Below are 56006 nucleotides of genomic sequence, written 5' to 3'. Positions count from 1 at the left end.
GTCCTCGTGCTCACCGGCAACGACCCGGTCGCGCTGGGCATCGCCACCATGCTGCAGTTCGCGCCGACGCTGTTCTTCTCGCTGTGGGCCGGTGTGCTCGCCGACCGGATGAACAAGCGGAAGCTGCTGATCGGTGTCCTGGCCGGCATGGCGAGCACCGCGCTCGTGCTCGGGCTGCTCGACGTGACCGGCGTGGTCGTGCTCTGGCACGTGTACGCGCTGTGCCTCGCGCTCGGCGTCTTCTCCGCGTTCGAGGTGCCCGTGCGCCAGTCGTTCGTCGCCGAGATGGTCGGCCGCGACATGGTGCCGAACGCGATCGCGATCAACTCGACCACGTTCAACCTGGCGCGCGTCGTCGGGCCGGCCGTCGCCGGCGTGATGATCACCTGGGTGGGCACCGGCTGGGTGTTCCTGGTGAACGCGATCAGCACCTGCGCGGTGATCGCGATGCTGGCGCGGATGGACCCGCACAAGCTGCACCGCACGCCCGCCGTGCCGCGCCAGCGTGGGCAACTGCGTGAAGGGCTGCGGTACGTCCGGCACCGCACGGACATTCTCGTCGTGATCGTGCTGGTGTTCTTCGTGAGCACCTTCGGCATCACGTTCTTCGCCTCGCTGCCGATCGCGGCGGCCACGGTGTTCCATCGCGACGCGGCGGGCTACGGGTTGCTGTCCACGATGCTCGCCGTCGGCACGCTGGCCGGGGCGCTACTGGCCGTCCGGCGCAGTGCGCGCGGCCGGCCGCGGCTCCGGGTGCTGCTCGGCAGCGCGATCGCGTTCGGTGTGCTGGAGATCATAGCCGGGCTGATGGGCAGCTATCTGGCTTTCGCGATCGCGCTGGTGCCGATGGGTTTTGCCGTGATGACGTTCATGACCACGGCGAACAGCACGGTGCAGCTCGCCGCGAGCCCGGAGATGCGCGGCCGGGTGATGGGGCTCTACATGCTCGTGTTCCTCGGCGGCAACCCGATCGGCGGCCCGACGATCGGCTGGTTGGCTGCCGCCTTCGGCGGGCGGGCGCCGTTCATCGTGGGTGGCGCGCTCGCCGCCACGGCGGCCGCGCTGTGTGGATTGTTCCTGCTACGTAAGGAAAAGCGCGGTGAAAACGTTCCGCGATCCTGACACGGTGCACGCACCGGTCGCCGGTTGCACCCATCAGATCGAGGTCAGCGGATCGCCGCGCTGGCTCGTGCTGTCCGGTCAGCTCGGGCAGGCGCGGGACGGCTCGGTGCCCGAGGACCCCGGCGATCAGTTGGCGCTGGCCGTCGAGAACGTGCGGCACAACCTCGCGGCGGCCGGGATGACGGTCGACGACCTGGTCAAGGTGACGATCTACCTCACCGAGCAGGTCGACCCGGCACGCCGTCGCGAGGTGCTCGGCGAGTGGCTCGGCGGCCACAAACCCTGCATGACGCTGGTGGTCGTGGTGGCGCTGGCGGCACCTCAGTACAAGGTCGAGGTGGACGCCTGTGCTTGCCACTTGCCGACCAATTGAAGTTAGGCTAACCTAAGACATGTCCGCTTCGTGGTGGGAGCGGTAGTCAGTTCGGGAACAGCGAGCCCCGTTCCGCAGGCCGGAGCGGGGTTTCGCCCTTGCTGGGTAGCCTTCGGGCGTGACCTGGGTGGACGCGCCGCGCGACGAACTGGGCTGGCTGGCCGTCCGCGACCCGGCTGGCGCCGGCTGCGGTGGGCCGAGTTGGCCACGCGCGTCGGCGATCCTGTTGTGCCGCACGGGGTTCGGCCGTGTCATCGGTGCTTCCCGAGCGTTCCGTCCGGTGGCTGGCCGGTGCGCACCATGCTGCCCGCCGAGGGCTCGCTCGACCGTGAGCAGTGGCTGCGCCTGGTGGGGTTGCTCATCGCCGCGTCGTCGGCCGGGCCGCGCACCGAGTGCTTCGCGTATCTCGGCCCTGCCGTGAACGATCACGCCGGCGACGGTCACCTGCTCGCCGGCCGGCTCGGCGACGCGGCCGCGCTGTACGACCACCCGCTCGGCCAGGGCTCGCCGCCGAACTTCTGGCCCGCCGACCGCAGCTGGATCACATAGAGCGACTGGGATCTCTGGGGCACCAAGATCACCGGACCACCGGAGCTGATCGACGCCATCCTGGCCGACCACGAACTCGAATCGCTCAGAATCCCCTGGTGCTGAGCCAAATCCGCCGCACCGTCACCCACCAAGAACCCGCGAAGATCGTCTTCACCTTCGTGCTGGCTGCCCCCACCCTCTCCGGGGGCACCCCGCAAGCCAGTCTAGTGGGGCGGCGCGGGCGGGAGGGGGAACAAGATCGACATGTGGATAACCCGGGGCTTGTGGATAGCGGGGGTGGCTGGCGGGGTGAACACGACAACGGGGCCGCCGTCCGTGATGGACAGCGGCCCCGCCGTGTCGGCAGCCGAGCTTGTCGGAGCATCCGCTGCCAGGTTCGGTTACCTCACGCGGGCAGCGTCAGCCCGTGCAGCGTGCCCGCGCGCGCGTCCTCGAAGCGCTTGGTCACGTCCGCCCAGTTGACGATGTTCCACAGCCGGTCGAGGTAGTCGGTCTTCACGTTGCGGTACTGCAGGTAGTACGCGTGCTCCCAGGTGTCGAACACCAGCAGCGGCGTGGTCGCGATCGACAGGTTCGAGTGGTGGTCCTTGAGTTGCTGGATGATCAGCCGTGACCCCACCGGGTCCCAGGCGAGCACGCCCCAGCCGGAGCCCTGGATGGTGCCGGACACGGCGGTCATGTGCTTGCGCATGTTGTCGAACGAGCCGAAATGCTCGTCGATCGCCGCGGCCAGCTCACCGGTCGGTTTGTCGCCGCCGTCCGGGCTCAGGTTCTTCCACCACAGCGCGTGCAGCGTGTGCCCGGCCAGGTGGAACGCCAGCGTCGTCTCCAGGCCGACGATGTTGCCGAAGTCGCCGGCCTCGCGCGCCGTGCCGATCTTCTCCAGCGTGTCGTTGGAGCCCTTGACGTAGGCCGCGTGGTGCTTGCTGTGGTGCAGCTCGTTGATCTCCCCGCTGATCGTCGGGTGCAGATCTCCGTAGTCGTAGTCCAGGTCGGGAAGGACATACGCGGGCATGGATCGCCCTCCTCGTGGTGGGTGTAGTGCAACTATCTCCTAACTGCAAGATAGTGGCAACAAGTGACCGCGACGACTTCGCGTCCGCAAGATCACGTTCTGGTCAGTCCACCGGCCAGGTGTGCACCGGCGCGCCCGCGTGCATCAGCTCCACGTACCGCCGCAGCATCCCGACCAGCGCGGCGTCCCGGTCCACGCCGCGGTCCTCGAGCAGCGCCACCGTGTCGCGCTGCCACGACGACCCGGTCCGCCGGGCCAGGCACCGCTGCTCGATCACGTCCAGGTACCGCGTGCGCACCTCGTCGGCCACCCCGCAGTCGCGCAAACCCTCGTGCGCCAACGGAAGCAGCACCCGCAGTACCAGCTCGTCCGGCGGCACCCAGCCGATCCCGGGCCAGTAGAGCTGCGCGTCGAACGAGTGCCGCGCGCCCGCGTAGAGGTTCTCCTCCGCGGCCTGGAACGACATTTGTGTCCACAGTGGACGATCGGCGTTGGTGAGCGCCCGCTGCGCGCCGTAGAAGAACGCGGCGTTGGCCAGCAGGTCCACCACGGTCGGGCCGGCCGGCAACACCCGGTTCTCCACCCGCAGGTGCGGTACGCCGTCCGCGACGTCGTACACCGGACGGTTCCACCGCCAGATCGTCCCGTTGTGCAGGCGCAGCTCCGACAGCGCCGGTGCGCGGCCCGCGTCCAGCGCGTCGAACGGGTCCTCGTCGTCGACCGCCGGCAGCAGCCCGGGGAAGTAGCGCACGTTCTCCTCGAACAGGTCGAAGATCGAGGTGATCCACCGCTCGCCGAACCACACCCTCGGCCGCACGCCCTGGTTCTTCAGCTCCTGCGGACGGGTGTCCGTCGCCTGCTCGAACAGCGGAATGCGGGTCTCGTGCCACAACGCCTTGCCGAGCAGGAACGGCGAGTTCGCGCCGATCGCCACCTGCACGCCGGCCAGGCACTGCGCGGCGTTCCAGTGCGCGGCGAAATCCTCCGGCTGGACCTGCAGATGCAGTTGCGCCGAGGTGCACGCCGACTCCGGCAGGATCGACTCGATGCCGCACCGCAGCCGCTCAGGGCGTTGCCCCGGCAGCGCCGCGCCCTCCATGTTGAGCAGCATCTCCTCGCCACGCGCGGCGAAGATCTCCTCGTTGAGCTGGGCGTAGCGCGCGCCGTTGGACAACCAGCGCGGGTCGAAGTCCGACGCGCGCAGCGTCGGCAGCATCCCGATCATGACCAGTGCCGCGCTGGCGTCGTGCGCCTTGGTGTCCGCGTCGGCGATGGCGGCGGTCAGCTCGGTTTCGAGTTCCAACGCCTCGGTTCCGGCCAACGGGCGTGGGCGCACGTTCAGCTCGATGTTGTGCTGCCCGAGTTCGGTGGTGAACGACGGGTCGTTCAGCTTCTCCAGCACCTCGGTGTTGGCCATCGCGGGCCGGTACGCGTCGTCGACCAGATTCAGCTCGATCTCCAGGCCCATCCGCCCGCAGTTCGAGGAGAATCCCCCCTCGGTGAGCATGCGCGCCAGAGCGTCGAGGCACTGCTGAACCTTCGCTCGATATCTCTGGCGATCCTCACGGCTCGACCCGACAGTCGAAACGTCCCGTCCCATGCCGTCTCCCCTCCGATCGGCCGCGTTCAGCCGCTCCGCGCGGGGTTTCCACGTTGGCATCTGTTCCACCCGTTTTCTAGCGGCCAAACGGTGCCATCTGTCATATCGAGGTGACACAGAGCGAGCAGCCGCAGCGTGTGGTGTAGTCGAACCGGCTACCGCGCGTCGCCGGGCTTCTCAGGCATTGGGAGACTGGCACGCGTGCAGGTGTTCGACGTCGACGATCCAGCCGATCCCCGGGTGGACGATTTCCGCGATCTGTCCACATCGGACCGTCGCCCGGACCGGCCGGGCGGGCGCGGCCTGGTGATCGCCGAGGGTGTGGTCGTGGTGCGCCGGCTGCTCGCGTCGGCCTACCCGGTCCGCGCGGTGCTCGGCGTGCGCAGGCGGATCGAGGAACTGGCCGACGATCTCGCCACGCTCGACGCGCCGGTGTACGCGGCGCCCGCCGACGTGATGGCCACGGTGGTCGGCTTCCACCTGAACCGGGGCGTGCTGGCCGTCGCCGATCGCGCGGTCCCGACCGACCTGGACGAGCTGGTGTCCTCGGCGCGGCGGCTCGCCGTCCTGGAGGGCGTCGGCGATCACGAGAACCTCGGCGCGCTGTTCCGCAACGCGGCCGCACTCGGGGTGGACGGGGTGCTCATCGGGCCCGGCTGCGGTGATCCGCTCTACCGGCGCAGCGTGCGGGTGTCCATGGGGCACGTGCTGGCGGTGCCGTTCGCGCCGGTCGAACCCTGGCCACAGGCGTTGAAGTGGTTGCGGGACAAGGGGTTCCGCGTGCTCGCACTTACCCCGGCGGCGGACGCGGTACCGTTGGCCGACGTCGGGCGGGACGGGCGGCTGGCACTGCTGCTCGGCTCGGAAGGGCCGGGCCTGACCGCCGAGGCGATCGCCGCGGCCGATACAGCGGTGCGCATTCCGATGGCGATTTCTGTGGATTCGCTCAATGTGGCGACGGCCGCGGCCGTGGCTTTCTACGCACTCGCGCCGGTGGACCGGTAGTTTCGACCGGGTGCCTGTGCAGATGGAGGTCAACGCCGTGGAGCTGCGCGCCGATGGGGATCGCGCCGTGCTCGTCGGGCTGGACGGGGAGATCGCCCCGGACCAGCTGATCTTCGACGAAGAGTTGGTCTCCGCCCTGCGGGAGTGGGCGCGCGTGGTCGATGTCGTGCGGCGCACCGCCGCCGAGGACCGGGACGCGACCGGCGCGGTGGTGTCGCACCGCGGGCGGCAACTGGCCGCGCGGCTGGCCGGCGAACTCGGCACGCCGGTGCGCTACGCCGACCCGCTGACCGGCGAGACGTCCACTGTGGACCCGCCGTACCCCGAGGCGGAGACCGTCGCGCCGCCCCGAGAGCCCGTTGAGCCGACGCCGTGGGGGACGGGGCTCACGGTGACGGCGATCATCACCGTGGTGGTCGCGTTCACCACCCTGGTGCTCGCCTACGCGCTCGGCGAGACCAGCAAGTGGATCTCGGTCGGCACGGTGGTCGTGGTGACCGTGGGCCTCTTGCCGTCGGTGTGGATCGCCCGGCGCACCCCGATCTGGCGGTGGGTCGCCTTCGGTATCGGCGCCGGGGTGGTCGCCTCCTGGATCGGCCTGCCGTTCATTTTGGCTGCTTGATCCGTTGCGCCGATCCCGAGGCTTGCGGCCCGCCCGGGTATCGGCATCATGGTTCGCATGACCCGACCGGAACCGGTGCGGTTCCTGCGCACCGAGGCGACGATGGCGTTCCCGGAAGGCCGGTTGCTCGCGCTGCGCGAGAGCCGCATGCACGTGCTCGCCGCCGACGGCTGGACGGCGATCGGCGCGGGGCGCCCGCACGGCGCGCTGTGGCTGTCCCGCGAGGAGGCCGAGGACTGGTGCGAGCGCGAAGGCTGGGACCTGCACTTACTGGATCACGTGCCGACGCCGTGATATTCGCGTTGCGCGGGTGGGATCACCGCTGACCCGCTAGCATTCCGCCCGTGAAACCAGGGGTGGCACTGCTGATCGGGTCGTTGGCCACGTTGTTGGTGTCCTCGGTGGCACTCGTGGCCTGCACGGACACCACCGACCCCGGGCAGGGCACGCCCCGGGGTGGCGCGATCGAGGTGAACAACGAGACGGCGTCGCGCCCGTCCACCTTCTCGACACGCAGCTCGTCGTCGAGCAGTACGACCTCGTCGTCGAGCGTGCCGGTCGTCCCGTCCCCGTAGCTCAGCCGCGGTTGGAGCGGGTGCCGAGCAGGACCTCGTCCCAGGACGGCACGGTGGGGCGGTTCTTCTTCGACTTGGTGCGGCGCTTCGGCGCGGCCGGCTCGGGCTGGGTCTGGAGTGCCGGCTCGGGTTCGGGCTTAGTCTCCGGCTCGCGGGCCGCCGGCTCCTCCCGCACGACCGGCTCCGGCTCGGGAGTGGGCTCGGCGGGCGGCGGCGGGGTCACCGGCTCGTAGCTCGCCAGCTCGGTGTCGTTCTCCTCGATCGTGTCCACCCGCGCCCGTGTGGGCTCACGCGGGGCCGGCTCCTCGTGCACCACCGGCGCCGGCTCGGGCTGGGGCTCCGGCTCGCGGCGGTGCGTCTCCGGCGGCGACTCGACGCGGGCTTCCACCCGCGGCTCGTGGTGCGGGGGCTCGTGGTGTGCGGGCTGGCCGCCGACCACGGCCTGCCGTGGTCGGGCCTCGGCCACCGGCTGCTCGACGGGCTGCTTGGCCAGCTCGGTGACCGGGCGCACCGCGACCGTCCGAAGTGGACGGTTCGGGTTCGGGTCGAGCAGGTCCACGGCGTGCTCGTCGAGCGGGGTGACCGTGCCGCCGTGCGCGCCGGGGTGGAAGGCCCAGTGCGCACGGATGTCCGACCGGCCGGCGCGCCAGCGCAGCTGCACAACCCACTTGCCGTCGTCGCCGCGCCACGAGTTCCAGGTCGCCTCGGTGTAGTCCTGCCCGCGCACGTTGAACGCGTGCGAGGCGACCTCACCGAGGGTCTGCACGTCGGGGCCGTCCTCGCGGATCGGGTGCGCCCGCTGGGCGAGCTCGGCCGTCCGTGATCGCTCGAGGAGGACCGGGTAGGCGAACCGCTCGACGCGGTTCGCCGGGATCCCGGCCGCTGCCGCGACCTGGTCGACTGACTCGCCCGCACGGATGCGGGTCTGGATCTCACGAGGGCGCATCTGGCTCTCCAGCTCGATTTTCGCTTGGCCGAGTCTGGTGATGTCTCCTCGTGCCGCTGCCCGCAGCCGATCGTCCGCGGGCACCAGGAACCGATCGCCGCGCTCGGCGTCCTCGCAGACGACGGACTTACCGTCCTCCGCGAGTCCGACGACCCGCAGCGCGCGCATCCCGGCCTCCCCACGACTCAACAGACTTCACCTTGCCAGTTGCCCACGGTAGATCGGCGAGTCGCCTTGACGTGCGAGGCGCGCCGAGCTCCGTTGCAACCTACACGCGATCTTTCCCCCCGGAAACACGTGCGCGCACGGCCAGGTGAACCACTTCGCCCTCGCGGGCGTCACCCGTTGGTGGCCGGGGTGAGCCGCTTCGCCTTCGTCGCCGAGGCGATCAGGTTCGTGTAGGCGACGTGGCCCGCACGGTTCGGGTGGTAGGACTCGATGATCGGGTCGGACAGCCCGTTGAGCCACTCGACGTCGTCGCACACAGCGTGACCGGTGAACGCGGAGCGCGGGTCGACGAAGGTGAATCCGTGCGCACCGGCCCGGCCCTTGGTCGTGGTGGCGATCAGGTCGGCGGTGGCGTTCAGGTCACTCTGCTCCTGCGGGCTGATCCTGGCCAGGAAGTTGCACTCCTCGCCGTTGAACAGCTTCGGGTAGCCGACCACGATCACCTTGGCGTTCGGGGCCTTGTCCTTGATCTTCGAGTAGACCGAGTCGAGCCGGCCGGGCAGCGTCTCGCGGACGAACTTCTGCGCGTTGGCGATCTCGGTCGTGCAGGTCCACGGCCACGGCTTGGCGCACTGGGTGATCACCGGGGCGAACCCGGCGTCGTTGCCGCCGATCGAGATCGTCACGTAGTCGGTGCTCGAGCTGAGCGCGCCGAGCTGGTTGTTGATCACGTCCGCGGTCACCGCGCCGCTGCACGCCTGGAAGTTCAGCGCCAGGCCGATCTTGTTGGCGTACAGCTTCGGGTAGGCGTGGTTGGACCGGTAGCAGTCCGAGCCGTCGTCGATGTACTCGCGGGTGCCGGTACCGGAGGAATAGGAGTCGCCGAGTGCGACGTAGTTGGCCGCCTCGGCCGACGCGCTGCCGGCGCCGCCGAGCAGCACGCCCGCTGTCGCGAGCCCCACCATCAACGCCGAACGCCACCGTGAAACTCGCATGTCCGTAGTCCTCTCTTCACGCAGGGTAAGAAAAGTTCACCATGTGCGCCCCGACCAAGGGAACCCCTAACAATTGCCACCAGGGCAAACGATCAGTGAACTATCGAACCGGGAAGCGGGCCACGAAGCGCGCGCCGACCTCGCTGGGGACGGCGATCAGCGTGCCGTGGTGCGCGGTGGCGATCTGCCGCGCGATGGCCAGCCCGAGGCCGGCGCCGCCCGCGTCCCGGTTGCGCGCCTCGTCCAGCCTGGTGAACCGCTCGAACACCCGCTCCCGGTCGGCCGGCGGGATGCCGACGCCGTCGTCGGCCACCTCCAGCACGGCGACCCGCCCCTCCCGGTGCACCCGCACCCGCACCGTCGTGGTCGCGTGCCGCACGGCGTTGTCCAGCAGGTTGCGCAGCATCCGGGCGAGCAGCTTGCCCCCGCCGTGCACCATGATCGGCTCGGAGTTCAGCTCGTCCAGGATCTTGATCTCGCGCCGGGGCCGGTACACGGCCAGCTCCTCGGCGGTCGTGCCGACCAGGTCGATCAGCCCGCGCGTGTCCGGCGGATCGGCGTCCAGCCGGGCCAGCAGCAGCAGGTCGGTGGCCAGCTCCTGGATCCGCTCGGTGTCCTCCAACGCCCGGCCGACCACCTCCTGCCAGTCGGCCTGGTCGGGGTGGGTCACCGCGATCTCCAGCTCGGCGCGCAGCCCGCCGATCGGTCCGCGCAGCTCGTGCGCCGCGTCCGCGACGAACCGGCGCTGCTTGGCCACGGCGTGGTCGAGCCGGTCGAGTGTGGCGTTGAGCGTCTTGGCCAGCCGCGCGAACTCGTCGCTGCGCGGCGGGACCGGCACCCGCACCTCAAGGTTGGTCGCCGCCACCGCCGCGACGTGCCGGCGGAACGTCTCGACCGGCCGCAGCAGCCGCCCCGCGACCAGCCAGGCCAGCCCGCCGGTCAGCGCGAGCACCAGCAGCAGCCCGCCGTACACCGCGGTGGTGAACGAGTTCAGCTCCCGCTGCTCCGGCACCAGGCTGGACACCCGCAGCTCGTGCTGCTGCACCGGCGGGTTGGTGGTGCTGCCGTAAATGCTCCACGGGACGCGGAAGGTGAGCGTGATCCTCGCGTCGCCCGGATCGGCGAAAGGGGAAATCGACAGGTTCGCCACTCCGTCGACATCGACGACGTAATCCTGGTAATGCGCGCCGGGTGCTTCCGGCCGCTCGTTGTTCGGCGTGTACCAGAGTTCCTGTGTGGTGATCAACCCGTTCGGAGTGCCCCGGTACCGGAATTCGCACTGGAACACCCTCGGCCATTTCGCGTAGTCGTCCTCGCGCGCGCTCGGCGTGGTGATGCTGCGGCACACCGATTTGCGCGCCTCGCGCAGCGTCTCGTCGACCAGGGTGGACTTCTGCCACAGCACGGAGACCACGCACGCGAGGGTGAGCGGGACGGCCATGATCAGGACCGCCCCGAACGCGAGCTTTCCGTGCAGCGACCGGGGTTTCAGCCTCGGCCGGCGCACACGGGGAATGCGCACGGCATCACCGTCCGTCGTTCACCACGAGATAGCCATGGCCGCGCACCGTGGTGATCGTGTTCTTTCCGAAGGGTCGATCGACCTTTCTGCGAATGTTCGCGATGTACACCTCGACCAGATTGTGCTCCACATCCCGCGCGATGTCCCACACGTGGTCGACGATCTCCCGTTTCGTGACCACTTTTCCGGCATTGCGCATGAGGTATTCGAGCACGGACTGCTCTTTCGCGGTGAGCGAGATCCTGGTGTCGGCCCGGCGGCAGGTGCCGTTGGCCGGATCGAGCGTGAGGTCGTCGATGCGCAACACCGGCCCGCGCTCGGTGCCGCCCCGGCGCACCAGCGCGCGCAGCCGGGCCACCAGCACGACGTAGGAGAACGGCTTGGTCAGGTAGTCGTCCGCGCCGGTGTCCAGGCCCTCGGCCTCGTCGTACTCGCCGTCCTTCGCGGTCAGCATCAGCACCGGCGTGCTCACCTCCCGTTCGCGCAGCCGGCGGCACACCTCGTAGCCGTGCATCCCGGGCAGCATGATGTCGAGCACCACGACGTCGTAGGGGTGCTCGGTGGCATGCCACAACCCGTTGGGCCCGTCGTAGGCGATGTCGACGGCGAACCCCTCCGCGGACAGGCCGCGATGCAGCACCTCGGCCATCCTGCGATCGTCCTCAACCACGAGCACACGCACGGTGACAGCATGGCTGATCCGTGAAGGCCGTGCTCACCCGCCTCCCCGGAATTTCCCAGTCTTGGGTGCCTTCCAGCACATGGTGCGGTTACCACGTCACCGTGGCTGAGTTGGGTCACGTTCCCCTTAGGTGCGGTTGCGGGGCACGAGATCCATCGAGTTCAGCTCAGGTGGTCGACGATCCAGTCGACGCACCGGGTGAGGGCGGTGACGTCGTCCGGCTCGATCGCCGGGAACATCGCCACCCGAAGCTGGTTGCGGCCGAGCTTGCGGTACGGCTCCACGTCCACGATTCCGTTGGCGCGCAACACCTTCGCCACGGTGGCGGCGTCGATCGAGTCGTCGAAGTCGATGGTGCCGACCACCCGCGAGCGCAGTTCCGCCCTGGTCACGAACGGGTGAGTCCATTCGGTCGACTCGGCCCAGCCGTAGAGCCGGTCGGAGGAGTCCTTGGTGCGCGCGGTGGCCCAGTCGAGGCCGCCGTTGCCGTTGATCCAGTCGATCTGCTCGGCGAGCAGGAACAGCGTGGCCACGGACGGGGTGTTGTAGGTCTGGTCCTTGCGCGAGTTGTCCAGCGCGGTGGTCAGCGACAGGAACTCGGGCACCCAGCGGTCGCTCGCGCCGATCTCGCCGACCCGCTCCACCGCGGCCGGGCTCATCAGGGCGATCCACAGCCCGCCGTCGGAGGCGAAGGACTTCTGCGGCGCGAAGTAGTACACGTCCGTGTCGGTGATCGTCACCGGCAGGCCGCCGGCGCCGGAGGTGGCGTCGATCGCGATCAGCGCGCCGTCGCTGCCGGCCGGGCGGGACACCGGCACGGCGACCCCGGTGGAGGTCTCGTTGTGCGCCCAGCCGATCAGGTCGACACCTTGTGCGGCAACGATTTCCGGCGCGTCACCCGGGTCGGCGGAGACGACCACCGGCTCGCCGAGGAACGGCGCGCCGCCGGTGACCTTGGCGAACTTCGAGGAGAACTCGCCGTAGGTGAAGTGCTGGGCGCGCTCGCGGACGAGCCCGAACGCGGCGGCGTCCCAGAAGGCCGTGGTGCCGCCGTTGCCGAGCACCACCTCGTAGCCGTCGGGCAGCCCGAACAGTTCGCGCAGGCCCTCGCGCACCCGGCCGACGAGCGACTTCACCGGCTTCTGCCGGTGCGAGGTGCCGAGTAGTTCGGCTCCCCGGGTGGCCAGCGCGCTCACCTGTTCGGAGCGGACCTTGGACGGGCCGCAGCCGAAGCGGCCGTCGGTCGGCTTCAGGTCGGCGGGCAGTTGCAGGGTGGTCGGATCGACGGTCTGCGTCATTCTCGGCGCCTTCTTCGCGGGTCACGTGTGTCAGTGCTTAATCGATGCTGACCGGCGCCGTTGCCGGACACCGGCCAGTCTCGCACCCACCGCCCGCGCCGGCACGCCAGGGTCGCCAGCGTCACGCGTGAATGCGCGAGTCCCGCGCTGGGACACGGTGAGTCCCGCGCTGTGCATCGTGCAGGGCGCGGGACTCACCGGTGCGGGGCGCGGGACTCGCGAATCAGCGCCAGCCGGAGGGGTCGACGCCACCCGGGATCGGTGCCGCCGGGTCGTACGGCGTGCGGCTGAAGATGAAGGTGGCCAGATCGAGGTGGGTGGCGGTGCCGGTGGTGTCCCGGTGCAGGGTCAGCGTCTCGCCCGCGAAGTAGCCGTCCAGCCCGACCCAGGTGTCCACACCGGTCGGGCGGAACCGGGACGCGCGCCCCTTCCCGTCGGCCGGCGCGAGGTCCAGCCAGCCGTCGCCGAGCGCCCGCAGCAGGAACGCCGTCGGACCCCAGAACCACTGGCCGGTAAGGGAAAGCAGCGCCGGGTCCACATCGGACCTCGGCCGCCACTCGGTCGGCAGCACCGGCTCGTAGTCGTCCACCAGCGACAGCAGTTCGACGCTCAGCCCGGCGATCCGCACGCCGGAGGTGCTGTTCGCCATGGTCAGCACGCCGGTGCCGGAGCGCGGGTCGACCGCCACGGTGGCCAGGAACCCTGGCATCGATCCGCCATGGCCGATCAGCCGCCGGCCGTTCTCCCGGAACAGTTGCAGCCCCAGACCCCAGCCGATCCGCCACACGTCACCCTCGTCGACCGTGATGGGCGTGGCCATCTCGGTGAGCGTGTCCGGGTGCAGCACGTCGCCGGTGTCGCCGGCCAGGAACCGCGCCCAGCGCCCCAGGTCGGTCACCGTCGACCAGAGCGTGCCCGCCGGCGCCATCGCCCCGTTGTCCGGCGTCGGCTCGGGCAGCAGCACGTCCGCGTACGGGTGCACGGCCCAGCCCAGCGCGTGCGGAGCCACCGGTCCGCGCGTGGTGCGCGACATGCCGAGCGGCGCCAGGATCTCCTCGTCGAGCACCTCGTCCCAGGCGCGCCCACGCAGCCGTGCGACCACCTCGCCGAGCACGGCGAAGCCGGGGTTGGAGTAGTGCAACTGCTTGCCGGCGCGCAGTACCCGGCTCCGATCGTCCAAAGTGGACTCGAGCGTGGCCCAGTCGCCGCCGGCCGCGCGCTCCCACCAGTCGCCGGGCGACTCGGAGGTGAGCCCGCCGGTGTGCGACAGCAGCTGCGCGATGGTGAGGTCGCCGAGCGCGGTACCGGGTACGTGCTTGTCCAGCGGATCGGTCACGTCGAGCTTGCCCTCGTCGCGCAGCCGCATCACCAGCACGGCGACGAACGTCTTGGTGATCGAGCCGATCCGGTACTGGGTGTCGACCGTCGGCGGCGCGCCGTCCACCTCGCCGCGCCCGCCCCACCAGGCGATACCGTCGCCTCTGGTGATGGCGGCGACCAGCGACGGCGCCCGAGCGGCGGCCTGTTCCTCGGCGATCTTGCGGAGAAGTGCGAACTCGGTCGTGGCAAGCATGCGCCACACTCTAAACAGACCCGACACCCACTAAGTGGCGTTGCTCGCGCTCATCCCGCCGGACAGGCTGATCGCCTCGCCGGTCATGTGCCGGCCGGACTCGGTGACCAGGAACAGGATCGCCTCGGAGACCTCGCTCGGGTCCATCAGCCCGGGAGTCGGCCCGCTGTCGAACATCGGCAGCACGTCCTCCCTTGTCGGGTCCTCCAGGTCGGGCCGGAGCACCTTGTACACGGCCTTGTTGTGGATGAAATCGGTGTCCACACCGCCGGGCAGCACCGCGTTGACCGTGATGCCGTGCTCCATCACCTCCAGCGCGAGCGACTTCACCAGCCCGATCACGCCCCACTTGGACGCCGTGTAGTGGCCGCTGTTGGTGCCGCCCATCCTGGCGATGATCGACGAGGTGGCCACGATCCGGCCGAAGCTGTTGGCGATCATGTGCGGCACGACCGCGCGGAACGTGGTGAACACGCCGGTGAGGTTCACCTCGATCACCTCGCGCCACTGCGGTTCGCTCATGTCCGCGATCGCCGAGCTGGACGAGACGCCGGCATTGGCCAGCGCGATGTCCACCCGCTCGAACTTGTCGATCGCCTGCGCGACCACGGACTCCATGTCGGCGAGTTCTCGGACGTCCGCGCGCACTCCGAGGCAGTGTCGCCCGTGCGCCTCGACCAGCCGCACGGTCTCGTCCAGATCTTCTTGCGTGGCAAGGGAATACGGCACTGTGTCCAAATCCGCCACGAGATCGCAGGCCACGATGTCCGCACCCTCGCGGGCCAGCGTGACCGCGTGCGACCGTCCCTGCCCCCTGGCGCCGCCGGTGATCAAGGCGACCTTGCCGTCCAGCTTGCCCATGCGAGCACGCTACCGGGGGAGGAGTCCCAGCGACATGGCCGTGGTGACAGCGGCGGTTCGGTCGGACACGTCGAGTTTGCCGAACACGCGCAGCAGGTGCGTCTTCACGGTCGCCTCGCTGATGTGCAGCGCGCGGCCGATGTCGGCGTTGGTGAGGCCAGTCGCGACCAGCGCGAGCACCTCGGTCTCCCGGCCGGAAAGCGTTGGCGCGCTTGGGTTCCGCACCTGTCTGACCAGCCGGCCGGCGACCGAGGGGGCGAGCACGGTCTCGCCGCGCGCGGCCGCCCGCACCGCGCCGGCGAGGTCGGCGCGGGAGGCGTCCTTGAGCAGGTAGCCGGCGGCACCCGCCTCGACCGCGCGCAGGATGTCGGCGTCGGTCTCGTACGTGGTGAGTACGACGATCTTGGCCGCCGAGCCGGTCGCCAGGATCCGCTCGGTCGCGCCGACGCCGTCCACGCCGGGCATGCGCAGGTCCATCAGGATCACGTCCGGCTTCGCGACCGCCGCCACCGCGATCGCCTCGTCGCCGGACCCGGCCTCGGCGACCACGGTGAGATCGGGCTCCGCCTCGAGCATGCCGCGCAGACCTTCGCGCACCACGGGGTGGTCGTCCACCAGCATCACACTGATCACAATGGCACCACCAGTTCCACCGTCGTGCCCTTCTGTCCACTGTGGACCGTCACGGTGCCGCCGACCTGCTCGGCCCGCGCCCGCATGCCGCGCAGCCCGTACCCGTTGTCCACTGTGGACGGATCGAAGCCGACTCCGTCGTCGGCCACGGCGAGCCGGACTCCCTTGGCACCGCCGGAGAGTACGACGTCCACAGTGGACGCGCGGGCGTGCTTGGCCACGTTCGACAGCGCCTCCTGGGCCGCGCGCAGCACCACCACCTCGGCGGCGGTCGGCAGCGGCGGCAGTGCCTCGATCCGCTGGCGCACGGTCACGCCGGTCTGCTCGCCCAGCCGCGTGGCCCGCCTGCGGACCGCGTCGGCCAGCGAGTCGGCCAGCTCCGACGGGGTGAGCGCGGCGACCATCGCGCGCGCCTCGGCCAGGTTCTCCCGCGCGGTCCGGTTGACCAGGTCCAGGTGCCGGCGGGCCGCCGCCGGATCGGTGTCCAGCTCCGACTCCACCGCCTGGGTGAGCGCGACGATGCTGGTGAACCCCTGCGCCAGGGTGTCGTGGATCTCCCTGGCCAGGCGCGCGCGTTCGGCCGCGGTGCCCGTCTCGTGCGACAGCCGGGCGACCTCCTCCCGGCTCGCCTCCAGCTCCTGGATCAGCTCCGCGCGGTCCTCGCTCTGCTCGGCGATCCGGATGATCCAGGTGCCGATCATGACCGAGAACACCATCGCGAACACGCCGGTGACCAGCGATCCCTGGATGGTCTCCCAGGCGCTGCCTTCGCGGATCACCACCATGACCGTGGGTGTCAGCCCGGCGACCACCACGGCGGGCAGCGCGACCCGCAGCGGCACGCTCATGAAGATCATCGGGAACACGGCGAACAACCCGACGGTCATCCTCGGCTGGAACGCCACCGACACGCCGAACAGCAGCAGCACCCCGGCCAGGAACACCACAGCCTTCGGCCCCTGGTCGTCGGCGAGCACCAGCCGCCGCCCGAACACGGCGTACCAGGCGCACAGACCGACGAGCGCCCCGGCGGTGCCGAGGCGCTCGAGGGTCGTCGTGTCGCCGTCGACCGCGAAGTTCAGGCCGATCGCGAACGTGAGCCCGGCCGCGAAGTACAGGTCCCACAGCCAGAACGACGGGTTGCTGCCGGTGTCGGACGAGGTCACCCGTCGCGCCGGTTGGTCCACCTGAACGTCAGCAGGCACAGCATCAATCCGATCACGCACCACGCGCCGATCACGAGCGCCGTCATGCCCGGTTCCCATGCCGCGGCCGCCTCCCACCTGGTCATGCTGTCCGGCAGGAACACCGAACGGAAGCCCTGTCCGATCCACTTCACCGGGAACGCCGAGGAGACCTTCAACATCCAGTCTGGCAGTTCGTTGATGGGCTGCATGAACACGCCGGACAGGAAGGAGAGGACCACGACCGGCACGGTGGTCACCGCGCCGGCGCTGCGCACCGACTTCACCATCGCGCTCACCGCGATGCCGAGCAGCGTGCAGGACACGACGGACAGCACCAGCAGCCAGGCGAAGGTCAGCCACCGCTCGCCGGTCGACGGCAGCGGCATGTCGAACACCAGCATGCCGACGGCGAGCATCAACACGATCTCGGCGACCGTCACGACGGTGATCAGCACGATTTTGCCGACGAAGTACGAGGTCGCGGAGACCGGTGCGCCGTGCAGCCGCTTGAGCGTGCCGTCCTCGCGGTCGGTCGCGATGCCCGTGCCCATGGTGACGAACGTGGTGTTCATGATCCCGTAGGCGATCATGCTCGCGGCGAACACCTGGCTCGCGGTGACGCCGGTGTTGCCGTAGGCGTCGGAGAAGATCGAGCCGAGCAGGACCAGCAGCAGCGCGGGGAAGGTGAAGGTAAAGATCACCGCTTCCTTCTCGCGCGCGAACTGTTTCAGTTCGATGACGCCCCTGGCGAGCCCGACGCCGAGTACGGACGGCAGCGCGCCGCTTGTCTGTCGCATGTGGACGGTGGTCACGCCGCGTCTCCGATCAGGTCGAGGTAGATCTCTTCGAGGGTGGGCCGACTGACCCGCAGACCGGACATGACCACGCCGCGCGCGGACAGGTCGGCGATCACGCGCTGCGGGTCGGCGGTGTCGACCTCGTGCGGGCCGGTCTCGTCGGTCCAGGACACGACCGCGTCGGCGCTGGCCCGGCCGCCGAGCGTGCTCGGCTTGCCCTCGGCGACGATCCGCCCGCGCGCGATCACCGCGAGCCGGCCGGCAAGCGCCTCGGCCTCGTCGAGGTAGTGCGTGGTGAGCAGGATCGTGGTGCCGTCCGCGGCGAGTTTCTCCACCAGGGCCCAGAACTGCCGGCGCGCCTCGGGGTCGAAGCCGGTGGTCGGCTCGTCCAGGAACACCAGCTCCGGATTGCCCACGATGCCGAGCGCCACGTCCAGCCGGCGCCGCTGACCGCCGGACAGGCTCCTGATGCGCGAGCCGGCCTTCTCGGTCAGCCCGCACGCGTCGATCACATCGTCCACATTGGACGGATTCGGGTAGTACGTGGCGAAGTGCCGCACGGTCTCGGCGACGGTGAGCTCGGCCGCGTCGGTCGCGGTCTGCAGCACGATGCCGATCCGGGAGCGCCACACGCGGCCCGCCGTGCCCGGGTCGTCGCCGAGCACGGCGACCTCACCGGCGTCGCGCCGGCGGTGGCCTTCGAGGATTTCCACGGTGGTCGTCTTGCCCGCGCCGTTCGGCCCGAGCAGCGCGAACACCTCGCCTTGGTCGATGGTCAGGTTCACGCCGTCCACGGCGTGCACGTCGCGGTAGCTCTTGCGCAGGCCGCGGACGCTGATCGTCGGTGTCATGAGCTGATCGTGCGACGCGCGGGGTGTGCGCCGGGACGTCCGGCGGACTGAATCCGGCTGTCAACCGAACGACGGACAGTCGCACGTTCTCTGGTGGGAAGCAACCGAATCGGGTACTGGTGCGTTGACCAATTACAGGCGTTGATCAAGGAGGATTCTGGATGAAGGTGGTCGTACGCGCGGCCGTGGCCGGAATCGTGGCCGCCGCGGCGGTGGGGCTCGCGGTGACATCGGGGTCCGCGAACGCGCAGGCCGGGTGGACACCGGAGCCCGTCCCGACGAAGCCGGACGAGTCGTCGGTGCTCCACACCGCGGCGTCCGGCGACGGTACGACCTGGGCGTTCGGGTTGGGCGTGACGCACAGCACCACGATGCGCACGCAGGCGTTCCTGCGCGGGAAGGACGGCTGGGCGGAGGTGCCGACGCCCCCGATCGGCCAGCCGGTGTCGTCGGTCGTGCTGTCGCGCGACGACGCGTGGGTGACCGGCGTGGCGGGGAAGTACGGCATCAGCACGTCGATGCACTGGGACGGCAGGGCGTGGACCGAGGTGCCGCTGGCGCCGACGCCGCCGAATCACTTCCATTACGGAGCCAGGCTCGGCGTGGCCGGGAGCGACGTGTGGCTGGTCAGCAGTGTCTCCGGGGCCGGCAACTCACAATCCAACACGCGCGGCACGGCCCAGCGGTGGGTCGGCACGAAGTGGGTTGAGGCGGGACCGCCCGGCCCGCCCGGGCACTGGACGCTGTCCAGTGCCGGCGGTGTCGCGCCGGACGACATGTGGGCGATCGGCGTGGCCGGCGAGTACGGCCACGGACCCGGTACGCCGCTGGCGTTCCACTGGGACGGCAAGGCGTGGACGCCGGTCCCGATGCCGGTGGTGGACGGTGCGCCCGACTGGCAGTTGACGCTCGTGGACGTGCACGCGACCGCGCCGAACGACGTGTGGGTCGCGGGGAGTATGTACCCAGTCAACCAGCCGACCCAGCCGGGCAAGCCGATCATGTTCCACTGGGACGGCAAGCAGTGGACGGCGGTGAGGCTGCCGGTCGACACTGGCCGGATCAAGGACCTCGTGTCCGCCGGCGACAAGGTGTGGGCATTCGGCGCTGATCGTCCGCTGCGCTACGACGGCTCGGAGTGGCAGGTTGTCGACGCGCCCGAGGGTGCCACGGTGGTCGCCGGCACCGCGATCGACGGCGGTGCCCTGGTCGGCGTCGGCTCCACCGGCGGCACGGGCAACAATCAGCCGTTCGCGGCGATCCACCGGGAGTGACTCGTGGCCCGGCCGCCCGCGTGGGCGCCCGGGCTACCGCGGGGCCCGCAGGTCGATCGCGATCACCGAGCTGACGTCTGGCTGTCTGACGCCCGAGGCGACCTGGCTGTACCGAAAGCACGACGGGCAGACACACGGGAGTCGTGGCACCCCGAGTTGGAGCCGACCGGGATGTGGGTGCTGGTCCAGCGATTCGAGGCGCTCAGGGAGCTCGGCCTGCGCCTGGAGCGATCTTGAGGTCGGAAGCAACCGGAACCGAGGTCGGTGCGTTGACGGGGTACAGGCGTTGATCGAGGAGGGTGTGGCATGAGGGTGGTCGTACGGGGTGCGGTGGCCGGGGTGGTCGCCGCGGCGGCTGTCGGGCTCGCGGTGACATCGGGGTCGGCGAGTGCGGAGGCGGGGTGGACGGCGGAGCCCGTGCCACCGAGGCCGGACACGTCGTCGATCCTGACCAGCGCGGCGTCCGGTGACGGCGTGACCTGGGCGTTCGGCGGGTGGTACACCGGCTGGCCGATCTACAGCACGCAGGCGTACCTGCGTGGTGCCGATGGTTGGACGGAGCAGCAGACGCCGGACATCGGCCGCCCCACGTCCTCGGCGGTGTTGTCCCGCGACAACGTGTGGGTGATCGGCCAGGAGGGCAAGGTCGGCACCGGCACGTCGATGCACTGGGACGGGAAGGCGTGGACCGAGTTCCCGGTGGCGCCGGTGCCGCCGAACCACTACCAGGGGGTGTCCCGGCTCGGGGTGGCAGGTGCTGACGTGTGGGCGGTCGGCAGCCTCAACCAGGCCGGCCGCGCGTCCAGTGGGCGTGGCACGGCTCAGCGTTGGGACGGCAAGGCGTGGGTCGAGGTGGTGCCGCCCGGTCCGTCCGAGATCTGGTGGACGCTGACCGGCATCGGTGGCAGTGGATCCGAGGACGTGTGGGCGATCGGCCGAGCCGGCGAGTACGGCCAGGGGCCGGGCAAGCCGCTGGCGTTCCACTGGGATGGGAAGGCGTGGACGGAGTTCCCGATGCCGCCGGTGGACGGTGCGGCCAACTCGCAGCTGATGCTGGTCGACGTGCACGCGGCGGCGCCGAACGACGTGTGGGCGGCGGGCAGCGTGCGCGACGCCGATCCGAACAAGCCGAGCAAGCCGGTCATGTTCCACTGGGACGGCACCCAGTGGTCAGCCGTGAAGCTGCCCGTGGACGCCGGCGAGATCAACGACCTGGTGCGCACCGGCGACACGCTGTGGGCCATCGGCGCGGCCAACCCGTTGCGCCACAACGGAACTGACTGGCAGGCGGTCGACGCGCCGCAGGGCGGCAACCTGCTGGCCGGCACCGCGATCGACGGCGACAAGTTGCTCGGAGTCGGATACAACGGCTCGACCACGCGGGAGCAGCCGTTCGCCTCGGTGTACAGCGAGTGACCTGAGCGGGGGATGGGGGACCTACGAGAGCGCGACCCTGCTCGGCGCCACCGTCGGCGCGCTCGCCGCCGGCCTGCTCTACACCGACGGCGGCGGCTGGCGGTACGCCTGCATCGGCGCGGCCGTGCTGCTCGCGATCTCCGCGTTCGCCGTCCGCCCGGCCATCACCGCGCTCGACGTGGCCGACCGTCCAGAGAGGACAGAGACGTGAAGACGATCACCGACGGGGTGTCACGAGCGGACTGACGCCGACGCGGCGATCTTCAGCAGCGCGTCCCCGGAAATCGACTGTCCACTTGGGACAGTGACGACGATCGCCCGCTCCTCGTCCACGACCTTGGCCGCGCTCTGCCCGTCCTGAGACAGTCGCACGATCGCGCCGTCCACCTTCCGCAGTGGGCCCCAGGCGCTCGGCGCGGGCGGCTTGGCCGTGTTCGTGCTGCCCGGTGGCGGCACGTTCGGCCAGCCCGGTGACGTGCTCACGCTCGACGGAGGAGCGTGCCGGTCCGAATCGAGGAGCTTGGTCGGCGTCGCCGTGACGCTCAGACACGGCGCCAGTTCCTTTGGGCTGTTCTCGTCCAGCCCCTCGCCGCCGGGCGGGCACAGCCACAGGCCCTGGTTCGGATCCCAGCCGAACGGGTCCTCGCGGCGCATCGTCGAGGGGAAGAAACCCTTGGGCGCCAAGGTAACCCGCACGGGCGACTCGATCCGAGTCGGCCGCTCGACCATACCGTTGGCGGTCATCCTGATCCGCTCCGCCGCACGCGCGTCGGCCGATGTCGCCTCGACGGTCGCCCACTGGCCGTCGCCGAGTTGCCACATCAGCCGGGGCGGGGTGTTGGCCGCCGTCGCGAGCGTCGCCTGCCGTTCCCGGATGGTGGCCGGCTGCACGGAGAGCCCCCGCACGTCCGGCCGCTTCGGCGTGATCGTCAGCATGAAGCCGTTCGGGTTGCCGCTGTAGACGAGCTGCAGCTTGCCCGGCCCGGCGAACACGTTGCGCCGCAAGCCCTTGCCCGTGTCCCCCGGATCGAGCGGGAAGATCGACGCCGGCACGGTCACCCCGGCCAGCTCCGCGCTGCCCGGTCCAGCCGTGCTGGTCACCGTCGGCGGCGCCGCATGCCGCTGCGACGGCTCGCGGTCCGTGGTCAACACCACCGCGCCGGCCGCGAGTGCCGCCACGGTGAGGGCGGACCCGGCGACGACGGCGGTGCGCCGCCGCCTGGCCCGCCGCTCGATCCCCTTGTGCACCCCCGTGCGCACGGCATCCACGCCGGGACGCTCGGCCTCCAGCTCGCGCAGCGCGGTGCGGATGTCGTTTTCCTGCGTCACAGCTTCGCTCCTGTCTCGACGTGCTCCCGCATGCTGGGGTGCGCCCGCAAGGCGTCCAGCGCGCGGGAGATGTGGGACCGGACCGTCTGCACCGAGCAGCCCATCGCGGTGGCCGCCTCCGTGTCGTCGCAGCCGACGTAGAAGCGGAGCACCACCGCGGCGCGCTGGCGCCTCGGCAGGCTCGCCACCAGACGCCGGACGTGATCGGTCCGCACCACCGACACCGCCGGGTCAGGGGTGTTCTCGAGATACTCGAATTTCGAGAGATCCTCGACCGGGTGAATCTTCCGGGTCGCCCACAGCCGCCGCCACGACAGGTAGCTCGTCGTGACGATGCGGCGTACGTAGGCGTCCGGCCGGTCCATGCCGCCGATCCGGCCCCACCTGGCGTGCGCGCGCACCAGCGCGTCCTGCAGCACGTCCTCGGCGAGGTGCCGGTTGCCGGTCAGCACCGCAGAAAAGCGGGTCAGTCCGGGCAACTCGGCGGCGAGGAACTCCTCGAAGGTCATGAGTCTCCTCGGCAGTCGGTCCTACTCATAGGAAATGCCTGCCGAGCCGAAAGGATTGAGCGCTATCTCGAAAGATTCGACCAGCCCTCGACATCCTCGGGTCGCCGGGGACCGGGGCCGATGTAGTGCGCGGACGGGCGCACCAGCCGCCCGGTGCGCTTCTGCTCCAGGATGTGCGCGCACCAGCCGGCGGTCCGCGCGCAGGTGAACATCGCCGGCATCATGTGCGGCGGCACCCGCGCGAAGTCCAGGATCACCGCTGCCCAGAACTCCACGTTCGTCTCGATCGCCCGGTCCGGCCTGCGCTCCCGAAGCTGGTTCAGCGCGGCCTGCTCCAGCGCGGCGGCCACCTCGTACCGCTCGGCGCCCAGCTCGCGGCAGGTCCGCCGGAGCACTCGCGCGCGAGGATCCTCGGCCCGGTAGACGCGGTGGCCGAAGCCCATCAGCCGGCCGCCCTCGTCCAGGACCGACGAGACCACCTTGTCCGGGTCGCCGACGCTCTCCACCTGCTCGATCATCGGCAGCACCCGGGCCGGCGCGCCGCCGTGCAGCGGACCGGACATCGCGCCGATCGCGCCGGACATGCACGCGGCCACGTCCGCACCGGTCGAGGCGATCACCCTCGCGGTGAAGGTGGAGGCGTTCAACCCGTGCTCGGCGGCCGACACCCAGTACGCGTCGATCGCCTTCACGTGCGCGGGATCCGGGTCCTCACGCCAGCGCGTCATGAACCGCTCGGTGGTCGAGGTGCACTCGTCGATCCGCCGCTGCGACACGGCGGGCTGGCCGATCCCGCGGGCCGACTGCGCCACATAGGACAGTGCCATCACCGACGCGCGGGCGAGTTGCTCGCGCGCCTCGGTCTCGTCGATGTCCAGCAGCGGTTCGTAGCCCCAGATCGGGGCGAGCATGGCGAGTGCCGCCTGCACGTCGACCCGCACGTCGCCGGTGTGCACGGGGATCGGGAACGGCTCGGCGGGCGGCAGGCTGTGGCCGAAGCTTCCGTCCACCAGCAGCGCCCACACGTCGCCGAAGGTGACCTTGCCGGCGAGGTCCTCGATATCGACTCCGCGGTAGCGCAGGGCGCCGCCGTCCCGGTCCGGTTCGGCGATCTCGGTCCGGAACGCGATCACGCCTTCGAGGCCCGGCCGGTAGCCGTCGTCGGTAGTGGTGATGCTCACCGGCTCATCTTGCTCTACCGATGCAGTGTTCGGCATCTCACCCGCGTGCCGGTTCTCTCCGGCGGTGCGAACCCGTAACGTCGAGGGATACCCCGCATGACCTGCGGGCGACAAGCTGCCGTGGAGGGAGATCGGGATGGCCGACGGCGACCTCGCGACAAGTACGGACATCGGGCCGGACCTGCCGGCGATGCGGGTGTCCTACGAGGTGGGCGCGTTGCAGGAGTCGGAGCTCGCGGAGAGCTGGCACGAACAGCTGGCGCTGTGGCTCGACGAGGCGGTGCGATCCGGACTTCCCGAACCCAACGCGATGGTGCTCGCCACGGCCGACCCGAAGGGCGTGCCGTCCTCGCGCACCGTGCTGTGCAAGGGCTTGGACGAGCGGGGCGTCGTGTTCTTCACCAACTACACCTCCGCGAAGAGCCACGACCTGGCGGCGACCAGGTACGCCTCGGCGACCTTCCCCTGGTACGGCCTGCACCGGCAGGCACACGTGCGGGGCACCGTGCGCAAGGTCGACCCGTCCGAGACGGCCGCGTACTGGGCGTCCCGCCCGCGCGGCTCGCAGCTCGGCGCGTGGGCGTCGCCGCAGTCGGTGGTGGTGAGCGGCCGCGGTTCGCTGGAGGTGGCGCTGGCCAACGTCGAGCGTCAGTTCGCCGGTGTGGAGCAGGTGCCGGTACCGCCGCACTGGGGTGGCTGGCGCATCGTGCCCGAGGTGGTCGAGTTCTGGCAGGGCCGCCGCGACCGGATGCACGACCGGCTGCGCTTCAAGCAGACGGGCGACGGCTGGAAGGTGCAACGGCTGGGGCCGTAGGGCGCGAGTCCCGCGCTGTGCACCGGTGAGTCCCGCGCTGTGCACCCCACTCAGGGCCACAACTCGATCACGCGACTGGTGCGTGTCCACTGTGGTCAGGCACACTCTGCTGGCATGGCTGAGAGCACCACGGCGAATACGCCGGAGACGGGACAGCCCGAGCTGAAACGGGCCATCGGTCCCAAGCTGCTGTTCTTCTTCGTGATCGGGGACATCCTCGGTACCGGGATCTACACGCTGACGGGTGATGTCGCAGGCAAGATCGGCGGCGCGCTGTGGATGCCGTTCCTCGGCGCCTTCCTGGTCGCCTTCCTCACCGCGTTCAGCTATCTGGAGCTGGTCGGGAAGTATCCGAGAGCCGCGGGCGCCGCGCTGTACACCAACCGCGCCTGGGGCATCCACTTCCTGACCTTCATCGTGGCGTTCATGGTGATGTGCTCCGGAATCACCTCGGCATCCACGGCGGCGCACGGCTTCGGCGGGACCTACCTGCCACGCGCGTTCGACATCCAGGTGTCCGGAACGGTGATCGCGATCGTCGCGGTGATCTTCGTGCTGGTACTGGCGGCGATCAACTTCCGCGGTGTGTCCGAGTCGGTCAAGGCCAACGTGGTGCTCACCTGCATCGAGCTGTCCGGCCTGCTGATCATCATCGTGGTCGGCATCTGGGCGGTGCTGCAGGGCGACGGCGAGCCGTCCCGGTTGGTCGACGTCAACCCGCCGGGTGATCAGCACTGGACGTTCGCGATCGCGGGGGCGACCGGGCTCGCGTTCTTCGCCATGGTCGGGTTCGAGGACTCGGTGAACATGGCCGAGGAGTGCAAGGAGCCGGCGAAGATCTTCCCGAAGTCGCTGCTCTGGGGCCTGGCCGGCGCCGGGCTGATCTACATCCTGGTGTCGGTGACCGCGTCGCTGCTGGTGCCGGCGGACCAACTCGCCAAGGCCAAGTCCAACTCGCTGTTCCTCGTGCTGGAGGCGGGCGCGCCCGGCTTCCCGCTGAAGGTCTTCGCCTTCATCGGCCTGCTCGCGGTGGTCAACTCGGCGCTGATCAACATGCTGATGGCCAGCCGCCTGCTGTACGGCATGGCCAACGAGCGCGTGCTGCCGCCGTTCTTCTCCACGGTGCACCCGCTGCGCCGCACGCCGTGGGTGTCGATCCTGTTCACCACGGGTATCGCGGCCCTGCTCGTGGGCCTGGTGAGCAAGGACGCGGTGTCCAAGCTCGGCGGCACCACCGCGTTGCTGTTGCTGGTGGTGTTCTTCGTGGTGAACATCGCGGTGCTGCGGCTGCGCCGGGAGAAGGTGGAGCACAAGCACTTCCGGGCGCCGACCTGGGCGCCGATTCTCGGCGCGATCCTGTGCGCGTGCCTCGCGTTGCCGGGCGTGTCCGGCAAGAAGGGCGAGGACTACCTCATCGCCGGCATCCTGGTCGCCGGCGGAATCGTGCTGTGGGGCCTGAACTGGCTGTACATGCGGGCCCGGCACGAGGAGCCGCACCACCTCGACCCGGAGAACCTGACCAAGTAACCGAACCCGTTTGGTGGTCTTCAAGACCCACAAACCCTGTGGATCGCGGTCTTGAAGACCACCAAACGTCGGTCAGACGACTACCTTCTCGCGCTCGGGTGTGGGCGGCGCCGTCTCGGAGATGCCGAACCGCCCGTGCAGCCTGCGCAGCGGCCGCGGTGACCACCATGCCGCGTCGCCGAGCAACCGGATCGCGGCCGGCACCAGGATTCCGCGCAACAGCGTCGCGTCGATCAGGATCGCCAGCCCGCTGCCGATGCCGAACATCTGAATGAACGACACCCCGCTGGTGCCGAAGGCGAAGAAGCTCACCGCCAGCAGCGCCGCCGCGGTGGTGACGATCCGCCCGGTGTGCGACAGCCCGCCGGTCACCGCGTCCACTGTGGACGCTCCGGCATCGCGCGCCTCCTTGATCCGGCTGATCACGAACACCTCGTAGTCCATCGACAGGCCGAACGCGATCACGAACAGCAGCACGAGCATGCTGGTGTCCAGCGGCAGCGCGGTGAAACCGAGCAGCCCCTGCAGCCAGCCCTGCTGGAAGATCAGCACCATGATCCCGAGCGTCGCGGACAGCCCGATGACGTTCAGCACCAAGGCACGCAGCGGCTGCAACACGCTGCCGGTGAACAGGAACAGCAGCACCAGCGTGGTCACCACGATCAGCAGCGCGGCGATCCAGAGCCGGTCGCCGATCGCCTGCTGGCTGTCCATGAGTACCGCGGTCTCACCGGTGACCTTGGCCGTCGTGCCCGGCGGTGCGGCCGTGGCGCGCACCCCGTCGACCATCCGCTTCGCCTCGTCGGACCTCGGGTCGGCGCCGGTCGTCACGGTGAGCAGCTGACCTTGCGGCCGCACGCCGGCCACACCGTCCACAGTGGACAGCCGGCCGGCGTAGTCGGCGATCGCGTTCTGGTCCGCGCTCCCGGTGAGTACGACCTGGGTGGCCCGCGTGTCCGCGCCGGGGAACCGCTCCCGCACCGTGTCGCCGACCTGCCGGCTGGACACCGAGGTCGGCAGTACCCGGTCGTCCGGCTGGCCGAAGTTCACCTGCAGCAAGGGAAGCGCCGCCGCGATCAGCATCACCAGGATCGGCAGCGAGGTGAGCACCGGCCGGCGCATGACGACCTTGGCGAGCCGTCCCCACAGCGGCGACTCGGCCGTGCGAGCGCGGCGCGCCCACGGCACCCGGCCCGCGTTCACCCGGTCACCGAGTACGGACAGCAGCGCCGGCAGTACGACCACCGCGCTGATCATCGCGATCACGATCACCGCGATGCCGGCGTAGGCGAACGAGCGCAGGAAGTACAGCGGGAACAGCAGCAGCGCGGACAGTGCCACCGCGACGGTGGCCGCGCTGAACGTGATCGTGCGGCCGGCGGTGGCCACCGTGCGGATCACCGCCGCCTCGGTATCCGCGCCGCCGTCCAGTTCTTCGCGGAACCGGCTCACGGTCAGCAGCGCGTAGTCGATCGCGAGGCCGAGCCCGAGGCCCATGGTCAGGTTGATCGAGAAGATCGACACGTCGGTGACCGACGCGAGCACGGCCAGCACGGCGAACGTGCCGAACACGGTGATCGCCGCGACCGCGAGCGGCAGCAGGCCGGCGATCAGCCCGCCGAACGCCAGGATGAGCAGCGCGAGGGTGATCGGAACGGCGATCGACTCCGCGATCGCGATGTCGCTGCCGACCTGCTCGGTGATGTTCTGGTTGACCGCCGGCTGCCCGCCGAGCCGGACGGTGAGCCCGTCGGTGTCCCGGTACCGCTCGGCGATGTCGCTCACCGCGTCGTTGCGCTTGTCCTCGGGGGTGGTCAGGTGGGCGACCGCGATCGCGTGCCGCCCGTCAGCCGCGCGCATCGGCGGTGCGTTGGTGGTGAAGTACGAGGTCACCTTGGCCAGTTCCGGTTCGCCGGCGAGTCGTTGAGTGAGCCGTGCGCCGGCCTCGCGCGCCGCCGGCTCGTCGACGCCGCCGGTCTTCGGAGTGATCAGGAACAGCAGGTCGGACTGCCCGCCGAAGTGCTGGTTGATGAGCTGTTGGGCCTGGCTGGACTCGGCGTTCGGGTCGGTGAAGCCCTCGCTCTTGAGCTTGCCGAACGCGGTGAAGCCGAGGACGGCCGCGCCGGCCAGCACGACCAGCGTGACCGCGAGGACGGCCTTGGCGTGGCGGGCGGCGAAGGTGCCGATGCGTTCGAACATGGCGTGCTCCAGACGGGTGTCTCGAATCTTGGCGGGTGTTAACTTGCCTCAAATGTTTATGGGTGTCAACATCGGGCTTATGGTTCTCTCAGGAACTCCGAAGCGCGGCTACCACCACGGCGATCTCCGCAACGCGCTGATCCAGGCGGCGGCCTCGCTCGCGTCGGAGAGCGGGCCCGGCTCGGTCACCGTGCGCGCCGCCGCGCGGGTCGTCGGGGTGACGCCGACCGCCGCGTACCGGCACTTCGCCGGGCACGAGGAACTGATGATCGCGACAAGGGATTACGCGTTCGACCAGCTCGGAGCCGCCATGGTGGCGCGGCTGTCCCTGGTGCCCGACCTCGCCGACCCGCGGGCGCGGGCGCTCGCCCGGCTCGGTGCGTTCGGGCGTGGCTATCTCGACTTCGCACTGGAGCAGCCGGGCCTGTTCCGCACGTCGTGCGCCGGTGGCGTCGAACCACTGCCCAAGCTCGGCGACCTGGAGCCGGACAGCGGATTCGGCATGCTGGTTCGGGGCATGGACGAGTTGGTCGAGGTCGGGTTGCTGGCACCGGAGCGCCGCCCGTTCGCCGAGTTCGTCGCCTGGTCGACGGTGCACGGATTCGCGCTGCTCGTGCTGAACGGGCAACTGCACGAACTCGACGAGGACACTCGCGACGCCGCGTTCGCGCGGGTGCTGGAGGTCGTCGGCGAGGGCCTGGGGTCCACCGGTCTGTCCGACGAACTGCGTGCCGCGCTCGTGGACATCGCCCGCCGCAAGCCCTAAACCCTCGCGGGGGCGCACTGCGGCAGACCGAAAGCTCGCGTACCGCGTCGAACCCGAACCAGGTGTCGCCGGTGGACTCGCACACTGTCCACAGTGGACCGTGCGCCCACTGCGCCTGCCGGTAGCGGCCGCGGTGCTTGGCGCCGGTCGGGTGCGGGGCGGTGCGGAGTTCCTCGGCGTGCACGTGCACGGACGCGTGCGGGAGGTCGCGCAGACCGCCGGCGTGATCGAGATCCAGGTGGGTGAGCACGATGTGCCGCACGTCCTCCGGCTGATACCCGAGGCGGCGCACCTGGCCGATCGCGGTCTGCTCCGGGGAGAGCGTCGGCCGGGTCAGCGCGGTGAACGCGGCGGGCGCCCGACGGCCAGCGCCACGACGACCAGTTCGGACGCCTCGTCCGCGCGCATCCCGTTGCGCACCAGGAACTCCTCGATGACCTGTTGCCAGGAACGGAAAACCTGGTCGCACGCCGCCCTGATCGGCTCACTGTCCATGATGGTCTGCGCGACCGTCCCAATAGGACAGCCGTCGCGGAACTCGGACTGCCGCAAGGCCTCGGCGAGCAGGGCGATCACCGCGTCGAGGCCGGTGGTGACGTCGTCGGCGGCGTTGCCGGGGAAGTGGAAGTACAGCGACCCTTTCGGCGCCCCGCTCTCGGCGAGTACCTGGTTTCAGGCCGGTGGCCTGATAGCCCCGCGCGCGGAAGAGGTCGGACGCGGTGCGGAGCATGCGTTCTCGGGTGTTCGTTCAGTCGTGTTTGCGTGATCAACGACAGGGGCTACTGTCGCCCGCGTGACTATCGCGATTACCGGTGGATACGTGGTCCCGGTCGGTTCGTCGGGCGAGCCAGGGGCCATCGACGGCGGCACCGTTCTGATCGACGGAGACAAGATCGTGGCGGTCGGCGCGGAGGCCGATGTCGACATTCCGGACGACGCGGAGATCGTGGACGCGGCCGGCTCCTGGGTGCTGCCCGGCTTCGTCGAGTCGCACGGCCACGTCGGCGTCGGCGAGGAGGGCGAGGGCTGGGCCGGCAACGACGTCAACGAGATGACAAACCCGAACGGCGCGCGGCTGCGCGCGCTGGACGGGATCAACGCCGCCGACGAGGGCTTCCGCGACGCGCTCGCCGGCGGGGTGACCACCGTGGTCGTGAAACCCGGCTCCGGCAACCCGATCGGTGGCCAGACCGTCGCGGTGAAATCGTGGGGCCGCACCGCCGACGACATGCTGCTGCGCCAGCCGATCAGCGTGAAGAGCGCGCTCGGCGAGAACCCGAAGCGCGTGTACGGCGACCGCAAGGAGCTGCCGTCCACCCGGCTCGGCGTGGCCGCGGTGATCAGGGACGCGTTCACCAAGGCGCAGGACTACGTGGCGCGCAAGGAGCACGCGGCGGCGGAGGGTAAGCCGTTCGAGCGGGACAACACCTCGGAGATCCTGGCCGCGGTGCTGGCCGGCGAGCTGCCCTGGTGCCAGCACACGCACCGCGCCGACGACATCGCCACCGCGATCCGGCTGTCCGAGGAGTTCGGCTACAAGCTCGTGGTCAACCACGGCACCGAAGGGCATCTGATCGCGGATCTCCTTGCCAGCAAAGAGATTCCGGTGATCATCGGCCCGCTGTTCATCAGCCGCACGAAGATCGAGGTGCGGGCCCGTTCACTGCGCAACCCGGGCATCCTGGCGCGCGCCGGTGTGACCATCGCGATCACCACCGACCACCCGGTGGTGCCGATCAACTTCCTGGTGCACCAGGCCACCCTCGCGGTGAAGGAGGGGCTGGACCCGGACACCGCGCTGCGCTCGATCACGGTCAACCCGGCGTCGATCATGGGGCTGGACGATCGGGTCGGCTCGCTGCGAGCCGGGCTGGACGCGGACGTGGTGATCTGGTCCGGCGATCCGCTGGACGTGATGAGCCGCGCCGAGCGGGTGTTCGTATCGGGCCGCGAGGTGTACCACTTCGACGAGTCCACCGGCGAGGGCGTCACCCTCGACCCCTTCTACCGCGAGCACTAGGCGATCACCGCGTACCCGGCCAGTCCGATGTAGACGGTCGCGGCGATCCTGTTCGGCCACTGGCTGGCCGTCGGCTTGAGCAGCCCGCCGAGGAACGCGTACGCCAGGTCCATCACCAGTGCGACGGCGAAGAAGATCACGCCGAGCAGCAGCATGCTGGCGCGGGACGGCGACGGTCCGGTGAACTGCGGCAGGAACGCCAGGAAGAACAGGATCACCTTGGGGTTCAACAGGTTCACCAGCATTCCGTCCACAAAGGACCGGAACAGGCCGGGTGGCGGGGTGACCGTGTGCGCCTCGGTCGCGGACCGCGCGGCGAGGATCGCGCGGACACCGAGGTACACCAGATAGGCGGCGCCGGCGTACTTGATCACCGCGAGCACGACCGGTGCCTGACTGACCACTGTGGACAGTCCAGCCACCGCGAGCAGCACGTGCACCAGCGTTCCGGTCTCCACGCCCAGTGCGGAGACCACGCCGGCCTTGCGACCGCCGGACACGCTGCACGCCACGATGTAGAGCAGGTTCGGGCCGGGGATCGCGACCAGGGCGACGGTCGCGGCGAGGAAGGCGGCCAGTGTGGTGGTGTCCGGCATCGGGATCATCCCTCTCGCAGTGCGGTGTGCATGAGACCGAGCGGCGGAGCGCCGAGCGCGAACAGCGCGTCGTGCAGCCGGCGCGGTGAGAACGCGGATCCCCAGGTGGTTTTGGCTTCCTCGCGCAGCCGGAGAATCTCCAGCCTGCCCAGGTGTAGCGGCCGTAGGTGGGGTCGAACAGGGCGCGCCGGACCTCCGCGTGCGCCGCGCGGCCGGTGATCAGCGCGTCGTCGACGAACTGGCTCGCGGCCTCGTCCAGCGACAGCGCGCCGGTGTGCACGCCGATCGAGCACGTCAGCCTGGCCACCCGGCGCAGTCCGTCCCTGGCCACGCCCGCGGCGAACCGGGAGTCCCCGGCGCGGAAACCCTCCTCGACGCACAGCTGCTCGACGTAGTGCGCCCACCCCTCGACGAACGCGTCGGACACCAGCAGGCGGCGCACGTCGCTCGGCGCCCGGCGCAGCGCCCTGAAGTGCGAGAAGTGGCCCGGCGCGACCTCGTGCACCGCGATGTCGGGCAGCAGCGCGCGGTTGAACCCGGACGCCAGCCACTCCTGCTGCTCGTCGCGCGGCCAGGCCGGATCGGGCAGCGTGACCAGGAACGAGCTCGGCCCGTCCGGCTCGAACGGTGCCGCCGCGTACAGCCCGGCCAGCGCGCGGGTTTGCGAGCCCACCGAGGGGCCGACCTCGCAGACGGCGTCGTCGACCGGGACGAGCCCGGTGCGCGCCGTCCAGTCGATCACCTCGGTGACCAGGGCGCGGGCCTCGGCCAGCACCTGCTCGCCGGTGGCCGGGTGATCGGCGACCAGTGCGCGCAGGGTGTCGTGGGTGGACGCCGCCGGGTCGACGCGGCGGCAGGCCTCGTCGAGCATCTGCCGGAGTTCGGTGCGGTGCCGCTCGGCGCGCGCGAGCAGGTCGTTGAGGTCGACGTCGATCGCCTCCGACGACGACAGCAGCCGGGTCAACGCGGCCCGCCCGAGCGCCGGCGACTCGGGGCCGTTGGTGCCGGCCGTGTGGAGATGATTCACCAAGCGCGCCAAGGCTTTTCTCGGCTCGACGTCGTCCGGCCCGAGGTAGTCGGCCAGGCCTTCGGCGAGTGGGACGGTGGCGGTGGCGAGATCGCGCGGGACACGGTCCAGCGCCTCGATCGCCGCGTCCACCGCGTCCGGCCACCGCTTCAGGTGCGCGCGGCGGGCCTCGGCGCGGTCGGCCTCCGGCGCGTACCGCCGCTCGTAGGTGATCAGCTCGAGGTTGTCGATGTGCCACAACGGGTTCACGCGGTGCAGGTCGAGTTCGCCGAACCGGGCGCGCAGGGCGTCCTCGGTGGCGGCGGTGTGCGCCTCGTCGTGCGGGTCGGGGTAGGCCGCGCCGTCCGGGTTCAGCCTCGCCAGATCACGGCGGACCGTGTCCGGCGACAGGTCCTGGACCACGCCGTCGTACTCGTGCCGGCCCGCGATCTCGCGCGCCGTGGCGACGGACAGGTCGCAGATCGCCCGGAGTCGCGTGTCCAAGTCGTTGGTCATGCCAGCTAGCGTTGCGCTGGCGGAAGCCGCGAACACGGGCCAATGGAGCGCGAAGTGGACCGAATTGACGCCAAGACGCTCGCCGGCCTGCTCGGCGGCTGGGCGGCGGACGGCCCGCTGTACCGCGCGCTGGCGGCCGCGTTGCGCTCGGCGATCGAGGCCGATTCGCTGCCGCCGGGCGCGCGGCTGCCGTCCGAGCGCGATCTGGCCGCCGCGCTGGTGGTGAGCCGGTCGACCGTGGTGGCCGCGTACGACGAGTTGCGGGCCGGTGGGCTGGTGGACAGCCGGCGGGGCAGTGGCACCGTCGTGGCCGCGTTGCCGGCGCTGCGCCGGCCGGGTGCGGACGGGCGGGTGCCCGGTGGGACGGCGACGTCGATCATCCAGAGCCTGGTGGACGAGCGGGCTGACCTGATCACGCTCAACTCGGCGGGCGCACCGGCGTCGGAGTGGCTGGCCGACGCGGTGGCCGCGGTGGCGCGGGAGGACCTGCCGGCGCTGACCGCCGACGCCGGGTACCAGCCGCGCGGCCTGCCGGCGTTGCGCTCGGCGCTCGCGGACTGTTACACCAGTGACGGGTTGCCCACCGTGCCGGAGCAGATCGTCGTCACGACCGGTGCCACACAGGCGATTTCCCTTGTGGCGCAGGTGTTTCTGCGTCGCGGCTCGACGGTCGTGGTGGAGACGCCGAGCTGGCCGGGGTGCCTGGACGCGTTCCGCGCGGCCGGCGCCGACCCGATCGGGGTACCGCTGGACGACGAAGGTGCACGGATCGACGCCTTCGCGGCGGCCATGTCACGCTCGCCGTCGCTGGCGTTCCTGATGCCGACGTTCCACAACCCGACCGGCATGCTGATGTCGCCCGCGCGGCGGCGCAGGATCGCGTCCCTGGCGGCCGAGCACGGTGTGCCGATCATGGAGGACAACTCCTACGACACGCTGTTCGGCGGCCGCCCGGCGCCGATCGCCGCGGAGCCGGACGTCGAGGCGATCACCGTCGGATCGCTGGCCAAGACGGTGTGGCCCGGGCTGCGGCTGGGCTGGTTGCGGGCACCCGTCGAGGTCGCCGAGCGGGTGGCCCGGCACAAGGCGCTGGTGGATCTCGGCAGCCCGCTGCTCGATCAGGCGGTCGCGCTGCGATTGTTGCCTCGGCTCCCGGCGATCACCGAGGAACACACGACCGCGCTGCACGCCCGCCACGACCAACTCGCCGGTTTGCTCGCGGACCGGCTGCCGTCCTGGCGCTGGCGCCCGCCCGACGGTGGCACGTCGCTCTGGGTCGAACTGCCCGGCGTGGACGCCGCCGCCTTCGCCCAACTCGCGCGCCGGCACGGCGTGGAGATCGTCCCCGGTGCGGCGATGGACCCGGACGGCACGCACGACAGCTACATCCGGCTCCCGTTCACCTACCCGCCGCCGATCCTCGACGAGCTGGTCGATCGCCTCGCCACGGCCTGGAAAGCCCTGCGCCCCAACAACTCCCGCCACTCCACCCGCGACTGACCCGCCACGCCGATTCACGTCCCACGGTGCTCGACCCTGTGGAACGCAGCCCCCACCCACCCGGGGGCGGCCCTCGAGCCAAGTCTATCCGGCGGTCATGATCGACAGGGGCGACAAGATCGACTTGTGGATGAAACGGTGCCTGTGGACAAACCGGTGCGACGGGCGTTCAGGAGCGGCGGAGTTCGCGGGCGATCACCATGCGCTGGATCTGGTTGGTGCCCTCGAAGATCTGCGGCACCTTCGCCTCACGCATGTACCGCTCGACCGGGAAGTCGCGCGTGTAGCCCGCGCCGCCGAGCACCTGCACCGCGTCCGTGGTCACCTTCATCGCCGCGTCGGTCGCCACGAGCTTCGCGATCGACGCCTGCCGGCTGAACGGCAGCCCGCGATCACGCCGCCGGGCCGCCTCCAGGTAGGTCGCCCGCGACGACTCCACCGCGGCCGCCATGTCCGCGAGCATGAACTCCAGGCCCTGGAACTCGATGATCGACTTGCCGAACTGGATCCGCCCGGACGCGTACGCCACGGCCTCGTCCAGCGCCGCCTGCGCCAGACCGACCGCGCACGCCGCGATCCCCAGCCGGCCGGACGCCAGCGAGGACAGCGCGATCTTGAGCCCCTCGCCCTCCGCGCCGAGCAGCCGATCGGCCGGCACCCGCGCGTCCTCGAAGATCATCTGCGTGGTGGTGGACCCGGTGAGGCCCATCTTGCGCTCCGGCGGCGCCGCGCTCAGCCCGGGCGTCTTCGCGTCGACCAGCAGGCACGAGATGCCGCGCCCGCCGTCGTCGGACGTGCGCACCATCGTGGTGTAGAAATCGGCCTGCCCGCCGTGCGTGATCCACGCCTTCGCGCCGTTCACCACGAAGTCGTCACCGTCGCGGGCCGCGCGCGTCGACAGCGCCGCCGCGTCCGACCCGGCGTGCGACTCCGACAGCGCGTACGCGCCGAGCAGGTCGCCGCCGAGCATCTCGGGCAGCCAGCGCTCGCGCTGCTCCTCGGTGCCGTACTCGATCAGCGCGTAGCAGGACATCGTGTGCACCGACAGCCCGACGCCGACCGACATCCACGCGCAGGCGATCTCCTCGAGTACCTGCAGGTAGACCTCGTAGGGCAGCTCGCCACCGCCCCACTTCTCCGGGTACGGCAACCCCAGCAGGCCGCTGCGTCCGAGCAGGCGGAACTGCTCGCGCGGGAAGCGCTCCGCCTCCTCGTACTCCGCGGCCAGCGGCGCCAGCTCGGCACGCGCGATCTCGCGCGTGAGGGCCAGCAGGTCTTCGGCTTCGGTGGTGGGCAGCAGGCGCTCGGCGGGCATGGGACTCTCCGTATGTGTCTCGGTGGCTGAACTCTACTGAACGAGCGTTAACCTGGGGAGAGCCATTCGGTGTGAGGAGGAACAGGTGATCGTCGTCGGTGGCGAGGCGTTGGTCGACCTGTTGCCGGACGGAGCCGGCGTGTCCACAGTGGACGGCCCGCTGTTGCCCCGACTCGGCGGCGCGGGGTTCAACGTCGCGATCGCCGCGGGCCGCCTCGGTGCCGAAGTCTCTTTCCTGTCACGGCTTTCCACTGACTCGTTCGGTGCCGCGCTGCTCGCCGCACTTCGCGAATCCACAGTGGACACATCGCTGACGCAGCGCGGCGACGAGCCGACCTCGCTGGCCGTGGCCGGTGTCGGCGGTGACGGATCGGCGGACTACACGTTCTACGTCGAGGGAACCGCCGACCGGCTGGTGGCCGATCCGGGCCCGCTGCCGGCCGGAACGACGATCCTGTCGCTCGGCGCGTTCTCGCTGGTGCTCGAACCGGGCGCGACGACCTACGAACGGGTGCTTCGCGCACACGCCCGGGCCGGCGGAATCGTGGTGCTCGACCCCAACGTCCGCTCGTCGCTGGTGTCCGATCCGGACGCGTACCGGGCGCGGTTCGAGTCCTGGCTGCCCGACATCGCGCTGCTCAAGCTGTCCGTGGACGACGCGCGCTGGCTCGCCGGCTGCGACGACATCGAGCCGGCGGTGCGGCGCTGGCAGGCGGCCGGACCCGCCGCGGTCGTGCTGACCAGGGGAGCCGACGGGCTGGAGTGCCGCACCGCCCGCGGCGACACGATCACCGTCCCGGCGGTGCCGGTGGAGGTCGCCGACACGGTCGGTGCCGGGGACACCGTGCACGGCACATTGCTCGCATGGTTGCAACGAAACGGTGTGACGAGCCCCGCAGCATTGCGTGAACTGTCCGCGGGAGAGTGGCGTACAGCACTCGAATTCGCGGCCGAAGCGGCCGCGATCACCGCCTCCAGAACGGGTGCGCAGCCGCCGACAGCGGCCGAATTGCCGGCCTGGCTGTGATGCGTGTCCCAACTAGACACTTCGAGTAATCCGGCGACTGGGCGTTGAGCGCGAAGGCCACTAGCGTAGGCACCGACAGGACCCCAATGGGGCGGTGCTGCCACGCGGCGATACCGGCCGCGGCGCATTCTTGACCGGGTAGGAACCCTCGCGTCGAGTGCTTTCGCCTCGCCCCGACGATCGTGAGAGGTAAGTGCATGCCCGACGCGACTGCCTCGCCGCAGGCCTCTACCGGTGCCTTCGAGCTCCGTTACGACGGCGGCGAGCACAAAATGGCGGTAGCCCCTGCGACAGAGGGCGCTTCCGGCATCGATCTGGGGAAGCTGCTGGCGAAGACCGGGTACGTCACGCTCGACCCGGGGTTCGTGAACACCGCCGCCTGCTCCTCGGAGATCTGCTACATCGACGGTGAGGCGGGAATTCTCCGCTACCGCGGGTATCCGATCGAACAGCTCGCGGAACGTTCGAGCTTCCTCGAGGTCAGCTACCTGCTGATCTACGGCGAGCTGCCGACCCAGGCGCAGCTGGACGACTTCACCGAGCGGGTTCAGCGGCACACGCTGCTGCACGAGGACCTGAAGCGCTTCTTCGACGGTTTCCCGCGTGACGCGCACCCGATGCCGGTGCTGTCCTCCGCGGTGTCCGCGCTGTCGACGTTCTACCAGGACAGCCTCAAGCCGTTCGACGAGCAGCAGGTGGAGATCTCCACGATAAGGCTGCTGGCGAAGCTGCCGACGATCGCGGCCTACGCGTACAAGAAGTCGGTCGGTCAGCCGTTCCTCTACCCGGACAACTCGCTCGGTCTGGTGGAGAACTTCCTGCGCATGACGTTCGGGTTCCCCGCGGAGCCCTACGACGTCGACCCCGACATGACCAAGGCGCTGGATCTGCTGTTCATCCTGCACGCCGATCACGAGCAGAACTGTTCGACGTCGACCGTGCGCCTGGTCGGGTCGTCCGAGGCGAACCTGTTCGCGAGCATCTCCGCCGGAATAAACGCGTTGTTCGGCCCCCTGCATGGTGGTGCGAACAGTGCGGTGCTGGACATGCTGGAGCGAATTCGTGACACCGAGGATGTGCAGACCTTCGTCAAGAAGGTGAAGAACAAGGAAGACGGCGTCCGGCTGATGGGCTTCGGGCACCGGGTATACAAGAACTACGACCCGCGTGCGGCGATCATCAAGAAGACCGCGGACGAGATCCTGTCCAAGATGGGCGCGTCCGACGAGCTGTTGGACATCGCGAAGACGCTCGAGGAGATCGCACTGGGTGACGATTACTTCGTCGAGCGCAAGCTGTACCCGAACGTCGATTTCTACACCGGGTTGATCTACCGGGCGATGGGCTTCCCGACGAAGTTCTTCACCGTGCTGTTCGCGTTGGGCCGGCTGCCCGGCTGGATCGCGCACTGGCGGGAGATGATGTCGGACCCGGCTACCAAGATCGGCCGCCCTCGGCAGGTCTACATCGGACAGACCGAGCGCGACTACGTGTCGGTCGAGAATCGCTGATTCCCTTACACAGCAAGGGAATGCAGGCCGCCACTCGGACCGAGTGGCGGCCTTCGTCTATTCTTCGGCAAGCTCTCGGACGCAGGCGATCAGCCGCTGGTTGTCGGCCGGTGCGAGCGTCGTCCACTGCTGACCATCGTTGTTGGTGGCGCTGAGCATGACGTAGCGGCCGTTGTCGGTGTCGTGAAAATTGACCTGGCGACCGGTGCGCACGATCCGGCCGTCCCGGTGCCGGTGTTGCACACCGATCTGCCCTCGGCTGTGAATGTTTTCGGCCATGCGCACGAGCAGTTGCGCGTCGGCTGTTTTGATGCCGGTTTTCTTCAGTGCCGCAACGATTTCGTGGGGTTGGCGTCCTGGCTTGTCGGCCTTCCTGAGGGCTTCGGTCGGCAGGCTGACCGAGTGGCCGGGCCCGGCGGGCAGATCACCGGTGAGCCAGATCGCGGTGCTCACGAGGCTGGTGTCGCGAGCCGGGACGAGGTGTACCTGCTCGTGCTCGACGACCGCCATAAGCGCACGCCGCCCGGATGCGACCGCGAGCGCCCGGATGTCGTGGTCGGTCCACACCCACAGATCGATGGACAGTGGCGCGGTGGCGAGCAGGGCGAGGTGGTCGGCCAGGTCGGGAGTGACCCGCTCACCCTTGGCCAGGCCGCGTTGAGCCAGCGACTCCCAGGCTTGGCGTTCCAGCTGCCGGCGTTCGGTGTGGGTCTTGCCCGGGCTGGGGACGTTGATCACCACGTGTCGAGGTGGCAGGTTTTCTGATTCCCAGGCGACGTCGAATTCCAGCGCGGACAGCACCGCGTTGGCTTGTGGTTGGTGCACGGCTATTCGTCGTCCTCACCGATCGTCGCCGGGGCGACGAGGGTGTCGTCTTCGAACATTTCCGGGTCGCCGAACCCGTACTTGTCCTTGTGCTCCAGATCGTCGTCCTCACCAGGCGCCCCAGCACCGGCGCCGGCCATCGCCGCCGGCGACATCAACCCACCCGCACGCGGCGCCTGCCTGGGCGCGACCCGCTCAGCGTTGCGTGCCGCACGAGCTTCCTCGGCGTCCGGCGCACCCAATGGCACAGCACCCGGCTTCGGCACACCAGGCGCGCCACCGGGGCCTCGGCTACCGGGGCGGGCACGACGCTCCTCGTCATCAACCACCCCACCACCCAGCCCACTCGCGGCCAACGCAGCAGCCTGCGCCGCATCAATGCCCATACCGGGCCGTATCGGCAACCCACCACCCGGCACGTTCGAGATCGGCCCACCACCAGGAACCGGACCCGGCCCCACGATCGGCCCAGGACCCGGCGTCCCCGGCGGACCCACCACCGGCGGCGTACCCGAACCACCACCACCCACCGTCGGAACGTACGGCGTCCCGCCACCACCGGGCGGGATCACCGTCGATGAACCCGTCCCGGGTACACCCGACGTGCTGGACACGCTCGGCGAACTCCACCCCGCTGGCGTCGTACTCCCAATCGACCCCGACGACACGTCCCCCACCTGCAAATTCACCGGAGGCGGCGCCGGCAACGGCCGATACCCGTCCAACTGCTGCTGGCTTGAGCGGGCGTACTGCTCGAACGCCTGCTTGGCCTGCTCCTCCTGCTCACGCGCCGCCTGCTGCTTCCGTGTGTGATCGTCGAAAGCCGGGCCGAACATGCCCGCAGCCGCGACAGTCTGCTTGTCGGCCTCCGCGTTCTGCGCAAGAACAGCCGGATCGGGCATCTTGTTGTTCGCACCCGAATAGTGCCCACCCTGAGCGTGAACACCGGACGACACAGCGGTCGACACATCCCCCGACACGCCCGCGTGCTGCCCCTGAACTGAGACCACCTGCTGACCGCCCTGCGCGGCCGCGCCCGTCCACTCCGTCCCCAACGGTTTCAACGCACCCCGAATCGCCTCGTCTGTCGCCGCCAACGCCTTCGACAGTTCGCGCAGAGCGGTGGCGGGCGGATCGAACGCCGCCTGCCCCGGGCCGTCCCTGAGGAGCTTGATCTCCTCGGCGAGTGCCGAGGTACCCATCCATGCGTACCGAAGGTCAGCGATCTCCTCGTTGGTCATTGTTCCCCCTATCCACGCAGAGATTTCAACGTTTGAACCGCTATCTCAGCCACACGTGTCACAGACCTGCACAGTTGCTCTTGTGTCAGTTTTCGATAGCCAACACCCGTGTCTACCCACAGGATCTGGCCGGGTGCGACGTCCACGATGACGGCACACTCGGCTTCCTCGGCACCATCTCGGATCGCCTCGACCGCGCCGTAGCCGGCGACGGTGATCGGGCGAATGGCAGAGTTCTTCTTGCCGGCCAGCCACACTTCGATGCCCTCGGTCACGGGTGCGCTAACCCCGAATCCCTGATAGATAGGTGGTGTGGCACCGCTGTAGCTGCAGACGGGAACCTTATAGAAGGAGGCATTTCCAGCCGGTCGCGCCTCATCGAGCCTCAGCTCAGTCCAGTTCTGTCGCGGGATGAGTTGGCATGGGTCGATGCCGTCGACGCGCAGGTCCTTCGGCCGTGGCGGCACGGTTGGTGTGGCCGAGGTGGACTTACTCGCCGTCTGAGGAGCGGTCTCCGATGTCGTGGCCGGGCTGGCATTGCCGGTTGTCGAATCACAGCCCGCCGCGAGACCCGCCGCGCAGATGGCGACGATGCTGGAGACGATGCGTTTACGCATGGGATGGGCGACCCTGTCCTTGATCGGTTGGGCGGAACGCGGCGGCGATGGCTTCTTCCGTGTACTTGTACTGTCGGGCGGCAGCTTCCAACTGCGTGCACACAGCCCTGAGATTGTCGATGTACAGCTGCACCCGGCTCGCCACTGACTCCGGATTCGCCGGGCTCGCCAGCAGCCTCGTCCAAGCCCTGGCCACGGCCTTGCTGGTGTCGTCGTTGCCGGCAGGGGCGACGTGGAGCGAGTCGCGGTTGCGCCTGAGCGCGGCCTCAAGGTTCTTTACTTCGCGGGCGATCGCTGAGCCGACATTGAGGATCTGTTGCGGGTCGACCTTGATGGCTTGGGGCATCGGAGCGGCGAGGACCTGCTCCATCTGACCGATGTAGCCGCTGATGTTGCCGACGGGTGCTGCGTTGAACGCGCGGGAGTCGGATCCCGGGTCGCCTTCTTCGGCCATGCTTGTTGTCCCCCTCGTTGCCGCCGTGGGCTCGTGTGCGGAGAGTAACGAGCCGTATCCCTGGTTGCGAGGTTAGCAAACTTGCGGCAGGGACAAGGTGGGTTCGTGGGGAGCACCCGATCGGAGTAGGCGTCAGGTCTGAAAAGTGTTCGCGACCAGGGGGTGCCAGGCGTGTGACGGCACCGCGAGGATCAGGCCGTCGGGGTTCTTGGAGTCCCGGATGGCGACACCTTCGCCGGCGTGGGCCACCTCGACGCAGTCGCCGCCGTTGCCGCTGAAGCTGCTCTTGTGCCAGACCAGGCTGGCCGGCTCGGGCGCGATCATTGGGGCACCTCTCGATCCGCGTACTGGGTCCTTGCCACGGTGGCAACCATCGTCCTCGATTGTTCCTCATCCAGGGCGGTGCGATCCAGGGCGGCGAGGATGTTCCGATACGCGGCGATCTCGACGGGTTCTTCCAGGAATACGTTGGAGGTCTCGCTGTCGAGGTACACCACCTGCTTGAAATCGATGACGTCGAGAAGCGTGAACGGTCCGGACATCCCGGCGTGCGCTCCTATTGCCGTGGGGACAACACGAATGGTCAGGTAAGTGCGCGCGGACATGCGTAGGAGATGCTCGAGTTGATCAGCCATCGTCTGGGCATCGCCGACCGGCAGGCGCAGCGCGAACTCGTGCAGAAAGAACGCGAACGTCGGTCGCCGATACCGGCTGAACAACGCCTGCCGCGCCAGTCTTGCCGACACGCGGTCGTCTACCTCGTCGGCTGGCACGTTGACGTTCTCACTGATCACGGTCCGCGCGTAGTCGCCGGTTTGCAGCAGACCGGGCACCAGCGTGAACCCGAACTGGCTGATCTCCCGCGAGTGATCCTCGTGGTCGATGAGTGTGCGGACCTGTTTGGGGAGGCGGGATCCGTGCTGCTGCAACCATCCGACCTGGGTCTGCTCGCGCGCGAGGCCCTGCAGCCGCGCCAGCTCCTTGCCGTTCACGCCGCAGATGGTCGCGAACGCCGTCACGTCGTTCTCGGTGCTGCCCCGCTTGCCGGACAGCAGCCGCGACACCCACGTCTGTGAGCAGCCCAACCGTCTCGCCATGTCCGCGCCGGTCAGTCCGGCTCGCTCCATCGCCTGGCGCAGTGCGTCGCCCAGTTCCCGTCTGCGTACCGTCGGCTCCCGATCTCGCATTCCTCAACCGTATTGCTTGTCCCTTCCGCAAGGCATTTCATACGGATCGGAAAGATTCACCTTTGGGAGGAAAGATGAGCAAGACACCGTCAGTGGCGGACGACGCGGTCGTACTTCTCTGCGCCGACATCTACGGCCATCTCGACGAAATGGAATTCGTCGCGGGCGGTTCCACCGACCCGCTGCTCGCCGGCGCGGTGCGGTCGGCCGTGCTGGTGCTGCGCGGGCTCGTGGCCGAGCACGGCACGCTGCGCGACGCTACCTGCTGGGCGTGCGGCGGCGAGTGGCCGTGCCGAGTGTTCAGCACGGTGCACGGGTTGATCAAGAACCCGGACGGCGAGTACGTCGCGCTGTTGCGCCGCCTTCGCGCGGCTGAACGGCGCGAGTGAGGGGATCACACGCCCAGGGCGTCGCGGAGGCGGACGCGGCTGCCGGTGCGCAGGACGGCGTTCCGGTAGACCCGCCCGCCGAGCCAGGTCAGCGCGGCGATCGCGGTCACGGTCAAGATCACCGACAGGGCGATCTCCCAGCCGGACGCCACACCGAGCGCGATCCGCCCGGGCATCAGGATCGGGCTGAACGGCGGCACCAAGGACAGCACGACCGTGACACCGTCGTCCGCCGATCTGGTCAGCAGGCTCAGGCCGAGCACGAACGCCACCGCCACGACGAGGGTGATCGGGGTGAGCACCGACTGCGCGTCCTCCTGGCGCGACACCAGCGAGCCGACCGACGCGAACACGGTGGCGAACAGGAAGTACCCGAGGACGTACCAGATCAGCCCCCAGACGAGCGCGCCCGTCGCGGCGCCGTCGATCGTCAGTACGTCCGTCGCCAGCGCCACGGCGAGGCCGGTGACACCGATCAGCGTGAACTGGATCAGCCCCACGATCCCCAGGCCGATCACCTTGCCGAGCAACAACTGCCACGGCCGCACGGTCGCGAGCAGGATCTCCACGACCCGGCTCGCCTTCTCCTCCACGACGCCCTGCGCCACCATCGTCCCGTACAGCAGCAGCGACATATAGAGCAGCACGATCAGCACCAGCGCCACCGCGAGCCGCTGGTCCTTCTGTGGATCGACCCGCTCCAGGGTGTCCACCTGAACATGCGCGCGCGCCGCGTTCTCCAGGATCTCGCGCGTGTTCGGCACCTCGGCGGCCAGCAACTGTGCCTCGAGCACCTGCTGCTGCGCGAGCGCGTTCATCGCCTTGTGCAGGTTCTCGTCCAACTCCGACCGCACGGTCACGCGCAGCCGGTCGGCCGTGCCGCTGACGAACGCGTCCAGGTCGCCGTCGCGCACCATGCGCTCGCCCTCGGACGGGTCCTTCACGTCGGACACCTCGACGGTGTGGCCGAGCTGCTTGGCCGTCGCGGTGAGCGGCGCGGCCAGCCCGGTCGCCTGCCCGGACAGGCCGACCTTGCTGCGGTCGGCGTCCTCGGCCAGCGACGCCTGCAGCAGCAGGTACCCGGCGAGCACCAGGATCGTCACGACCGTCCCGATCGCGAAGGACCGGGTGCGCAGCCGCGTGTTCAGCTCGCGCCGCGCGACCAGGAACACCGTCCGTGTGGGGGTCATGAGCTCACCACGTTCCGGAACAGCTCGGTGAGCGACGGCGCGTGCCGGCGGAACTCGCGCACCGGGCCGGTGGCCAGCGCCGCGGTGAGCACGGTCTGGTCGTCCGTGCCCGGTGCCAGCCGCAGTGTCGTCTGCCCGTTGTGCACGGCGTCCACGGTGACCCCGGGCAGCGAGTCGGCCCAGCCCGGCGGTGCGTTCGGCGCCTCCACGACGAGTTGGGCGTCGCCGCCGGTACGGAGTTCCGCGACCGTGCCGCAGGCCACCATCTGTCCACTTCGGACGATCCCGACGCGGTCGCACAGCCGCTCGACGAGATCGAGCTGGTGGCTGGAGAACAGCACCGGAACGCCGGCAGCGGCCTGCTCGCGCAGTACCGCGCTCATCACGTCCACCGCGACCGGGTCCAGCCCGGAGAACGGCTCGTCCAGGATCAGCACCGCGGGCTCGTGCACCAACGCGGCGGCGAGTTGCACGCGCTGCTGGTTGCCGAGGCTGAGCTTCTGCACCTCGTCGCCGCGCCGGTCGCGCAACCCGAGCCGGGCGATCCAGTTCTCCGCCGCCCGGTGCGCCGAGTTGGTCGGCAACCCGTGCAGCTCGGCCAGGTAGACGAGCTGGTCGAGTACCTTCATCTTCGGGTAGAGGCCGCGTTCCTCTGGGAGGTAACCGATCCGGCGGCGGTTGTCGAAGGTGATCGGCCGGCCGGAGAAGCGCACCTCGCCGGAGTCGGCGGCGAGCACGCCGAGCGCGATTCGCATGGTGGTCGTCTTGCCGGCGCCGTTGCTGCCCACGAATCCGAACAGCTCGCCCGCTCTCACGTCGAAGGTCATGTCACGCAGGGCCACGACGTCGCCGTAGCGCTTCGACACGTGATCGATCTCCAGCACCGCGTCGGGCACGGTGATCCCTTCCCTCGGTCGCGTCTGTGTTCGCGTCTGGGGCGCTCGCCACGTGCAGTATCCAGGCCGGTGAATTTCGTGGAACCGCACCCCTCGCCCGCGCGTTTAAGGAACAGTAGTGTTCACGAGTGAAGCCGACGATCGACAGAGAGCACGAGATGAACCCTGAGCAGTGGCTCACCCAGTACGACGACAAGCTCAAGCAGGCCGCGGCCGACGCGGAGCGGGCCGACGCGGCGTTGCGGGACGTCGGTGGCGTCGGCAGCGCGGCGGACGGCCAGGTGACCGTGCGGGTGAACGCCAGCGGCGCGACGGTCGACCTGGTGCTGCGGGCGGGCAGTCGCGACTATCCGCCGGAGCACCTCGCGCAACTGATCATGAAGGCGACCAGGGAAGCGCAGCGTGACGCCGCGAACCGGGTGGTCGCCGTGATGCGGGAGTTCGTCGGTGACTCGCCGACGCTCGACGTGATCGAGAAGCACCTCACCGAGCACCGGCCGGCCGAGCCGGAGGAGCCGGTCGCCGCCGCGCCGGCACGCGCGCGCCGGCGCGCCTCGGACGACGAGTACTTCGAGAACCCGCCAACGATCATCAAGTGACAGAAGGATTTCTCTCATGGACGGAACGCAGGGATTCGACGTCGGGGTCGACGAGGTGCTGCGGCACTCGTCGGTGGTCTCGTCGGTGGCGCGCGGGGTGGACGCGGCGGCGTTGACCGCGGTGCCGGTGACGACCGGCGCGTTCGGATTGTTCGGCGAGTTCTTCGCGATGGCGATGGGCCAGGCGTCCGGTGCGGTCGCCGACGTGATCGCGCGCGGGGCGACCTCACTCGACGGTGTGACCACCGGCTTGATCAATGTGGCTGACACCTACGCCAGGACCGACGAGCGTCACTCGACCGTGTTCGGGCAGACCATGAACGACGAGGGGACGAGGGCATGACCACCAAGGAGCAGTCGGCCGCCGATCTGCTCGCCGACATGCGGACCGCGACCGACGGCATCCGCAACGGCGACTGGACGCAGGCCGGTATGGGTGGCCTGGACGTCGGGTTGGACATCGTGGGGCTGGCCGCCGACCCGCTCACCGTGGTCGCGCAGGCCGGGTTCGGCTTCCTGGTCGAGCAGATCGGGTTCCTCGCCGAGCCGTTCAACGCGCTGCAGGGCAACCCCGAGGCGATCACGTCCAGCTCGTCGGCCTGGTCGGACTCCAGCACGCAGCTCACCCAGTCCGCCGAGGACTACCAGTCCCGGGCCACCTCGGACACCGCGAACTGGCAGGGCGGCACGGCCGACGCCTACCGGGAGACCAGCGGCAACCAGGCCAGCGCGCTGATGGGCCTGGCCGAGGCGGGTACCGGCATGGCGCAGGCGGTGGACAGCGGCGGCAAGGCACTCGCGGAGACGCGCACGACCGTGCTGCAGACGATCAACGACGCGACGGTCAAGATCGTGCCGATCATGACGCAGGGCATCGCCTCGGCGTGGGCGACCGGCGGCATGAGCCTGGTGACGGCGATCGTGCAGTCGGTGCAGATCGCGGTGCAGGCCGGCGGCAAGATCCTCGGCGAGATGGGCAAGCTGGGCAGCGCGCTCGGCGGCATCATGGAGATCGTCAAGAAAGTGCTCGGCTCGACCGAGGCGATCAAGAAGGTGGTCGAGACGATCGGCGGCAAGGCCTCCGGCCAGCAGAACACCTCACAGCAGAACACCTCGCAGGAAAGCACCGGCTCGCAGCAGTCCTCGCAGCAGTCCTCGTCGAAGGCGGCCAAGACCGATCAGACGAGCCCGCTCAGCGAGGAGGAGTTGAAGGCCAAGCAGGACACCGAGGGCAGCACCGAGGGCAACTCGGACGAGCCGAAGGCCGATCCGGGCGCGGTGGCCGACGTGATCGCGTCGAAGCGAGGCGACGAGGCGTGGGCGAGCGAGTTGGCCGACGAACTCGAGGAGCGCGGCGTCGACCCGTCGACGGTCGACGCGGACGAGGTCGCTGACGCGATCGCCGAGGTGGAGAAGTCAGACAGCGTCTGATATCGAGGGCAAGGCCGCCGCTGGTTCGGCTCCGCCGAAAGGCCTGTGGTCGTTTTGCTTGGGTGGCTACCTGCCGGGGTTGGTGGGCTGCGGGTTGCGTGGGTGGTTGGGAGAGACGCCTTCGGCGTGGCGGCGGTCGCCCTCGCCCCTTCATTGCCGACCTCAGCGTGGTTAGGACACGCCTTCAGACGAGCAGTCCGGCGAGGGCACGGTCGACCAGTCGGGTGACCGGCCCGACGGCGACCGCCGCGTCTGAGTCGACCAGCCCGATCCTGGTGCGGCGGTGCAGCACGTCCTTGGCGTCCAGCGCGCCCTCGTGCCGCACCGCCCACACCACCTCGGCGGCGGTCACGCCGGTCGGTGACACCGGCTCGGCCAGTTCCGGATCCAGCTCGCCGAGCGCGGCCACCCGCCCGGACTCGGTGCCGTACCGGGCTTTCAGCCGCTCCGGTATGTCCATTGTGGACAACTCGGCGCGCGAAGTGGCGCCGACCAGTGGCAGCCGGCGGGTGCGGGACGGGCCGGCGTGCAGACCGGCCGCGGTCACGGCGGCGTCCACCGCGTCGGCGGCCATCTTGCGGTACGTGGTGAGCTTGCCGCCGACCACGGTCACCGTCCTGCCGGAGGTGAGTACGGCGTGGTGGCGGGACAGGTCGGCGCTGCGCGCGTTGGTTCCCTCGACCAGTGGGCGCAGTCCGGCGAACGCGCCGAGCACGTCGTCCCGGGTGAGCGTGGTGGCCAGCGCGGACGAGGCGATGTCCAGCAGGAAGTCCACGTCGGACTCGGGAACCGTTGGCACGTCAGGGATCTCGCCGTCCACCGGCTCGTCGGTGAGCCCCAGGTAGACCCGCCCGTCGTCCTGCGGCAGCAGCAGCGCGAACCGGCCGAACTCGCCGGGGATCGGCACGGTCAGCGCGGTGCCGGTGAGGCCGGTCCGCGCGCCGTCCAGCACCAGGTGCGAGCCGCGCGACGGGCGCAGCCGGGCCGCGTCCACGAGTTGGCCGGCCCACACCCCGGCGGCGTTGACCACCGAACGGGCACGCACCTCGAACGTCCGCCCGGTCTGTCCACAGTGGACTTCCGCGCCCGACTGGTCCAGCCGGGTGACCCTCGCCCGGGTGATGATCCGCGCGCCGAGTCCGGCGGCGGTGCGGGCCAGCGCGACCACGAGCCGCGCGTCGTCGGTGAGCTGACCGTCGAAGGACAGCAGTGCGCCGCGCAGGTCGTCGCGGCGCAGACCGGGCGCCAGGGCGGTCGCCTCCTGGGCCGATACCCGGCGCGGGCGGGGCAGCAGCGACGACGGCGTGCGGGCGGCTCTGCGCAGCCCGTCGCCCGCGGCCAGACCGGCGAAGGTGATCGCGGCGTCGCGCCGGGACACGGTGGCGTGCAAGGGAATGAGCTGCGGCAGGGGCCGGGTCAGGTGCGGCGCGGTGCGGGTCATCAGGATGCCGCGCTCGACCGCGCTCTCGTGCGCGAGGCCGACATCGCCCTTGGCCAGGTAGCGCAGCCCGCCGTGCACCAGCTTGCTGGACCAGCGCGAGGTGCCGAACGCCAGGTCGTGTGCCTCGAGCAGGGCGACCGACAGGCCGCGCGACGCCGCGTCCAGCGCCACGCCGGCCCCGGTGACGCCGCCGCCGACCACCAGCACGTCGACGACCTCGCCGGAGGCCAGCGCGTCCAGCTCGACCGTGCGGCGCTCGGCGTTCAGCGAGGTGGCGCGCAGGGAGAGGGTCTCGGGGATCACTGGCTACTCCGGTCGCAGTGCGGCGTCCACCGTGGTGCGCAGCTCGGCGAGCAGCGCTTCGGTGTCCACATCGGACGTCGCGGGTGTCATGGACAGCACGAACGCTTGTGCCACAAGGAAAAGCGAGCGCGCCTGAACGAGCGGGTCGGCGCGCCGGATCGAGGCGTCGTCGTGGCCTGCCTTCAGCTCACCGGTGACGAACTCCTCCACGATCCGCTGTACGCCGCCGATCCGCTCGAACACGTACGGCAGCAGCAGTTCGGGGTCGCGGTCCAGCACGGCGCGCATCAGCTCGTCGGCGGCCAGCGCGCGCACCCCGTCGACCAGCGCGTGCGTCAGGCGCTCGCGGGCGGACGCGCCGGCCGGTGCGGCGGCGACCCGGGCCAGTAGCGCGCCGAATTCGCGGGTCATCAGCGCGGCGAGCAGCGCCCGCACGTCGGGGAACCGCCGGTACAGGGTCATCCTGCTGACCGACGCGGCCCTGGCCACCTCGGTCAGTGTGGTGCGCCGAAAGCCCAGCTCCAGCACGCAGGTCCGGGCGGCGTCGAGCAGCACGTCGTCGCGCAAACTGTGACGTTGTGACGTCATGTGTCACACTGTAACGCATGACCGACCAGGCTGAGGACCTCGACCACCTCGTGCGCGGAAGCTGGACGCCGTCCGGCGCCGCCGACGCCGGGCTGCCGGCGCACGCCGCCAAGTGGTTGCGCGCGCGGACCGGGCTGGCCGAACGGAGCACGCCGGCCGCGCCCGACTCCGCGTTGCACGTGCCGGAATCGACACTGTCCCCCGATGCGAGAGCACTGCTCTCGAATGTGGTCGGTGATGCCGGCGTGCACATAGGTCGTTCCGAGCGGCTGGGCAGGGCGGGCGGTCTGTCGTACCTGGACCTGTTGCGGCACAGGGGGAACGGCGACATCGCGGTACCCGACGCGGTGGTGGTGCCCGCCGATCACGACGAGGTGCAGCGGGTCGTCGAGGTGTGCTCGGAGCACCGGATCGGAATCGTGCCGTTCGGCGGCGGCACCTCGGTCGTCGGTGGTGTCACCGCGCTGCGCGGGAAGCTGGACGCGGTGGTGGCGCTGGACCTGCACCGGCTGGACGAACTGGTCTCGATCGACCCGGTGTCGCGGATCGCCGTGCTGCAGGCCGGCCTGACCGCGCCGCACGCCGAGCGCCTGCTGGCCGCGCACGGCTTCACCCTCGGGCACGTGCCGCAGTCGTTCGAGCGGGCCACCATCGGCGGATTCGCCGCGACCCGATCGTCCGGCCAGGCCTCCGCCGGATACGGCCGGTTCGAGGACATGGTGGCCGGTGTGCGGCTGGCCGCCCCGCGCGGCGAGTGGCGGCTGGGTGTGGCGCCGGCGTCGGCGGCCGGACCCGACCTGCGGCACCTCGTGATCGGCAGCGAGGGCACCCTCGGCGTGATCACCGAGGTGGCGCTGCGAGTGCGCCCGCTGCCGGAGGTCGACCGGTACGAGGGATACGTGCTGGACGGCTGGGACAAGGGCGCCGAAGTGGTCAGAACCCTTGCGCAACAACGGGTTCCCGTCACCGTGATGCGGCTGTCCGACTCGACGGAGACCGAGGTGGCGCTGGCGCTCAAGGGCGGCTGGAAGACTGTGGCGCTCCGCCGCTACCTGGCCGCACGCGGGATCGCCGAGCCGTGCCTGCTGGTGCTCGGCTGGGAGGCCGGATCGACCGGCGAGCTGTCCCAGCGGCGCGCGGCGACCCTGCGGGCGCTGCGCTCCACCGGCGCGGTGCGACTGGGTAAGGCGGCCGGCGAGGCGTGGCGGCACGGCCGGTTCGCCGGTCCGCGCCAACGCGACGCGCTGATGGACGCCGGAGTGTGCGTCGAGACGCTGGAGACGGCCGCGTACTGGTCCACCCTGTCGGAGCTGCGCACCACCGTGCGCGGCGCGCTGGCCGACTCGCTGACCGGGCCGGGCGTGCGGCCGATCGTGGCGTGCCACATCTCGCACTCCTACGAGACCGGCGCGTCGCTGTACTTCACCGTGATCGTGCCGCGCGACCTGGACGACCCGACCGGCCAGTGGCAGCGGGCGAAAGCGGCCGCGTGCCAAGCGATCGGCTCACTGGGGACGATCACGCACCACCACGCGGTCGGCACCGACCACGCGCCCTACCTCGCCGCCGAGATCGGCCACCTTGGCGTCGACGTGCTCGCCTCGCTCAAGCGCACACTCGACCCGAACGGCGTGCTCAACCCGGGCAAGCTGATCAGCTGAGGTACCCGTTCACCGCCGCCGCCGCCTTCACCGCGTCGGTGCAGAGGTCCTGGCGGGGCGGGTTCGCCTCGAGCCGCACGCTCACGATGTACCGCGCGCCGCCCACGGCCGTGCCGGCGGTCCACTCGACCGTGCACGCGTGCGGCGCGGTCTGCCCGGTGGTGCCCTCCTTGTCGCCGATCCTGACCGGTTTCCCTTGCGGTGCACGGGAATCGATGTCGAACCGGACCGTCATCGTGTCGGCCCCGGTGTGCTCGCACGTGGTGAAGTTGAGGTGCGTGCTGGACCGCGCGTTCGCCACCAGGCCGGCCGGCCGGCACGGGTCCTTGCCGGCGAACGGCGAGCGCGCGCCGGAGTCCGCGTGCGTCGGCGGCGCGGTGAGCCGCTCGCGAAGCGCCGTGGCCACGCTGATCGTCTGCGCGCACGCCTCAGCGCGTGTCTGGCCGACCCCGCTGCCGGCGCTCACCTGCACGCCGTACCGCCTCGGCGGCGCCTCCGCCCTCGGCAGCACGATGTTGCAGTACTCGTCCTGAAATCCTTGCGTGCCACCGAGATCGACCGACCGTGCCCCGTCGGGTACCGCCATGCCGACGTTCACCCCGACGACCGTGCGCGCACCTGTGGTGAGAGTGAGCGCCGCCGTGCAGCCGAGCCCGCCGCCGATCGTGGTCGCCTCACGCGGCCCGAGGGTGCCGAGCCCGGCGAGCGCCTGCTCGTCGATCACCTTGCACGGGTCGATCTCGCGCAGTGGTGCGAACGGATCCGGCACCGGCGCGGCCACCCCGTTCCCGGTGCCGGTCACCTCGGAGTCGCAGCCGGCCAGACACAGCGCTGCGAGCACGACCAGGGCGGCGCTGCGCCTCATACCGGTCTGATCATCAGCGACACGAGCTTGCCGCCCTCGCCGGTCGGCTGCTGGCCCACCTCGGCGAACCCGCGCTTGTGGTGGAAGCGCAGTGATCCCGGATTCGGCGGCTCCAGGTTGACCTCACAGGCGATCTGACCGACCAGCCCGTCCGCGCGCTCCAGCAGATCGCGGTACAGCACGTCGCCGACACCGCCCCCGCGCCACTGCTCGGAGACGATCACCCGGTCCACGTAGAGGAAGTCGTCGTACCGCTCGGAGAACCATCTGTAGTTCGCGCTGTCGTACGGCTCGCCGGGCCGCAACGCCAGCAGCATGCCGCGCAGATCGCCGTCGACCACGGCCGCGGTGGCGACCTCGGACTGCGTCACCAGCTCGGCGAGCCGCGGCAGGTCCAGCTCGTTCACCGCCGGCGCCGCGTCGTTGTTCATGACCAGCAGTTGTGCGAGGTCGGCGGGCTCGATCGCCCGCACCACGACGTTGTCCACGCGGCACAGTGTGTCAGGCACCCTCGGGGTTCAGCTCGACAACGGTGATGTCGGGCGGTGCGGCCACACGAACCGGCAATCCCCAGAAGCCGGCGCCCCTGGTCACGTACAGCCAGGTGTCGTCCACTTTGGACAGTCCGGCGAGCGAGGGCTGGCCGAGCTGGACGACGTGGTGGAACGGGTAGAACTGTCCGCCGTGGGTGTGGCCGGACAGTTGCAGGTCGACCTTGTGGCGGACCGCGTCGGACACCTGAACCGGTTGATGCGCAAGGAGAATCGTCGGTACGGAGGTGTCTCGGCCGGCCAGCGCGTCGTCGATGTCCGGCGGATCGTCGGCGCTTCGCCCGTTCACGTCGTTGATGCCGGCGAGTTCGAAGGAGCCGCCGCCCCGGCTGATCGTGGTGTGCTCGTTGCGCAGGCCGTGCATGCCGAGGCGCTCGAACTCGGCGATCCAGTGCTCGTGGCCGGAGTAGTACTCGTGGTTGCCGGTGACGAAGAAGCTGCCGTGCCGGCTGACCAGGTCGCGTAGCGGCTCCACGTCGCGGCGCAGTTCGTCGACCGTGCCGTCCACGGTGTCCCCGACGACGGCGACCAGATCGGCGCCGGTCTCGTTGATCATGCGCACGACCCGCTCGGTGTGGCCGCGGCCGAGCATCGGGCCGAGGTGGATGTCGCTGACCACGGCGATGCGGAAGCCACGCAGGTCGGGGTGCAGGCGGCGCAGCGGGACGGTGACGCGGCGCACGTCCGGCGGGCCGAGCGCCTCCGCCATGCCGTAGCCGACGATGCCGGCGGAGGCCGCACCGGCGACCAGCGCGCTACCTCGCGCGAGGAACAGCCGGCGGCTCTGCTCGGTGGATTCCTTGTGTGGCACGGGTTCCGGCTCGGCCGGAGTGTCCACTGTGGACGTCGCGTCGGCGACGAGCGTGCGCGGGCCGCCACGTACCCAGCGCCGCAGGGCCAGCCGGGGGAGTTCCAGCACGGCGAGCACCAGGCACAGGTAGACGAGCAGGGCGAGCCACACGTAACCGGGCCACGCGACCCATTTGCCGGCGTCCGGGCCCAGGCGCCTCGGCAGCAGCAGGCCGGCCGCCGACAGCAGTGCCAGCGCGATCAGCACCCCGGCGCCGATCTTGCGCAGGGTCTTCGACGTGGTGGTGTCCCGGACCAGCCGTCGCCACAGGTAGAAGTGGCCGACCCACGCTGCCAGTGTCACGCCGACGAAGAACACCCGCCCACGCTACCCATCGCGAGTCCCGCGCTGTGCACCAGCGAGTCCCGCGCTGTGCACGATGCAGGGCGCGGGACTCACCGGTGCAGGGCGCGGGACTCACCGGTGCAGGGCGCGGAACTCGCGCGGGCGATCCTGGCTTCGGCTACCGGCCCAGCGCCGTTGCCGGAAGCGGGGCCTGGGTGCTCCTGACCACGTTGCGCAGCGACATGCCGGCCGTCTCCGGCAGCAGCAGGATCGGCACCGCCGCGATCAATCCCGCGCCGACCAGGTAGTACGCCGGAACCATCGGGTCCCCGGTGGACTTCACCAACTGGCTGATGATCAGCGGCGCGGTGCCGGCGAACAACATCGTCGAGGTGTTGTAGCCGATCGAGAACGCGCCGTAGCGCACCTGCGTCGGGAACATCGCCGGCAGCACCGCCGGAATCGTCGCCAGCAGCGGCACCAGCAGCAGGCCGATCACGGTCAGCCCGATCACCAGCGTCACCGGATTGTCCTGCCCCATCAGCGAGAACATCGGGATCGGGAGCAGGATGAACCCGGCGCAGGACACCATCAGCAGCGGTTTGCGGCCGATCCTGTCCGACAGTTTGCCCACCGGGATGATCACCGCCATCATCCCGAGGATCACCAGCACCACGACCAGCAGCGGGAAGTCGCCGGTCAGCTTGAGCGTGTCCTTCAGATAGGTCTCGATGTAGCCGAGCAGCACCCAGTCGGCGACGTTGAGCAGCACCACGATGCCGATCAGGTGCAGGATGCCCTGCCAGTGGTTGGTCATCAGGTCCTTGAACGGCGCCTTGTCGACCTCGTGCTTCGCTTCGATCTCCTGGAAGATCGGGGTGTCCTCGAGCTTGGTCCGCAGGTACAGACCGACCATGCCGAGCGGACCGGCGAGCAGGAACGGAATGCGCCAGCCCCACGACTCCATGGCGTGCTCGCCGAGCGAGATCGTGAGCACCGTGACCGATCCGGCGCCGAGCAGGAATCCGGTCAACGTGCCGAACTCCAGCCAGCTGCCGAGGAATCCACGTTTCTTGTCCGGCGCGTACTCGGCGATGAATGTCGCCGCTCCGCCGTATTCACCGCCGGCGGAGAAGCCTTGGATGAGGCGCAGCGACACCAGCAGAATCGGCGCCAGCGCGCCTATCGTGCCGTGGCTGGGGAGCAGACCGATCAGGAATGTCGATCCGGACATGATGATGATTGTCAGCGCGAGGATTTTCTGCCGGCCCAGCTTGTCTCCGAGCGGGCCGAACACCGCCGCACCGAGCGGCCGGACCAGGAAGGTCACCGCGAGCATCGCCAGAACGGCTTCCTTGCCCTCCCAGACAAAGAAGCTGTTCTCCGCCGGGAAGAACTGCGCGCCCATCGTGGCGACCATGAAACCGAGAACACCGAAGTCGAACCATTCGATGCAGTTACCCATCGCGGACGCGGCGACGGCCTTTCTCACCTGCGCCTGATCGGGCTCCCGTGGCCCGGACCTCGCTGTGCCTTCCTGTGCCTGATCAGTCATGGTGAAAGTCGACCTCCCGACTAGGTCTGTTGCCCGCGAACGGGCTCGACCCTAGCGAGGACGGTTTCGTTGTCCAGTCCATTCGGTGAATTGACGACGAACCGATCGTGCACCCTGTGACATCTCCCCTGGTCACGGCGCGATTCCGGACAGACACGTTCATGACCTTGTGTGTACTCCGATCGCGTGTTAGGT

At 69.9% G+C, this 56006-nt stretch carries 55 protein-coding genes and 2 pseudogenes (1 of these 57 cut by a window edge); 21 read left to right on the top strand and 36 right to left on the bottom strand.

Annotated elements, in window-relative coordinates; genetic code table 11:
- From EV193_RS11195 to EV193_RS11185, 3 genes are all read left to right on the top strand, one after another.
- Nucleotides 1-1122, top strand: partial view of an MFS transporter gene (locus EV193_RS11195; protein ID WP_130343976.1) — the 3' portion only. The gene continues 132 nt to the left of window position 1, outside the view; only the last 1122 of its 1254 coding nucleotides appear in the window; its start codon lies off the left edge, out of view; it ends in the stop codon at nucleotides 1120-1122.
- On the top strand, nucleotides 1100-1495 hold the full coding sequence (locus EV193_RS11190) for a RidA family protein (RefSeq protein ID WP_130343975.1): 396 nt from the start codon (nucleotides 1100-1102) through the stop codon (nucleotides 1493-1495). The genes EV193_RS11195 and EV193_RS11190 overlap by 23 nt, the downstream gene beginning before the upstream one ends.
- Before the next feature lie 291 nt (nucleotides 1496-1786).
- Nucleotides 1787-2044, top strand: a complete 258-nt coding sequence (locus EV193_RS11185) for a hypothetical protein (protein WP_130343974.1) — start codon at nucleotides 1787-1789, stop codon at nucleotides 2042-2044.
- Nucleotides 2045-2432: 388 nt separating this feature from the next.
- On the opposite strand, the gene EV193_RS11180 is transcribed toward EV193_RS11185, so the two are convergent.
- Nucleotides 2433-3062 carry a superoxide dismutase gene (locus EV193_RS11180; protein WP_130343973.1) on the bottom strand — a complete coding sequence of 210 codons (630 nt, stop codon included), beginning with the start codon at nucleotides 3060-3062 and terminating at the stop codon, nucleotides 2433-2435.
- Nucleotides 3063-3165: 103 nt separating this feature from the next.
- The gene (locus tag EV193_RS11175; RefSeq protein WP_130343972.1) at nucleotides 3166-4662 is read right to left on the bottom strand and encodes a glutamate-cysteine ligase family protein; all 1497 of its coding nucleotides are present in this window, start codon (nucleotides 4660-4662) and stop codon (nucleotides 3166-3168) included.
- 201 nt (nucleotides 4663-4863) lie between these two features.
- On the opposite strand from EV193_RS11175, the gene EV193_RS11170 reads away from it, so the two are divergent.
- The 4 genes from EV193_RS11170 to EV193_RS11155 are packed head-to-tail and all read left to right on the top strand — an operon-like array spanning nucleotide 4864 to nucleotide 6864.
- A complete protein-coding gene (locus EV193_RS11170) occupies nucleotides 4864-5667 on the top strand; it encodes a TrmH family RNA methyltransferase (protein ID WP_423202157.1) in 804 nt (267 codons plus the stop codon).
- Between the two features lie 10 nt (nucleotides 5668-5677).
- On the top strand, nucleotides 5678-6289 hold the full coding sequence (locus EV193_RS11165; protein WP_341273155.1) for a DUF2537 domain-containing protein: 612 nt from the start codon (nucleotides 5678-5680) through the stop codon (nucleotides 6287-6289).
- A gap of 57 nt (nucleotides 6290-6346) precedes the next feature.
- Complete coding sequence (locus EV193_RS11160) at nucleotides 6347-6583, top strand: hypothetical protein (protein WP_242613295.1); 237 nt, start codon at nucleotides 6347-6349, stop codon at nucleotides 6581-6583.
- A 50-nt stretch (nucleotides 6584-6633) separates the two neighbouring features.
- On the top strand, nucleotides 6634-6864 hold the full coding sequence (locus EV193_RS11155) for a hypothetical protein (protein WP_130343971.1): 231 nt from the start codon (nucleotides 6634-6636) through the stop codon (nucleotides 6862-6864).
- 1 nt (nucleotide 6865) lies between these two features.
- On the opposite strand, the gene sepH is transcribed toward EV193_RS11155, so the two are convergent.
- From sepH to EV193_RS11100, 11 genes are all read right to left on the bottom strand, one after another.
- A complete protein-coding gene (gene sepH, locus EV193_RS11150) occupies nucleotides 6866-7978 on the bottom strand; it encodes a septation protein SepH (RefSeq protein WP_130344361.1) in 1113 nt (370 codons plus the stop codon).
- A gap of 170 nt (nucleotides 7979-8148) precedes the next feature.
- Complete coding sequence (locus EV193_RS11145) at nucleotides 8149-8973, bottom strand: SGNH/GDSL hydrolase family protein (protein WP_130343970.1); 825 nt, start codon at nucleotides 8971-8973, stop codon at nucleotides 8149-8151.
- Nucleotides 8974-9073: 100 nt separating this feature from the next.
- Nucleotides 9074-10495, bottom strand: coding sequence for a sensor histidine kinase (locus EV193_RS11140; RefSeq protein ID WP_130343969.1), 1422 nt, complete (start codon nucleotides 10493-10495; stop codon nucleotides 9074-9076).
- A gap of 4 nt (nucleotides 10496-10499) precedes the next feature.
- On the bottom strand, nucleotides 10500-11177 hold the full coding sequence (locus tag EV193_RS11135; protein ID WP_130343968.1) for a response regulator transcription factor: 678 nt from the start codon (nucleotides 11175-11177) through the stop codon (nucleotides 10500-10502).
- 161 nt (nucleotides 11178-11338) lie between these two features.
- Complete coding sequence (gene serC, locus EV193_RS11130) at nucleotides 11339-12475, bottom strand: phosphoserine transaminase (RefSeq protein ID WP_130343967.1); 1137 nt, start codon at nucleotides 12473-12475, stop codon at nucleotides 11339-11341.
- 223 nt (nucleotides 12476-12698) lie between these two features.
- Nucleotides 12699-14048: a serine hydrolase domain-containing protein gene (locus tag EV193_RS11125; protein WP_130343966.1), complete on the bottom strand. Its 1350-nt coding sequence runs from the start codon at nucleotides 14046-14048 to the stop codon at nucleotides 12699-12701.
- A gap of 30 nt (nucleotides 14049-14078) precedes the next feature.
- Entirely contained in the window at nucleotides 14079-14909 is an 831-nt protein-coding gene (locus EV193_RS11120; RefSeq protein ID WP_130343965.1) for a mycofactocin-coupled SDR family oxidoreductase, read from the bottom strand.
- A gap of 9 nt (nucleotides 14910-14918) precedes the next feature.
- On the bottom strand, nucleotides 14919-15542 hold the full coding sequence (locus EV193_RS11115) for a response regulator (protein WP_130343964.1): 624 nt from the start codon (nucleotides 15540-15542) through the stop codon (nucleotides 14919-14921).
- Nucleotides 15539-16747 carry a sensor histidine kinase gene (locus tag EV193_RS11110; protein WP_242613294.1) on the bottom strand — a complete coding sequence of 403 codons (1209 nt, stop codon included), beginning with the start codon at nucleotides 16745-16747 and terminating at the stop codon, nucleotides 15539-15541. The genes EV193_RS11115 and EV193_RS11110 overlap by 4 nt, the downstream gene beginning before the upstream one ends.
- On the bottom strand, nucleotides 16705-17526 hold the full coding sequence (locus EV193_RS11105) for an ABC transporter permease (protein ID WP_130343962.1): 822 nt from the start codon (nucleotides 17524-17526) through the stop codon (nucleotides 16705-16707). Before EV193_RS11105 ends, EV193_RS11110 begins: the two co-directional genes overlap by 43 nt.
- 11 nt (nucleotides 17527-17537) lie before the next feature.
- Nucleotides 17538-18377, bottom strand: a complete 840-nt coding sequence (locus EV193_RS11100; protein WP_130343961.1) for an ABC transporter ATP-binding protein — start codon at nucleotides 18375-18377, stop codon at nucleotides 17538-17540.
- A 161-nt stretch (nucleotides 18378-18538) separates the two neighbouring features.
- On the opposite strand from EV193_RS11100, the gene EV193_RS11095 reads away from it, so the two are divergent.
- On the top strand, nucleotides 18539-19651 hold the full coding sequence (locus EV193_RS11095) for a hypothetical protein (protein ID WP_130343960.1): 1113 nt from the start codon (nucleotides 18539-18541) through the stop codon (nucleotides 19649-19651).
- Between the two features lie 306 nt (nucleotides 19652-19957).
- Complete coding sequence (locus tag EV193_RS11090; RefSeq protein ID WP_130343959.1) at nucleotides 19958-21067, top strand: hypothetical protein; 1110 nt, start codon at nucleotides 19958-19960, stop codon at nucleotides 21065-21067.
- A 231-nt stretch (nucleotides 21068-21298) separates the two neighbouring features.
- On the opposite strand, the gene EV193_RS11085 is transcribed toward EV193_RS11090, so the two are convergent.
- The 3 genes from EV193_RS11085 to EV193_RS11075 all read right to left on the bottom strand — a co-directional run bounded on the left by EV193_RS11085 (nucleotide 21299) and on the right by EV193_RS11075 (nucleotide 24086).
- Nucleotides 21299-22396: a hypothetical protein gene (locus tag EV193_RS11085; RefSeq protein WP_130343958.1), complete on the bottom strand. Its 1098-nt coding sequence runs from the start codon at nucleotides 22394-22396 to the stop codon at nucleotides 21299-21301.
- Nucleotides 22393-22905, bottom strand: coding sequence for a SigE family RNA polymerase sigma factor (locus EV193_RS11080; protein WP_130343957.1), 513 nt, complete (start codon nucleotides 22903-22905; stop codon nucleotides 22393-22395). The genes EV193_RS11085 and EV193_RS11080 overlap by 4 nt, the downstream gene beginning before the upstream one ends.
- A gap of 62 nt (nucleotides 22906-22967) precedes the next feature.
- Nucleotides 22968-24086: a citrate synthase 2 gene (locus EV193_RS11075; RefSeq protein WP_242613293.1), complete on the bottom strand. Its 1119-nt coding sequence runs from the start codon at nucleotides 24084-24086 to the stop codon at nucleotides 22968-22970.
- A 136-nt stretch (nucleotides 24087-24222) separates the two neighbouring features.
- On the opposite strand from EV193_RS11075, the gene pdxH reads away from it, so the two are divergent.
- Both pdxH and EV193_RS11065 read left to right on the top strand, forming a co-directional pair.
- On the top strand, nucleotides 24223-24900 hold the full coding sequence (gene pdxH, locus EV193_RS11070) for a pyridoxamine 5'-phosphate oxidase (protein WP_130343955.1): 678 nt from the start codon (nucleotides 24223-24225) through the stop codon (nucleotides 24898-24900).
- 114 nt (nucleotides 24901-25014) lie between these two features.
- The gene (locus tag EV193_RS11065; protein WP_130343954.1) at nucleotides 25015-26427 is read left to right on the top strand and encodes an APC family permease; all 1413 of its coding nucleotides are present in this window, start codon (nucleotides 25015-25017) and stop codon (nucleotides 26425-26427) included.
- A 72-nt stretch (nucleotides 26428-26499) separates the two neighbouring features.
- Here EV193_RS11065 and EV193_RS11060 read toward each other — a convergent pair whose 3' ends face one another.
- Nucleotides 26500-28626, bottom strand: coding sequence for an MMPL family transporter (locus EV193_RS11060; protein ID WP_130343953.1), 2127 nt, complete (start codon nucleotides 28624-28626; stop codon nucleotides 26500-26502).
- Nucleotides 28627-28705: 79 nt separating this feature from the next.
- On the opposite strand from EV193_RS11060, the gene EV193_RS11055 reads away from it, so the two are divergent.
- Nucleotides 28706-29392, top strand: coding sequence for a TetR/AcrR family transcriptional regulator (locus tag EV193_RS11055; protein WP_130343952.1), 687 nt, complete (start codon nucleotides 28706-28708; stop codon nucleotides 29390-29392).
- Nucleotides 29393-29510: 118 nt separating this feature from the next.
- Here EV193_RS11055 and EV193_RS34430 read toward each other — a convergent pair.
- Nucleotides 29511-29684: pseudogene (locus EV193_RS34430) on the bottom strand (MBL fold metallo-hydrolase); the annotation flags it as partial.
- Between the two features lie 41 nt (nucleotides 29685-29725).
- The gene (locus EV193_RS34050; protein ID WP_242613292.1) at nucleotides 29726-29968 is read right to left on the bottom strand and encodes an LmrA/YxaF family transcription factor; all 243 of its coding nucleotides are present in this window, start codon (nucleotides 29966-29968) and stop codon (nucleotides 29726-29728) included.
- 217 nt (nucleotides 29969-30185) lie between these two features.
- On the opposite strand from EV193_RS34050, the gene EV193_RS11045 reads away from it, so the two are divergent.
- Nucleotides 30186-31412 (top strand): amidohydrolase, encoded by a 1227-nt coding sequence (locus EV193_RS11045; protein WP_130343951.1) that lies wholly within the window; start codon nucleotides 30186-30188, stop codon nucleotides 31410-31412.
- Here EV193_RS11045 and EV193_RS11040 read toward each other — a convergent pair.
- Together EV193_RS11040 and EV193_RS34730 are read right to left on the bottom strand one after the other, a co-directional pair.
- Nucleotides 31409-32008, bottom strand: coding sequence for a LysE family translocator (locus tag EV193_RS11040; protein ID WP_130343950.1), 600 nt, complete (start codon nucleotides 32006-32008; stop codon nucleotides 31409-31411). The two genes, EV193_RS11045 and EV193_RS11040, sit on opposite strands and share 4 nt — an antisense overlap.
- A 223-nt stretch (nucleotides 32009-32231) precedes the next feature.
- Nucleotides 32232-33530 (bottom strand): annotated as a pseudogene (locus tag EV193_RS34730) (DUF885 family protein); the annotation flags it as partial.
- 54 nt (nucleotides 33531-33584) lie between these two features.
- On the opposite strand from EV193_RS34730, the gene EV193_RS11030 reads away from it, so the two are divergent.
- A complete protein-coding gene (locus tag EV193_RS11030; protein WP_242613288.1) occupies nucleotides 33585-35030 on the top strand; it encodes an aminotransferase-like domain-containing protein in 1446 nt (481 codons plus the stop codon).
- 169 nt (nucleotides 35031-35199) lie between these two features.
- Here the strand turns inward: EV193_RS11030 and EV193_RS11025 are convergent, their stop codons facing one another.
- The gene (locus EV193_RS11025; RefSeq protein ID WP_130343948.1) at nucleotides 35200-36345 is read right to left on the bottom strand and encodes an acyl-CoA dehydrogenase family protein; all 1146 of its coding nucleotides are present in this window, start codon (nucleotides 36343-36345) and stop codon (nucleotides 35200-35202) included.
- Nucleotides 36346-36430: 85 nt separating this feature from the next.
- Between EV193_RS11025 and EV193_RS11020 the strand changes: the two genes are divergently transcribed.
- Together EV193_RS11020 and EV193_RS11015 are read left to right on the top strand one after the other, a co-directional pair.
- Nucleotides 36431-37372, top strand: coding sequence for a carbohydrate kinase family protein (locus tag EV193_RS11020; protein WP_130343947.1), 942 nt, complete (start codon nucleotides 36431-36433; stop codon nucleotides 37370-37372).
- 197 nt (nucleotides 37373-37569) lie between these two features.
- Nucleotides 37570-38883, top strand: a complete 1314-nt coding sequence (locus tag EV193_RS11015; RefSeq protein WP_130343946.1) for a citrate synthase — start codon at nucleotides 37570-37572, stop codon at nucleotides 38881-38883.
- 57 nt (nucleotides 38884-38940) lie between these two features.
- Here EV193_RS11015 and EV193_RS11010 read toward each other — a convergent pair whose 3' ends face one another.
- From EV193_RS11010 to EV193_RS10985, 6 genes are all read right to left on the bottom strand, one after another.
- Nucleotides 38941-39684: an ESX secretion-associated protein EspG gene (locus EV193_RS11010; protein WP_242613287.1), complete on the bottom strand. Its 744-nt coding sequence runs from the start codon at nucleotides 39682-39684 to the stop codon at nucleotides 38941-38943.
- 26 nt (nucleotides 39685-39710) lie between these two features.
- A complete protein-coding gene (locus EV193_RS11005) occupies nucleotides 39711-40949 on the bottom strand; it encodes a PPE domain-containing protein (protein ID WP_130343944.1) in 1239 nt (412 codons plus the stop codon).
- Between the two features lie 8 nt (nucleotides 40950-40957).
- A complete protein-coding gene (locus EV193_RS11000) occupies nucleotides 40958-41566 on the bottom strand; it encodes a DUF3558 domain-containing protein (protein WP_130343943.1) in 609 nt (202 codons plus the stop codon).
- Nucleotides 41559-42020 carry a hypothetical protein gene (locus tag EV193_RS10995; protein ID WP_130343942.1) on the bottom strand — a complete coding sequence of 154 codons (462 nt, stop codon included), beginning with the start codon at nucleotides 42018-42020 and terminating at the stop codon, nucleotides 41559-41561. The genes EV193_RS11000 and EV193_RS10995 overlap by 8 nt, the downstream gene beginning before the upstream one ends.
- 132 nt (nucleotides 42021-42152) lie before the next feature.
- Nucleotides 42153-42344: a DUF397 domain-containing protein gene (locus tag EV193_RS10990; protein WP_130343941.1), complete on the bottom strand. Its 192-nt coding sequence runs from the start codon at nucleotides 42342-42344 to the stop codon at nucleotides 42153-42155.
- Nucleotides 42341-43207: a helix-turn-helix domain-containing protein gene (locus tag EV193_RS10985; protein ID WP_130343940.1), complete on the bottom strand. Its 867-nt coding sequence runs from the start codon at nucleotides 43205-43207 to the stop codon at nucleotides 42341-42343. Before EV193_RS10985 ends, EV193_RS10990 begins: the two co-directional genes overlap by 4 nt.
- A gap of 74 nt (nucleotides 43208-43281) precedes the next feature.
- On the opposite strand from EV193_RS10985, the gene EV193_RS10980 reads away from it, so the two are divergent.
- Complete coding sequence (locus tag EV193_RS10980) at nucleotides 43282-43596, top strand: hypothetical protein (protein WP_130343939.1); 315 nt, start codon at nucleotides 43282-43284, stop codon at nucleotides 43594-43596.
- A gap of 5 nt (nucleotides 43597-43601) precedes the next feature.
- Here EV193_RS10980 and EV193_RS10975 read toward each other — a convergent pair whose 3' ends face one another.
- Together EV193_RS10975 and EV193_RS10970 are read right to left on the bottom strand one after the other, a co-directional pair.
- A complete protein-coding gene (locus EV193_RS10975) occupies nucleotides 43602-44786 on the bottom strand; it encodes an ABC transporter permease (RefSeq protein ID WP_130343938.1) in 1185 nt (394 codons plus the stop codon).
- A complete protein-coding gene (locus tag EV193_RS10970; RefSeq protein ID WP_130343937.1) occupies nucleotides 44783-45682 on the bottom strand; it encodes an ABC transporter ATP-binding protein in 900 nt (299 codons plus the stop codon). The genes EV193_RS10975 and EV193_RS10970 overlap by 4 nt, the downstream gene beginning before the upstream one ends.
- Before the next feature lie 128 nt (nucleotides 45683-45810).
- Between EV193_RS10970 and EV193_RS10965 the strand changes: the two genes are divergently transcribed.
- Genes EV193_RS10965 through EV193_RS10955 form a run of 3 tightly spaced genes read left to right on the top strand, consistent with a single transcriptional unit; the run spans nucleotide 45811 to nucleotide 47712 of the window.
- A complete protein-coding gene (locus EV193_RS10965) occupies nucleotides 45811-46281 on the top strand; it encodes a YbaB/EbfC family nucleoid-associated protein (protein ID WP_242613286.1) in 471 nt (156 codons plus the stop codon).
- 16 nt (nucleotides 46282-46297) lie between these two features.
- Nucleotides 46298-46624, top strand: a complete 327-nt coding sequence (locus EV193_RS10960) for a hypothetical protein (protein ID WP_130343936.1) — start codon at nucleotides 46298-46300, stop codon at nucleotides 46622-46624.
- Nucleotides 46621-47712, top strand: a complete 1092-nt coding sequence (locus tag EV193_RS10955) for a hypothetical protein (protein WP_130343935.1) — start codon at nucleotides 46621-46623, stop codon at nucleotides 47710-47712. The genes EV193_RS10960 and EV193_RS10955 overlap by 4 nt, the downstream gene beginning before the upstream one ends.
- 184 nt (nucleotides 47713-47896) lie before the next feature.
- On the opposite strand, the gene EV193_RS10950 is transcribed toward EV193_RS10955, so the two are convergent.
- Both EV193_RS10950 and EV193_RS10945 read right to left on the bottom strand, forming a co-directional pair.
- Complete coding sequence (locus EV193_RS10950) at nucleotides 47897-49456, bottom strand: glycerol-3-phosphate dehydrogenase/oxidase (RefSeq protein ID WP_423202156.1); 1560 nt, start codon at nucleotides 49454-49456, stop codon at nucleotides 47897-47899.
- Between the two features lie 3 nt (nucleotides 49457-49459).
- A complete protein-coding gene (locus EV193_RS10945) occupies nucleotides 49460-50044 on the bottom strand; it encodes a TetR/AcrR family transcriptional regulator (RefSeq protein WP_130343934.1) in 585 nt (194 codons plus the stop codon).
- A 17-nt stretch (nucleotides 50045-50061) separates the two neighbouring features.
- Here EV193_RS10945 and EV193_RS10940 point away from each other — a divergent pair, with 17 nt between their 5' ends.
- Nucleotides 50062-51705 carry an FAD-binding oxidoreductase gene (locus tag EV193_RS10940; RefSeq protein WP_130343933.1) on the top strand — a complete coding sequence of 548 codons (1644 nt, stop codon included), beginning with the start codon at nucleotides 50062-50064 and terminating at the stop codon, nucleotides 51703-51705.
- On the opposite strand, the gene EV193_RS10935 is transcribed toward EV193_RS10940, so the two are convergent.
- The 4 genes from EV193_RS10935 to EV193_RS10920 all read right to left on the bottom strand — a co-directional run bounded on the left by EV193_RS10935 (nucleotide 51698) and on the right by EV193_RS10920 (nucleotide 55811).
- A complete protein-coding gene (locus tag EV193_RS10935; protein ID WP_130343932.1) occupies nucleotides 51698-52570 on the bottom strand; it encodes a hypothetical protein in 873 nt (290 codons plus the stop codon). The two genes, EV193_RS10940 and EV193_RS10935, sit on opposite strands and share 8 nt — an antisense overlap.
- On the bottom strand, nucleotides 52567-53058 hold the full coding sequence (locus EV193_RS10930) for a GNAT family N-acetyltransferase (RefSeq protein ID WP_130343931.1): 492 nt from the start codon (nucleotides 53056-53058) through the stop codon (nucleotides 52567-52569). Before EV193_RS10930 ends, EV193_RS10935 begins: the two co-directional genes overlap by 4 nt.
- Nucleotides 53059-53071: 13 nt before the next feature.
- Complete coding sequence (locus EV193_RS10925; RefSeq protein WP_130343930.1) at nucleotides 53072-54289, bottom strand: metallophosphoesterase; 1218 nt, start codon at nucleotides 54287-54289, stop codon at nucleotides 53072-53074.
- A 145-nt stretch (nucleotides 54290-54434) separates the two neighbouring features.
- Nucleotides 54435-55811, bottom strand: coding sequence for an MFS transporter (locus EV193_RS10920; RefSeq protein WP_130343929.1), 1377 nt, complete (start codon nucleotides 55809-55811; stop codon nucleotides 54435-54437).
- Between the last annotated feature and the right edge of the window lie 195 nt (nucleotides 55812-56006).

It is taken from the genome of Herbihabitans rhizosphaerae (assembly GCF_004216555.1).
GTDB classification, from domain to species: domain Bacteria; phylum Actinomycetota; class Actinomycetes; order Mycobacteriales; family Pseudonocardiaceae; genus Herbihabitans; species Herbihabitans rhizosphaerae.
The sequence above is the reverse complement of the archived record's forward strand: the minus strand, read 5'-3'. Positions and strand labels throughout refer to the sequence as shown.

Excerpts from the sequence above, each read along its gene's own strand:
- EV193_RS11180 (WP_130343973.1), bottom strand. The coding sequence starts at position 3,062 with ATGCCCGCGTATGTCCTTCCCGACCTGGACTACGACTACGGAGATCTG.
- EV193_RS11175 (WP_130343972.1), bottom strand. The coding sequence starts at position 4,662 with ATGGGACGGGACGTTTCGACTGTCGGGTCGAGCCGTGAGGATCGCCAG.
- EV193_RS11160 (WP_242613295.1), top strand. The coding sequence starts at position 6,347 with ATGACCCGACCGGAACCGGTGCGGTTCCTGCGCACCGAGGCGACGATG.
- sepH (WP_130344361.1), bottom strand. The coding sequence starts at position 7,978 with ATGCGCGCGCTGCGGGTCGTCGGACTCGCGGAGGACGGTAAGTCCGTC.
- EV193_RS11145 (WP_130343970.1), bottom strand. The coding sequence starts at position 8,973 with ATGCGAGTTTCACGGTGGCGTTCGGCGTTGATGGTGGGGCTCGCGACA.
- serC (WP_130343967.1), bottom strand. The coding sequence starts at position 12,475 with ATGACGCAGACCGTCGATCCGACCACCCTGCAACTGCCCGCCGACCTG.
- EV193_RS11125 (WP_130343966.1), bottom strand. The coding sequence starts at position 14,048 with ATGCTTGCCACGACCGAGTTCGCACTTCTCCGCAAGATCGCCGAGGAA.
- EV193_RS11120 (WP_130343965.1), bottom strand. The coding sequence starts at position 14,909 with ATGGGCAAGCTGGACGGCAAGGTCGCCTTGATCACCGGCGGCGCCAGG.
- EV193_RS11105 (WP_130343962.1), bottom strand. The coding sequence starts at position 17,526 with ATGCGACAGACAAGCGGCGCGCTGCCGTCCGTACTCGGCGTCGGGCTC.
- EV193_RS11100 (WP_130343961.1), bottom strand. The coding sequence starts at position 18,377 with ATGACACCGACGATCAGCGTCCGCGGCCTGCGCAAGAGCTACCGCGAC.
- EV193_RS11095 (WP_130343960.1), top strand. The coding sequence starts at position 18,539 with ATGAAGGTGGTCGTACGCGCGGCCGTGGCCGGAATCGTGGCCGCCGCG.
- EV193_RS11090 (WP_130343959.1), top strand. The coding sequence starts at position 19,958 with ATGAGGGTGGTCGTACGGGGTGCGGTGGCCGGGGTGGTCGCCGCGGCG.
- EV193_RS11080 (WP_130343957.1), bottom strand. The coding sequence starts at position 22,905 with ATGACCTTCGAGGAGTTCCTCGCCGCCGAGTTGCCCGGACTGACCCGC.
- pdxH (WP_130343955.1), top strand. The coding sequence starts at position 24,223 with ATGGCCGACGGCGACCTCGCGACAAGTACGGACATCGGGCCGGACCTG.
- EV193_RS11065 (WP_130343954.1), top strand. The coding sequence starts at position 25,015 with ATGGCTGAGAGCACCACGGCGAATACGCCGGAGACGGGACAGCCCGAG.
- EV193_RS11060 (WP_130343953.1), bottom strand. The coding sequence starts at position 28,626 with ATGTTCGAACGCATCGGCACCTTCGCCGCCCGCCACGCCAAGGCCGTC.
- EV193_RS11055 (WP_130343952.1), top strand. The coding sequence starts at position 28,706 with ATGGTTCTCTCAGGAACTCCGAAGCGCGGCTACCACCACGGCGATCTC.
- EV193_RS11040 (WP_130343950.1), bottom strand. The coding sequence starts at position 32,008 with ATGCCGGACACCACCACACTGGCCGCCTTCCTCGCCGCGACCGTCGCC.
- EV193_RS11025 (WP_130343948.1), bottom strand. The coding sequence starts at position 36,345 with ATGCCCGCCGAGCGCCTGCTGCCCACCACCGAAGCCGAAGACCTGCTG.
- EV193_RS11015 (WP_130343946.1), top strand. The coding sequence starts at position 37,570 with ATGCCCGACGCGACTGCCTCGCCGCAGGCCTCTACCGGTGCCTTCGAG.
- EV193_RS11005 (WP_130343944.1), bottom strand. The coding sequence starts at position 40,949 with ATGACCAACGAGGAGATCGCTGACCTTCGGTACGCATGGATGGGTACC.
- EV193_RS11000 (WP_130343943.1), bottom strand. The coding sequence starts at position 41,566 with ATGCGTAAACGCATCGTCTCCAGCATCGTCGCCATCTGCGCGGCGGGT.
- EV193_RS10995 (WP_130343942.1), bottom strand. The coding sequence starts at position 42,020 with ATGGCCGAAGAAGGCGACCCGGGATCCGACTCCCGCGCGTTCAACGCA.
- EV193_RS10990 (WP_130343941.1), bottom strand. The coding sequence starts at position 42,344 with ATGATCGCGCCCGAGCCGGCCAGCCTGGTCTGGCACAAGAGCAGCTTC.
- EV193_RS10985 (WP_130343940.1), bottom strand. The coding sequence starts at position 43,207 with ATGCGAGATCGGGAGCCGACGGTACGCAGACGGGAACTGGGCGACGCA.
- EV193_RS10980 (WP_130343939.1), top strand. The coding sequence starts at position 43,282 with ATGAGCAAGACACCGTCAGTGGCGGACGACGCGGTCGTACTTCTCTGC.
- EV193_RS10975 (WP_130343938.1), bottom strand. The coding sequence starts at position 44,786 with ATGACCCCCACACGGACGGTGTTCCTGGTCGCGCGGCGCGAGCTGAAC.
- EV193_RS10960 (WP_130343936.1), top strand. The coding sequence starts at position 46,298 with ATGGACGGAACGCAGGGATTCGACGTCGGGGTCGACGAGGTGCTGCGG.
- EV193_RS10955 (WP_130343935.1), top strand. The coding sequence starts at position 46,621 with ATGACCACCAAGGAGCAGTCGGCCGCCGATCTGCTCGCCGACATGCGG.
- EV193_RS10945 (WP_130343934.1), bottom strand. The coding sequence starts at position 50,044 with ATGACGTCACAACGTCACAGTTTGCGCGACGACGTGCTGCTCGACGCC.
- EV193_RS10940 (WP_130343933.1), top strand. The coding sequence starts at position 50,062 with ATGACCGACCAGGCTGAGGACCTCGACCACCTCGTGCGCGGAAGCTGG.
- EV193_RS10935 (WP_130343932.1), bottom strand. The coding sequence starts at position 52,570 with ATGAGGCGCAGCGCCGCCCTGGTCGTGCTCGCAGCGCTGTGTCTGGCC.
- EV193_RS10920 (WP_130343929.1), bottom strand. The coding sequence starts at position 55,811 with ATGACTGATCAGGCACAGGAAGGCACAGCGAGGTCCGGGCCACGGGAG.